At 58.7% G+C, this 57,671-nt stretch carries 51 protein-coding genes and 2 pseudogenes (2 of these 53 only partly in view); 7 read left to right on the top strand and 46 right to left on the bottom strand.

Features of this window, described 5'->3' with window-relative positions; genetic code table 11:
- Positions 1-595, top strand: partial view of a type II toxin-antitoxin system HipA family toxin gene (locus tag CCOS865_RS08725; RefSeq protein WP_119139834.1) — the 3' portion only. 731 nt of this gene lie to the left of the window's left edge; the window shows 595 of its 1,326 coding nt (coding positions 732-1,326); its start codon lies off the left edge, out of view; its stop codon occupies positions 593-595.
- Positions 596-640: 45 nt separating this feature from the next.
- On the opposite strand, the gene CCOS865_RS28695 is transcribed toward CCOS865_RS08725, so the two are convergent.
- The 4 genes and pseudogenes from CCOS865_RS28695 to CCOS865_RS08710 form a co-directional block, all read right to left on the bottom strand.
- Positions 641-1,345: a methyl-accepting chemotaxis protein gene (locus tag CCOS865_RS28695; protein WP_415842659.1), complete on the bottom strand. Its 705-nt coding sequence runs from the start codon at positions 1,343-1,345 to the stop codon at positions 641-643.
- Between the two features lie 204 nt (positions 1,346-1,549).
- Positions 1,550-1,726: pseudogene (locus CCOS865_RS28690) on the bottom strand (hypothetical protein); the annotation flags it as partial.
- 1,033 nt (positions 1,727-2,759) lie between these two features.
- Positions 2,760-3,032 carry a DUF3077 domain-containing protein gene (locus CCOS865_RS08715; RefSeq protein WP_119139830.1) on the bottom strand — a complete coding sequence of 91 codons (273 nt, stop codon included), beginning with the start codon at positions 3,030-3,032 and terminating at the stop codon, positions 2,760-2,762.
- 573 nt (positions 3,033-3,605) lie between these two features.
- Positions 3,606-4,997 carry an aminotransferase-like domain-containing protein gene (locus CCOS865_RS08710; RefSeq protein ID WP_119139828.1) on the bottom strand — a complete coding sequence of 464 codons (1,392 nt, stop codon included), beginning with the start codon at positions 4,995-4,997 and terminating at the stop codon, positions 3,606-3,608.
- A 430-nt stretch (positions 4,998-5,427) separates the two neighbouring features.
- Between CCOS865_RS08710 and CCOS865_RS08705 the strand changes: the two genes are divergently transcribed.
- The 5 genes from CCOS865_RS08705 to CCOS865_RS08685 all read left to right on the top strand — a co-directional run bounded on the left by CCOS865_RS08705 (position 5,428) and on the right by CCOS865_RS08685 (position 10,965).
- Entirely contained in the window at positions 5,428-6,657 is a 1,230-nt protein-coding gene (locus tag CCOS865_RS08705; RefSeq protein ID WP_279630123.1) for an MFS transporter, read from the top strand.
- 89 nt (positions 6,658-6,746) lie between these two features.
- Positions 6,747-7,589, top strand: coding sequence for a lipopolysaccharide kinase InaA family protein (locus CCOS865_RS08700; protein WP_119139824.1), 843 nt, complete (start codon positions 6,747-6,749; stop codon positions 7,587-7,589).
- A gap of 35 nt (positions 7,590-7,624) precedes the next feature.
- A complete protein-coding gene (locus tag CCOS865_RS08695; RefSeq protein ID WP_119139822.1) occupies positions 7,625-8,488 on the top strand; it encodes a lipopolysaccharide kinase InaA family protein in 864 nt (287 codons plus the stop codon).
- A 261-nt stretch (positions 8,489-8,749) separates the two neighbouring features.
- Complete coding sequence (locus tag CCOS865_RS08690) at positions 8,750-9,751, top strand: NADP-dependent oxidoreductase (RefSeq protein ID WP_119139820.1); 1,002 nt, start codon at positions 8,750-8,752, stop codon at positions 9,749-9,751.
- Positions 9,752-9,852: 101 nt separating this feature from the next.
- The gene (locus CCOS865_RS08685) at positions 9,853-10,965 is read left to right on the top strand and encodes an SGNH/GDSL hydrolase family protein (RefSeq protein WP_167469035.1); all 1,113 of its coding nucleotides are present in this window, start codon (positions 9,853-9,855) and stop codon (positions 10,963-10,965) included.
- Between the two features lie 46 nt (positions 10,966-11,011).
- On the opposite strand, the gene pyrF is transcribed toward CCOS865_RS08685, so the two are convergent.
- The gene (gene pyrF / locus CCOS865_RS08680; protein ID WP_119139816.1) at positions 11,012-11,713 is read right to left on the bottom strand and encodes an orotidine-5'-phosphate decarboxylase; all 702 of its coding nucleotides are present in this window, start codon (positions 11,711-11,713) and stop codon (positions 11,012-11,014) included.
- A 182-nt stretch (positions 11,714-11,895) separates the two neighbouring features.
- Between pyrF and CCOS865_RS08675 the strand changes: the two genes are divergently transcribed.
- Positions 11,896-12,063 (top strand): DUF2897 family protein, encoded by a 168-nt coding sequence (locus tag CCOS865_RS08675; protein ID WP_119139814.1) that lies wholly within the window; start codon positions 11,896-11,898, stop codon positions 12,061-12,063.
- A gap of 91 nt (positions 12,064-12,154) precedes the next feature.
- Here CCOS865_RS08675 and CCOS865_RS08670 read toward each other — a convergent pair whose 3' ends face one another.
- The 41 genes and pseudogenes from CCOS865_RS08670 to gyrA form a co-directional block, all read right to left on the bottom strand.
- Positions 12,155-12,481, bottom strand: coding sequence for a ComEA family DNA-binding protein (locus CCOS865_RS08670; protein ID WP_119139812.1), 327 nt, complete (start codon positions 12,479-12,481; stop codon positions 12,155-12,157).
- A gap of 268 nt (positions 12,482-12,749) precedes the next feature.
- Entirely contained in the window at positions 12,750-14,612 is a 1,863-nt protein-coding gene (locus tag CCOS865_RS08665; RefSeq protein WP_119139810.1) for an acyltransferase family protein, read from the bottom strand.
- A gap of 435 nt (positions 14,613-15,047) precedes the next feature.
- A complete protein-coding gene (locus tag CCOS865_RS08660) occupies positions 15,048-16,289 on the bottom strand; it encodes a glycosyltransferase family 4 protein (protein WP_119139808.1) in 1,242 nt (413 codons plus the stop codon).
- 40 nt (positions 16,290-16,329) lie between these two features.
- Positions 16,330-17,394, bottom strand: a complete 1,065-nt coding sequence (gene wecB / locus CCOS865_RS08655; protein WP_119139806.1) for a non-hydrolyzing UDP-N-acetylglucosamine 2-epimerase — start codon at positions 17,392-17,394, stop codon at positions 16,330-16,332.
- Between the two features lie 130 nt (positions 17,395-17,524).
- Positions 17,525-18,781, bottom strand: coding sequence for a glycosyltransferase family 4 protein (locus CCOS865_RS08650; RefSeq protein ID WP_147406495.1), 1,257 nt, complete (start codon positions 18,779-18,781; stop codon positions 17,525-17,527).
- Between the two features lie 35 nt (positions 18,782-18,816).
- Positions 18,817-19,752, bottom strand: a complete 936-nt coding sequence (locus CCOS865_RS08645) for a hypothetical protein (RefSeq protein WP_119139802.1) — start codon at positions 19,750-19,752, stop codon at positions 18,817-18,819.
- 19 nt (positions 19,753-19,771) lie between these two features.
- Entirely contained in the window at positions 19,772-20,920 is a 1,149-nt protein-coding gene (locus CCOS865_RS08640; RefSeq protein ID WP_119139800.1) for a WbqC family protein, read from the bottom strand.
- Between the two features lie 11 nt (positions 20,921-20,931).
- Positions 20,932-21,567, bottom strand: a complete 636-nt coding sequence (locus CCOS865_RS08635) for a PIG-L deacetylase family protein (protein ID WP_119139798.1) — start codon at positions 21,565-21,567, stop codon at positions 20,932-20,934.
- 10 nt (positions 21,568-21,577) lie between these two features.
- Positions 21,578-23,188, bottom strand: a complete 1,611-nt coding sequence (locus CCOS865_RS08630; protein WP_119139796.1) for a glycosyltransferase — start codon at positions 23,186-23,188, stop codon at positions 21,578-21,580.
- A gap of 117 nt (positions 23,189-23,305) precedes the next feature.
- Positions 23,306-24,394 (bottom strand): DegT/DnrJ/EryC1/StrS family aminotransferase, encoded by a 1,089-nt coding sequence (locus CCOS865_RS08625; protein ID WP_119139794.1) that lies wholly within the window; start codon positions 24,392-24,394, stop codon positions 23,306-23,308.
- Positions 24,391-24,972 (bottom strand): UDP-2-acetamido-3-amino-2,3-dideoxy-D-glucuronate N-acetyltransferase, encoded by a 582-nt coding sequence (gene wbpD / locus CCOS865_RS08620; protein ID WP_119139792.1) that lies wholly within the window; start codon positions 24,970-24,972, stop codon positions 24,391-24,393. The genes CCOS865_RS08625 and wbpD overlap by 4 nt, the downstream gene beginning before the upstream one ends.
- Positions 24,973-25,377: 405 nt before the next feature.
- On the bottom strand, positions 25,378-26,328 hold the full coding sequence (gene wbpB / locus CCOS865_RS08615) for a UDP-N-acetyl-2-amino-2-deoxy-D-glucuronate oxidase (protein ID WP_119139790.1): 951 nt from the start codon (positions 26,326-26,328) through the stop codon (positions 25,378-25,380).
- 74 nt (positions 26,329-26,402) lie between these two features.
- Positions 26,403-27,707, bottom strand: coding sequence for a UDP-N-acetyl-D-glucosamine 6-dehydrogenase (wbpA, locus tag CCOS865_RS08610; protein ID WP_119139788.1), 1,305 nt, complete (start codon positions 27,705-27,707; stop codon positions 26,403-26,405).
- Positions 27,708-28,603: 896 nt separating this feature from the next.
- Positions 28,604-29,485, bottom strand: a complete 882-nt coding sequence (gene rfbA / locus CCOS865_RS08600; protein WP_119139784.1) for a glucose-1-phosphate thymidylyltransferase RfbA — start codon at positions 29,483-29,485, stop codon at positions 28,604-28,606.
- Positions 29,486-29,491: 6 nt separating this feature from the next.
- Positions 29,492-30,388, bottom strand: a complete 897-nt coding sequence (gene rfbD, locus CCOS865_RS08595) for a dTDP-4-dehydrorhamnose reductase (RefSeq protein WP_119139782.1) — start codon at positions 30,386-30,388, stop codon at positions 29,492-29,494.
- Positions 30,385-31,455 carry a dTDP-glucose 4,6-dehydratase gene (gene rfbB, locus CCOS865_RS08590; protein ID WP_119139780.1) on the bottom strand — a complete coding sequence of 357 codons (1,071 nt, stop codon included), beginning with the start codon at positions 31,453-31,455 and terminating at the stop codon, positions 30,385-30,387. Before rfbB ends, rfbD begins: the two co-directional genes overlap by 4 nt.
- A gap of 104 nt (positions 31,456-31,559) precedes the next feature.
- On the bottom strand, positions 31,560-33,554 hold the full coding sequence (locus tag CCOS865_RS08585; protein WP_119139777.1) for a polysaccharide biosynthesis protein: 1,995 nt from the start codon (positions 33,552-33,554) through the stop codon (positions 31,560-31,562).
- Positions 33,555-33,643: 89 nt separating this feature from the next.
- Positions 33,644-34,660, bottom strand: coding sequence for an MraY family glycosyltransferase (locus CCOS865_RS08580; RefSeq protein ID WP_119139775.1), 1,017 nt, complete (start codon positions 34,658-34,660; stop codon positions 33,644-33,646).
- Positions 34,661-34,697: 37 nt separating this feature from the next.
- Positions 34,698-35,636, bottom strand: coding sequence for an NAD-dependent epimerase/dehydratase family protein (locus CCOS865_RS08575; RefSeq protein ID WP_119139773.1), 939 nt, complete (start codon positions 35,634-35,636; stop codon positions 34,698-34,700).
- A complete protein-coding gene (locus CCOS865_RS08570) occupies positions 35,633-36,625 on the bottom strand; it encodes a WaaS/CpsH family glycosyltransferase (RefSeq protein WP_119139771.1) in 993 nt (330 codons plus the stop codon). The genes CCOS865_RS08575 and CCOS865_RS08570 overlap by 4 nt, the downstream gene beginning before the upstream one ends.
- Positions 36,622-37,188 (bottom strand): serine O-acetyltransferase, encoded by a 567-nt coding sequence (locus CCOS865_RS08565; protein ID WP_119139769.1) that lies wholly within the window; start codon positions 37,186-37,188, stop codon positions 36,622-36,624. Before CCOS865_RS08565 ends, CCOS865_RS08570 begins: the two co-directional genes overlap by 4 nt.
- Before the next feature lie 8 nt (positions 37,189-37,196).
- Positions 37,197-38,333: an NAD-dependent epimerase/dehydratase family protein gene (locus tag CCOS865_RS08560; RefSeq protein WP_119139768.1), complete on the bottom strand. Its 1,137-nt coding sequence runs from the start codon at positions 38,331-38,333 to the stop codon at positions 37,197-37,199.
- A gap of 61 nt (positions 38,334-38,394) precedes the next feature.
- Positions 38,395-39,549, bottom strand: a complete 1,155-nt coding sequence (locus tag CCOS865_RS08555; protein WP_119139766.1) for an O-antigen polymerase — start codon at positions 39,547-39,549, stop codon at positions 38,395-38,397.
- Positions 39,550-39,572: 23 nt separating this feature from the next.
- Entirely contained in the window at positions 39,573-40,532 is a 960-nt protein-coding gene (locus CCOS865_RS08550) for a glycosyltransferase (protein ID WP_119139764.1), read from the bottom strand.
- Between the two features lie 44 nt (positions 40,533-40,576).
- A complete protein-coding gene (locus CCOS865_RS08545) occupies positions 40,577-41,827 on the bottom strand; it encodes an O-antigen translocase (RefSeq protein WP_119139762.1) in 1,251 nt (416 codons plus the stop codon).
- Between the two features lie 65 nt (positions 41,828-41,892).
- On the bottom strand, positions 41,893-42,993 hold the full coding sequence (locus tag CCOS865_RS08540; protein ID WP_119139760.1) for a DegT/DnrJ/EryC1/StrS family aminotransferase: 1,101 nt from the start codon (positions 42,991-42,993) through the stop codon (positions 41,893-41,895).
- A complete protein-coding gene (locus tag CCOS865_RS08535) occupies positions 42,990-43,925 on the bottom strand; it encodes a GNAT family N-acetyltransferase (protein ID WP_119139758.1) in 936 nt (311 codons plus the stop codon). Before CCOS865_RS08535 ends, CCOS865_RS08540 begins: the two co-directional genes overlap by 4 nt.
- The gene (locus CCOS865_RS08530) at positions 43,922-44,839 is read right to left on the bottom strand and encodes a glycoside hydrolase family protein (RefSeq protein WP_119139756.1); all 918 of its coding nucleotides are present in this window, start codon (positions 44,837-44,839) and stop codon (positions 43,922-43,924) included. The genes CCOS865_RS08535 and CCOS865_RS08530 overlap by 4 nt, the downstream gene beginning before the upstream one ends.
- 8 nt (positions 44,840-44,847) lie before the next feature.
- On the bottom strand, positions 44,848-45,522 hold the full coding sequence (locus tag CCOS865_RS08525) for an acetyltransferase (RefSeq protein WP_119139754.1): 675 nt from the start codon (positions 45,520-45,522) through the stop codon (positions 44,848-44,850).
- Positions 45,509-45,910, bottom strand: coding sequence for a sugar 3,4-ketoisomerase (locus CCOS865_RS28685; RefSeq protein ID WP_244216090.1), 402 nt, complete (start codon positions 45,908-45,910; stop codon positions 45,509-45,511). The genes CCOS865_RS08525 and CCOS865_RS28685 overlap by 14 nt, the downstream gene beginning before the upstream one ends.
- Before the next feature lie 51 nt (positions 45,911-45,961).
- Positions 45,962-46,492 (bottom strand): annotated as a pseudogene (rfbC, locus tag CCOS865_RS28680) (dTDP-4-dehydrorhamnose 3,5-epimerase); the annotation flags it as partial.
- 271 nt (positions 46,493-46,763) lie between these two features.
- Positions 46,764-47,810 carry an LPS O-antigen chain length determinant protein WzzB gene (locus tag CCOS865_RS08515; RefSeq protein ID WP_119139750.1) on the bottom strand — a complete coding sequence of 349 codons (1,047 nt, stop codon included), beginning with the start codon at positions 47,808-47,810 and terminating at the stop codon, positions 46,764-46,766.
- 214 nt (positions 47,811-48,024) lie between these two features.
- Entirely contained in the window at positions 48,025-49,446 is a 1,422-nt protein-coding gene (locus CCOS865_RS08510; protein ID WP_119139748.1) for an MBL fold metallo-hydrolase, read from the bottom strand.
- Positions 49,447-49,547: 101 nt separating this feature from the next.
- A complete protein-coding gene (locus CCOS865_RS08505) occupies positions 49,548-49,811 on the bottom strand; it encodes a lipopolysaccharide assembly protein LapA domain-containing protein (protein WP_119139746.1) in 264 nt (87 codons plus the stop codon).
- A 20-nt stretch (positions 49,812-49,831) separates the two neighbouring features.
- A complete protein-coding gene (ihfB, locus tag CCOS865_RS08500; protein WP_119139744.1) occupies positions 49,832-50,131 on the bottom strand; it encodes an integration host factor subunit beta in 300 nt (99 codons plus the stop codon).
- 281 nt (positions 50,132-50,412) lie between these two features.
- Positions 50,413-52,089, bottom strand: a complete 1,677-nt coding sequence (gene rpsA / locus CCOS865_RS08495) for a 30S ribosomal protein S1 (RefSeq protein WP_119139742.1) — start codon at positions 52,087-52,089, stop codon at positions 50,413-50,415.
- A 122-nt stretch (positions 52,090-52,211) separates the two neighbouring features.
- Positions 52,212-52,898, bottom strand: coding sequence for a (d)CMP kinase (gene cmk / locus CCOS865_RS08490; RefSeq protein ID WP_119139740.1), 687 nt, complete (start codon positions 52,896-52,898; stop codon positions 52,212-52,214).
- Positions 52,895-55,168, bottom strand: coding sequence for a bifunctional prephenate dehydrogenase/3-phosphoshikimate 1-carboxyvinyltransferase (locus tag CCOS865_RS08485; RefSeq protein ID WP_119139739.1), 2,274 nt, complete (start codon positions 55,166-55,168; stop codon positions 52,895-52,897). Before CCOS865_RS08485 ends, cmk begins: the two co-directional genes overlap by 4 nt.
- A 204-nt stretch (positions 55,169-55,372) precedes the next feature.
- Positions 55,373-56,467 (bottom strand): prephenate dehydratase, encoded by a 1,095-nt coding sequence (gene pheA / locus CCOS865_RS08480; RefSeq protein ID WP_119139737.1) that lies wholly within the window; start codon positions 56,465-56,467, stop codon positions 55,373-55,375.
- Entirely contained in the window at positions 56,467-57,552 is a 1,086-nt protein-coding gene (gene serC / locus CCOS865_RS08475) for a 3-phosphoserine/phosphohydroxythreonine transaminase (RefSeq protein WP_119139735.1), read from the bottom strand. The genes pheA and serC overlap by 1 nt, the downstream gene beginning before the upstream one ends.
- Before the next feature lie 71 nt (positions 57,553-57,623).
- Positions 57,624-57,671, bottom strand: the 3' end of a protein-coding gene (gyrA, locus tag CCOS865_RS08470) for a DNA gyrase subunit A (RefSeq protein ID WP_119139733.1). 2,718 nt of this gene lie beyond the right edge of the window; 48 of the gene's 2,766 nt are visible here — the last part of the coding sequence; its start codon lies off the right edge, out of view; the stop codon is at positions 57,624-57,626.

The following is a 57,671-nucleotide window of genomic DNA, read 5'->3' as shown; positions in this document are numbered from 1 at the left end:
TATCAACATGATGGAGTGCCGTTTGCACCTTGAGGGCCCACGCGCTCATTTCATGACTCGCCGCTTCGACCGGATGGAGGATGGTGACAAGCTCCATGTCCAGACATTGTGTGCAATGGACATCGCTGACTACACCAAACCGGGCGCTTACTCGTACGAGCAAGCACTCTTGGTAGCACGGGATCTCGGGCTCCCCCGAGAAGACAGCATCGAGCTGTTCCGCCGCGCCGTGTTCAACGTCATTGCACGAAACCAGGACGACCACACCCGCAACATTGCATTCCAAGTGTGGCGAGACGGCGTATGGCGACTCACACCCGCCTATGACATGTGCTGGGCTTACCGCGCTGACTCGGAATGGGTATCCAGCCACCAAATGAGCATCAATGGGAAAAGGGACGATTTCACTCTGGATGACCTGCTTTCGCTGGCCAATCAGATACCCCGCATCCCCGCGAAACAGATCATCAAGGAAGTGGCTGATGCCGTCCGCCGTTGGCGTGATTTTGCAGCCACAGCGGGGATTGAAAATGAGCAACTGATCGAACAGATAGAGCAGACTCACAGACTCTATCTCGCTGAAGCGCTGGTGTGACTCAAGCGCTGATGAGGCTGATGACGCGTAACGATCTGCCCTCGCTCACAACCTGAAATGCCCCACCATCCCCTTCAGCTCATCCCCCAGTTGCACCAGCTCGACACTCGAACGCGCATTGTCCTGCATCGCCAGCGCCGCCTGATCCGCACTGCCACGAATCTGGGTGACGCTGCGGCTGATCTCCTCGGCCACCGAACTCTGCTGCTCCGCCGCCGCCGCAATCTGCTGGTTCATCTGCTGAATCAGTGACACCGCCGCCGCAATACTGCCCAGGGCACTCTCGGTGTGCAGCGTGTCCGCCACCGCCAAGCGCACCAGCTCGGTACTGCCACGGATCTGCGCCACCGACTGCTGGGCATTGCCGCGCAAACTGGCCACCAACCGCTCGATCTCCTCGGTCGACTGCCGGGTGCGCCGCGCCAGCGCACGCACCTCATCGGCCACCACCGCAAAGCCGCGCCCCTGCTCACCGGCACGCGCCGCCTCGATGGCGGCGTTGAGCGCCAGCAGGTTGGTCTGCTCGGCGACGCTCTTGATCACCTCCAGCACATCGCCAATGGTATGGATCTCGGCACTCAAACTGTCGATCCCGGCACTGGCAGTTTCCGCCGCCTCGGCCAGCTGCTCGATACGCTGCATGCTCTGGCGCACCACCTGCTGGCCAGACGCGACCTTTTCGTCGGCCGCCTGCGCCGCCTCTGCCGCTTGCTCGGCATTGCGTGCAACGTCATGCACCGTGGCGGTCATCTGCTGCATCGCCGTGGCGACCTGCTCGGTCTCTTCCTTCTGGTTGCCGACCTCGCGGTTGGTCTGCTCGGTCACCGCCGACAGCGACTGGGCACTGCCGGCCAACTGTTCGATGCCCTGCTGCAAGCCACTGACAATCCCGCACAAGCCCTCGGCCATCTGCTGCATGGCCTGCATCAGTTGCCCCACTTCGTCACGACGGGCCGCTTCAGCGTCCATGCCCAGGTCGCCGGCGGCGATCCGCTGGGCGCGGGCGATCACCCGCTTGAGCGGGCCGACCACCGCCCGGGGGATCAGCCACGCCGCCAGGATGCCCACCAGCAGCGCCAGCGCCGTGGCCACGGCGATCGCCAGCGCATTGCGCTTGAGCTCGTCCTGCATCGCCTGCTCCTGGCCGGCGTAGGCCTGCTCGACGCGTGCGGTGGCCTGCTCGGCGCTGGCCTGCAACTGGGCCTTGATACCTTGCTCCTTGGCGAGCAGGTCGGTGTATTCGTCAAGCTTCTCGGAGAAGCTGGCGATATGCCCGGCCACCTCGCCGAGCACACTCTGGTAGCCGCTGTCCGCGACCGAGCCGCGCAACTGCTCGACCAGCCCCGCCGCCTCGACCGTCTGCGCGATGCGCCCCTGCTCGGCCTCCTCGCCCTTGCGGCTCTGCTCCAGGCGCACCCGCGCCGCGTCCATCGCCTGCAGCATCAGCCGCGAGACCTGGACGACCTGCGCGGCCTGCTCGAGAAATTCCCCGCCTTGCTGGCCCTGCGACTGCTTGAGGGTATAGGTGCCGTCATCACCCAGGCCCGCCTGCAACACGTCGAGGTTGTTGGCGACGCTGGACACCGACCAACTGGCCGTGTCCAGCGCCAGCTCCTTGGCCTGCACCGCTTCGACAAAGGTGTCGAAGGCCTGGCCATACGCGGCCAGGTCGGCCTCGCTGGCACGCAGCTGGGCCACCCCACGGGCGCGCTCGATCAGGCCCTGCACGCCGCTGCGCAAGGCTTCGGCGTCCTGCATGTCGGAGCGCTGGGCAAAACCCTGCTCGTGCTGGCGCAGGCGCAGCAGGTCGGTATTGAATTGGGTCATCTGGCGCAGGCTGTCGAAGCGCTGGCCGACGCTGTACAGCGCGGCGACGCCGATGGCCGCCACCGCCAGGGTCAACAGCAGCACCAGGGCGAAGCCCAGGCCGAGTTTGCGGGCCATGCCCAGGTTGGCCAGAACACCGTGCTTGCTCGCCGCCATCGCTGCTTCCCCCTCGCCTTGTCAGGCTGTTGCGAAGGGCAAGAGTGACAACGGCGCCAGCCCGCTCACAAGGGCCTGGCGCCAGAATAGTGTCAAATAGCTATGTCTTGTCGTTTTCGGGCGTGTCGAGGTCGTCTTGAGGGTGACCGGGGCCGCAGCGCGACCCCGGGCGACGCAGCGGTCAGTGCAGCCGGTTACGGGCGATCTCGATGTCGTCCATGATCGCCTTGGCGAAGGCACTCAGGTAGTCCGCGGCGCCGAGGAACTTGTGGTCGTCCTCCATATCGCCCTCGCGCACCAAGTGCTTGATGTAGCCGAGCAGCACCGAAACCTGCTCATAGGCATGTTCGAAGGGCACGCCGGGCATGGCTCGGAAGATGTGACAGGGCTTGTCGCCGGCCTCGAAGAAGGTTTCGACGCCTACCGTGACGTTGGTTTCGGGATCGTCGCTCATCGCATCACTCCTTGGTCGGGGTGGACGGAGGCGTGGAAGGGGGTGAGTTTGGGTGGGTCGGGTACGATCTTTTTCATGGCAATACTCCCTGATTCCATCTGAAGGAGGCTGCCGCTTTGACCTTCTCATGGATCAAGGGTGGCAGCCGTGCGCGGAGTGAGAAACCGAGGGAATCAAGGAAAACTCGGCCAGACCGAAGTCCGCCCGCGCACGGCCGCCATATCAGCTTGCCGATTTGATTCATCAACGGGTTCTCACACCCGGTCACCTGAAAATGGCGACCCAAGGACGGTATCCCTGAGGCATTTCCCCGACAACATGGAAGGTTCGGCAAGGCGCGTAGGATAGTTCCGAAGGCCAGCCAATCTGAAGCATTTGGTTTCAGATTGGGAAAAGTCTTACGACTAGCGTACGTCGGAGGGGGGATATTCGGCCCCCTGGAAGGCGTCGAAAACACCTCAGAAATCACCCGCTATTCCAAGCATGACGATGCATACCGAAGCATTGCATCGAAGCGCGTGCGCCTGACGAAACCGAAACCAGCAGCCTTCTGATGCCCGGAGGGCTCGCGACCTACTGCGGACTCCCACCTTCGCGCAAAAACGCCTGCGCCCGCACATCCTGCGCATACGCCACATTGATCCGCAGCCACTCATTCGCCGCCCCCTGATAATCAAAGGCACTCCCCGGCGTCAGCAGCACCCCGTGCGCCAGCGCCAAGCGCTCGAGGCTGGCGAAGTCGCGCCCCGGCGCGCGCACCCAGACGAACATGCCGCCATACGGCTCGCAGAACACCTCCCAGCCAAAGCCTTCCAATTGCCCCAGCAGCTTGGCCATGTGCTGGGCCAGGCGCACGCGCAAGCGCTGCACGCTCTTGCGATAGCTGCCATTGGCCAACATCTGCCCCACCACCTGCTCGGCGAAGCGCGAAGTGCCGATGCTGCTGACCATCTTCAACTCGGCCAGGCGCGCCGTGAGGGGCGCGTCGGCCACCAGGTAGCCGACCCTCAGCGCACTGCTGAGGGTCTTGGAGAAGCTGGCCAGGTAGATCACCCGCTGCTCGCTGTCGAGGGTCGCCAGGCGGGTGGCCGGGCCTTCCTGGAAGTCGGCATAGATGTCGTCTTCGATGATCCGCAGGTCATGCTCGCGGGCCAGCTCCAGCAAGCGATAGGCAACCTTCGGCGTCAGGCTGGTGCCGGTCGGGTTGTGGTACAGGCTGTTGATGAACAGGCAACGCGGGCGGTGCTCGGCGAGCAAGCGCTCGAGGGCGTGCAGGTCCGGGCCGTTGGCCGTGCGCGGCACCGGCAGCATGTGCACCTGGTGCGCGCGCAGCAGGTTGAACAGGTTGTAGTAGCCGGGGTTTTCCACCAGCACCGTGTCGCCTGGGCGCAGCAGCGTGCGCACCAGCAGGTCGAGCGCGTGGCTGGCGCCGTGGGTGGTGAGGATGCGCTCGGGGCCGGCCGGGATGTCCAGGCGCTCCAGACGTTTATGCAGTTGCTGGCGCAGGCTGGCCAGGCCCAGGGGCGGCGCATAGTCGAACAGGTCGGCGGGGTTGCCACGGCTGACCTGGCGCACGGCCAGGGCCAGCTCGTCAGTGGCGCGCCAGGCGTTCGGCAGCCAGCCGCAGCCGAGCTTGAGCAGCTCGTCGAAGCCCTCGCGGAACTGCCGCCAACTGCCGTCGACCGCTTCGCCCCAGGCTTCCTGTTCGGCGTCGGGCAACGCTGGCTTGCGCTCGGCGACGAAGAAGCCGGTGCCGTGGCGGGCGTCCAGCCAGCCGCTGGCGACCAGGCGGTCGTAGGCTTCGATGACGCAGGACGGGCTGACGGCGTGGGTCTTGGCCAGGGTGCGGATCGACGGCAGGCGCGCACCGGGGCGCAGGCGCTGGTGCTCGATCCAGGCCTGGAGCTGGTCGGTGAGCTGCTGCACCAGGGGGGTGGGGCTGAGACGGTCGAGGTGCAGGTTCATGGCTAAGTGTTCGCGGGTTTTGAGCGAACAGTTAATCATAAATGGGATGGGTGTGTGCCTTGTTGCAGGCGGGGGCTGAGATCACAGTTGTGGTTGCGAGATGCATGCCTTGATTAATTCGGCGCCTTTGAGATCGAGCGCCGCCCGCGCGGCGCATCGCGGGCAAGTCGGATCGCCGCACCGCCGCTCCTACATTTGCTGCAACGCGCCATGGCCTGTGAGAGAGGCGTTGCCAGCCTTGGTGCAGGTCGAAAGCCAGCAGCAAGGCTATTAGGGTCGACTCAAGGACGTCGGCGTACAAACAAGGCTAAGACGTCGGCCTATCAGGCCATGGCGCGTTGCAACAAATGTAGGAGCGGCGGTGCGGCGATCCGACTTGCCCGCGATGCGCCGCGCGGGCGGCGCTCGATCTCAACGACGCTAAAGAAGCCTGTGGCAAGCACCTGTCCGCCGCAACACGCCCAAAAGCACTCAAGCCCCTCCACTCCCCCAGGGACCACCCCAGATGCCCACCCGCAACGCCCCTGCCCTGCTCGCCTTCGCCCTGTGCATGATCACCCTGGCGGTGAACCTGCAGGCGCCCCTGTACATCACCTACGCCGACCTCTCCGGACGCGGCGCCGCCGCCACCGCGGTGGCCTTCTCCGGCTACGTGCTCGGTGTCCTCCCCGTACTCCTGGCACTCGGCGGCCTGGCCGACCGCGTGGGCCGGCGCCCGCTGATCATCGCCGCCCTCGCCCTGTCGATGATCGCCACCCTGCTCATGCTGCTCGCCCCCAGCCTGCAAACCCTCGGCATCGCCCGCCTGTTCCTCGGCCTCGGCACCGGCCTGGCGTCTGCCACCGCCACCGCCTACATGAGCGAGCTGATGGCCGCCAGCGACAGCAGCCGCGCCGCCAACTGGGTCACCGCCAGCACCTCGCTGGGCTTTGGCCTCGGCGCCGCACTGACCAGCCTGTTCCTGCTCAACGGCCCCAGCCTGACGCCCGGCAGCTTCCACCTGCAACTGCTGCTCGCCGCCGTCGCCGTGGTGCTGGTGTGGCGCCTGCCCGACCCACGCCCGGCGCAGCGCGGCGCCATGCTGCGCCTGCCGTATTATCCGGCCGGGAGCTTGGCCTACGGCTTTGCCATCCTGCTCGCCTGGGCCTGCGTCGGCCTGGTCATCGCCCTGCTGCCGGGGATCTTGCGCCAGCACGGCTTGAGCGCCTGGTCGGGCTTCTCGACCTTCTGCGTGATCAACTGCGGGTTGCTGTTTCAACCGATGGCGCGGCGCATGGCCAGCGCGCAGGCGGCGTTGCTCGGCCTGGTGATCCTGCCTTGTAGTTATGCGCTGCTGGCGTGGGGGGCGGACAGCGGTCAGCTGGTGGCGGTGTTGCTTGGGGCGGTGGCGGCCAGTAGTGCGTGCTATGGGTTTATCTACCTGGGCGGGCTGGCGGCGGTGAACCAGTTGGCCGGGACGGAAAAGACCCGCGCCAGTGCTGGGTTCTTTCTGCTGGCGTACCTGGGATTCAGTTTGCCCGTGATCTTTACCGGCTTGCTCAGCGACTACCTGGGCTCGCGCGTGGCGCTGCTGGCGTTCGGCGCGGTGTTGCTCGGTGGCTGCCTGATCACCGCCGCCGCCCTCTATCCGCGCCGGAGAGCGGTTCCGCTAGCAAATTGACGTCAAATAAGCTGTAGGAAAATTGTGAATTTGTTGTGAAAATGCCGCACACAAAAGTAGTAGCATTTTGATTACACCAAGGACGTTGCGTGTCACCTGACCCCAGAACCTGGACCAAAGATTTCCCCTTCACCCTCAAGCACTGCCGGACCACGCTGCACTTTCGTACCGCCTTGGCGCCCCATACCCGCAGCGCCCTCGAGCGCCTGGTAGAGCGCGCACCCCACGCCAAACGCATCAGCGCCCCGCTCGACTGCAACCGCAGCCGGTTGTTTACCAAGCGCGAGCAACTCGACACCTTCAGAAAGCAATGGCGGGTGCAGCGCGGCACTGCCCGGCGTGATGGGCTGTACGACTGGGCCATCGAAGAGATGATAAACACCCGCGAAGCCCACCGCCGCGGCGCACGCGTGCCCGAACTGCTCGGCTTTGGCTTCACCCGCTCGAAGATCGGCCTGATCCAGGACCTGTTCGTCATCACCCGGCTGTTTGAACACCACACCGACGCCCTGACCGTCCTGCGCAAGGACCCGTCCAACGTGCACCGCGTGTTCCTGGCCGCGACCGAACTGATGTTCTCGCTGCACAGCCAAGGCATCACCCACATGGACCTGTGGGCCGGCAACGTCATGCTGTGCGACACCCAGGCCACCCCGCCCGTGGCGATCGACCTGGAAAACAGCTTCTTTGTGCCCACGGCCTACACCAGCGAGACGCTGGGCTTCCAGTTCGGGTTTCTGTACCTGCGCGAAATCTACCGCTACATCACCGAAGCCGAATACGACCGCTGGGTAGACCAAGCCCTGGCGCAGTTCGCGCCCGACGTCGACAAAGCTGCGTTCAACCGTATCTACACCTTCGCCAAGCATGAGCACATCGGTCGCCTGGACCGCCGTGAAATCTTCCTCAAAGGCCACGTGGCAGGCTGCTGAGCGCGGTTTTCACGTTTTGTTTCCTGGAGTACCGAATGCGTCACCTGAACGCCCTGACCCGTCCCTTTACCCGGCAGCGCATCAACGGCCACACCTTTCATGTCGACCCGACCCACGCGGGCGACCTTCACCAGGTGGTTCAGCGCTTTCTGGCCGCACCCGACCAGCACCAGACGCTGGACATCCCCGAGGCCACGCGCGGCGTTTACCTGCTGCAGGGCGAGCGCAAGTGGGTGCTGAAGTACAACCGCTTGGAGCACTGGAAGAAACGCCTGCAAAACTACCTGGGCCTGAAAAGGACCTACGGCCTGCATGACCTCACCAACGAGTTCATCAACCTCTCCGTCACCGGCCGCAAATCCGCGCTGGTGCCCAAGGTGGCCGCGTTTGGTTACACCGCGCGCTTCCCGCTGCTGCGCGACGAGTACCTGCTGATCGAGTACCTCGACGACCACAGCAATGTCGACGAACGCCTCATCGCCCACCCCGAGTGCGCCTCGGCGCTGCTACCGCAGGTCTTCGGCCTGTTCAGCCAGATGCTCGCGGACGGCTTCGTGCACATGGACCCGCACCCCAAGAACATCCTCATCAGCCCGCAGGGCGAGCTCCGCCTGATCGACTTCGAGTGCTGCGCACACACAGTGATCGACCGCGATTTCAGCCTGGGCTTCCTGATGGGCTATTTCTACCATTACTGGGTCCAGCGCTACGTGCCGCTGGAAGACTACCGCCGCGCTTGCCAGGCGTACCTTGACGCCGAGCAGCCTGGCTTGGACAAGGCCGTATTCGGCCCTGTGTTCGAACGCTTCCTGACCACCAAGGTGTCGCGCACCACGCGCTATTCGATCCTCACCTGCGCGCAGGCCCAGCAAGCGTTCAAGGCGACTCTGCAGGGTTGAGCCTTTGAGGCTGCTTTGCAGCCCTTCGCGGAGCAAGTCGCACCGCCGCTCCCCCTGGATTTGTGGCAGACCCGGACTTCGGGCATTGCAGGATCCTGTGGGAGCGGGCTTGCCCCGCGAAAGCGTCAGCACAGACGACCATTTCCTCTGCAGACCGGCATCACCCCAATCGATCCTCCACCATTCGCCCCGCTCAAAAACCTTGCAACCTGCTTCTCGTATCGCTATCAAAAGGCTTTGCCTTTCTCAGCGAGACGTCCCATGACCCAGACCAACCGCCGCTTCCTGCTCGCCAAACGCCCGGTCGGCGCCGTGACGCGTGACGACTTCACCTACGAGCAGGCCCCCGCTGCCGAGCCCGGCGAAGGCCAGATCCAGGTCCAGAACCTCTACTTATCGCTCGACCCGGCCATGCGTGGCTGGATGAACGAAGGCAAGTCCTACATCCCCCCAGTCGGCCTCGGCCAGGTCATGCGCGCCCTCGGCGTGGGCGAAGTGGTCGCATCCAAGCACCCAAGCTTCAAGCCCGGTGATCACGTCAGCGGGGCCCTCGGCGTGCAGGACTACTTCACCGGCGAGCCCCAGGGCCTGCACAAGATCGACCCTACCCTCGCGCCGCTGCCGCGTTACCTCTCTGCACTGGGCATGACCGGCATGACGGCCTATTTCGCCCTGCTGGACGTTGGCCAACCCAAGGAAGGCGAAACCGTGGTGATCTCCGGTGCAGCCGGCGCGGTCGGCAGCATCGCCGGGCAGATTGCCAAGATCAAGGGCTGCCGCGTGGTCGGCATTGCCGGTGGCAAGGAGAAGTGCCAGTACCTCATCGACGAGTTGGGCTTTGATGGCGTGATCGATTACAAGGCCGAAGACGTGCTGGCCGGGCTCAAGCGCGAGTGCCCTAAAGGCGTCGACGTGTACTTCGACAACGTCGGTGGCGACATCCTCGATGCCGTGCTCAGCCGTCTCAACTTCAAGGCGCGGGTGGTGATTTGCGGTGCGATCAGCCAGTACAACAACAAAGAGGCGGTGAAAGGGCCGGCCAACTATCTGTCACTGCTGGTGAACCGTGCGCGGATGGAAGGATTTGTGGTGATGGACCATGCCAAGGAGTATGGCAAGGCCGCGCAGGAGATTGCCGGGTGGCTGGCCAGTGGCAAGATGAAGAGCAAGGAAGATGTGGTGGACGGGCTGGAGACGTTCCCGGAGACGCTGCTGAAGCTGTTTAGCGGGGAGAACTTTGGCAAGTTGGTGTTGAAGGTCTGATTGGCTGAGGCGGGGGCGGGGGCTGCCATTTCAGCCCCCGCAGGATGGGCGGGTTGTTTGTATACTCATGGGCGACCCCGCAAATTCAGAGCCAAACCACGATGCGCTACTGCCTGATTGCCCTGGCCTTGTTCTCGCTACAGGCGATGGCGGGCAAAGATGACACCCCGCTGCAGGACCACTTCATAAAGTGCGAGAATCGTGACTGCAGCGCCTATACCTCAAGCAAGTTCAGGATGGGCGACAGCTTTCTTACAGGCAGGTCCATTGAAGGCGAATCCTTTTTTGCCGATGCCGACTCGAACAGATCGTTCAACACTGCGTTCCCGCCAAAAAAAATCATCGCCGTCCACAACCACAACACGGGCCAGCTGTATAAGTCCGGCGTCGATTACTTACCCTCCGCTACGGGCATCACGATCCCTGAACACTCCGCTATTGCCTTTGCACCAAAAGGTTTCATCACGACCGCTACGCCTGAAGAAATCAAAAACTACGGGGTAAGGGTAACCACAGAGTTCCAAGCGTATCAGTACGATATTACCTACTCGAAAGAGTCAGTGTTTTACCCCAAGATCTACGGCAGTTTGGGTAGCCTTGCCTCGAAGCTAGGTAATGCCACTGTACGCATCACATTCTATGGCGACTCGATTACCCAAGGCGCTAACGCCACCAGCAGCTACGCACCTCCTCATCAGCCAGCTTATCCCGAGCTGGTCATGGCGAGACTGAGCGAGCTGTACCCCGGCAGGGTCGAGTACCGCAACAATTCGGTGGGCGGCTGGAGTGCCATCAACGCCGCTAAGGCGGTAGACAAGCGCGTCAACGACCTGCCAGCCGACCTGGTGGTGCTGGCCTTTGGGATGAACGACGCGGGCGCCTATGCGCCTGCCGAGTACCGCAAACACATCAAGAGGCTGATCGACTCGATCCGCGCAAAACAGCCTGACAGTGCAATATTGCTGGCGACGCCGATACGCGCCAATCCGCAGAGTTTTATTCAAAAACATCAGTACGTTGACGGGTATCTAGAGTCACTGACCTCACTGGCCTACGAATATAGCAGCGTGGCGGTGGTCGACCTCACGGCCGCGTGGGACCGTATTCTCGAGAACAAGCGCTATTACGACGTAACCGGCAACGGGCTCAATCATCCGAACGACTTCGGCCACAGGATCATCGCCGAAGTCGTGCTGGATGCGATTGTGAAGTAGCGGGCTGTGATCGAAGGAGCTGCAAAGCAGCCCCAGCACTTTCACATCAACCGCGAATCTCAGCCACAACGGCTGCCAAAGCCTGAGCCGGATCGGCTGCCTGGCTGATCGGACGCCCGATCACCAGGTAGTCGGAGCCCGCATCAAGAGCCTGACGCGGCGTCAGGATGCGACGTTGGTCATCTTGCGCACTGCCGGCCGGACGAATCCCCGGTGTCACCAGTTGCAGCGAAGGATGCGCAGCCTTCAAGGCAGTCGCTTCCAGCGCGGAGCAGACCAAGCCGTCCATGCCCGCCTTCTCGGCCAGTGCAGCCAGGCGCAGCACCTGCTCTTGCGGCTCGATATCCAGGCCGATCGCCGCCAGGTCCTCACGCTCCATGCTGGTGAGCACGGTCACGCCGATCAACAGCGGCTGCGGGCCACTGCGCTTGGCCAGCTCTTCACGGCAGGCCGACATCATGCGCAGGCCGCCGGAGCAGTGCACGTTGACCATCCACACGCCCATCTCGGCGGCGGCCTTGACCGCCATCGCCGTGGTGTTGGGGATGTCGTGGAACTTGAGGTCCAGGAACACTTCAAAACCCTTCGCGCAGAGGGTCTCGACGATCCCCGAGGCGCTGCTGGTGAACAGCTCCTTGCCCACCTTGACCCGGCACAGGGCCGGATCGAGCTGGTCAGCCAGCTTCAGGGCGGCCTCGCGGGTAGGGTAATCCAGGGCGACGATCAGGGGCGTCTGGCAGACGGACATGGTCAGGGTCTCTTGGCAAGTCGAAATCGGCGCGCATTGTAAACGATGTAGGCCGCAGTTTGGGGGCCGCGGATCAGCAGAATTGGCCCGGGCGGTGGCGAGTCCTATAATTGAACCAACGCACGCGGGTTTTGCTCAAAATTGATAGACGCGGTGCCAACCCCGCCTTTAGGAGAACGACAATGCCTTGGTATGCCTGGCTGATATTGATAGTCGCCATTGGCTCGATCGTAGGTGGGCTGATGATGTTGCGCGATACCGCGAAGAAGGTGGACTTGACTGATGAGCAGTTGAGGAAGGTGCATGAGCGTAATGCCGAGGCGGATGCCAAGGATGCGCAGGATCGTTAGCTAACCCCGGCAAGTTCAGAGACTGGCAGATTAGCGCTTTGTCAAATCAGGGCTGGCCCACCGAGGTGCCCAGCCCCACCCTCTGCTCCCCTTACTCCACCATCAATTTGTCGCGGTTGCGCTCTAGCAGTGCATTGCCGATACCCTTGATCTCCAGCAACTCATCCACCGAGGTGAACGGCCCATTGGCTTCGCGGTAAGCGACGATGGCTTCCGCCTTGGCCTTGCCGATGCCGTTGAGCGACTGCTGCAGCATTGCCGCGTCGGCGGTATTCAAATTCAACATCGACTGCTGCGATCGCATTTCGCTGACCATCGGCATCGACTCTGGAGCCGGGTTGGCGGGGGCAGCGGAAAGCGAGAAAGACAGGCTGGCGAACAGCGGCAAGAGCAGGTATGAAAGGACGGTATTACGCATGGCGGGATCACTCCTGTGGGTAGATTTGCCAGGCAGCGTTGCCTTGGCTGCCCTGACAACCTAGCGCCTCAACGGCTTGTCTCCCAGCACTGATCAGCGTGCAATCGTTACCGAATCAGACGTCCTAAGCCTCATGTCCAAACGCCCTACACACCAAGCGGAAAGGTGCCCAGAGACATGATCAGCCACCAGCACTGAAAGGTGAGGCCTTAGGCCGGCCTTGCCTCGGTCACAACTTCGCAGTAATAAGCGCCCTTGACTGTGAAATTCATGGAGCAGCTATCTTGAGCTCCGAGGTCACCTGCTGAAGCCGACTGAGTTCACTGGCTAGAAGGTCTGCAGCAACCCGCCCGTAGGCGTTCGAACCAACCTCATTCAAATGATGGTTGTCTCTGTAGATCAATCGACCGTCCGCGATGGGCGGTGTGGAAAACAGCGCCAACACTGCGGGATCAAAGAAGGCGGCGTTCGGATGCTGGGCTACCCGATTTGCAATTTGCTGATTGGCACTAGCCCATGTATTTTCCAAGTGCGCCGTCCGTGCGCTACCCAGTTCATTGAAGCGATGCATACGCTGCACGTTCGACGTCAGCATTGGAACTTGAGCCAACACAATCAGTGGCTGTCGGCGTGCCTCTGTCTCGCTCAGAAAGCGCTCAAACGATCTCAGGAATTTCTCACTCGGTACGTGGTACTGCCACATTCCGGCCAACCAGACAGCATCCGCTGAATCGCGATACCGCTGAAGAGCTAACGTTTGCTCTTCACAAGGCCGTCTGGCCCGCTCTGTTATCCGCTCCTTGTCAAACCCGGCGATTGGAATACAGCTGCTTGCTGTGATCACCCTGATCCGGGCATTGATCGCCCTCCCCACGACGTCTGCGAAATAGTTCAACTGTGCGGCATGACTGTCACCCAGTAGCAGAATCTCTCTTGAACCCTGTGGGTCTCCACGTAAACACTCACCCACTATCTGACCGTGGCAGATAGTTTCCGGCAGCGCATAGCGGGTAAGTTCGACTGCCATCGGCGGGACCAGCAATGGGTTTGTTACTTTGGCTGCCAGTATCAAAGCTGCCGCCAATGCGGAAAACGCCGCGAGCTTGTACTGAACGTTGGGCACGCTGGGGCGGCGAAACGGATGCTCAATGAAATAATAGGAAAACATTGATAACGCGAGTGTGAGGACGGCAAACAAGACAAGCGCGCTCAGCGACAGCTCATACACCTCCAGAAAGTAGCGAAGCCCTGCTAGGACCGGCCAATGCCAAAGGTAAAGCGAATACGACAATCCTCCGATAAACACCATCACTCGGCCGGCAAGCCAGCGGTTGACCAAGCTATCGGGTGCGCTTAGCAGAAGCGCGGTACCGATGCAAGGTGCCAATGCCAGAAACCCTGGGAACCGAGACGCCTCGGAAATGCACACCACGCTGAAGATCAGAAGGGCTGTACCTGCCCAGGCTTTCAGGTTGTTGTGGCCACCCAGCGTACCTGATGCTGAAACGGCCAACAGGCTACCGATCAAGAATTCCGGGACGCGCGCGAGCAGGGAGAAGTAAACGCTCTGCTTTTCATCGTTGACCAACTGGTATTCGGCGTGGAGCACGAAAATAGCCGCAAGAATGACGAGCGCAGGTTTGACAAAGCGCACCGGCATCAGCACAACGAGTACAGGCAATACCAGGTAAAACTGCATCTCGATCGCGAGCGACCAGGTATGCAGGAGGGGGCGCTCATAAGAGGCTGCAGCAAAATAATCGTTTTGGCTGTTGAAATAATTATTGCTATTGAAATAAAGCGCAGACTTCAGCGAGTCAAAAAACGAATCAAAGTCCCTGGGGATAAGTAGAATCGCCATGACCACTGTAACAATCGCAAGCAAAAACACATAGGCCGGGACAATCCGCCGCAGTCGTGAAGTGTAAAATGAGAGCACATTGACACTGCCGCGTACTTTCTGCCGCGCCAGGATACCCGTTATCAAGAACCCCGAAATTACAAAAAAAATATCGACACCGACGAAGCCGCCCGGTAGCCAATGTTGGTTTACATGGAACACGATAATCGCGAGCACGGCCAGCGCCCTGAGCCCCTGAATATCATTTCTTTGACCGCTCACTGCTTCCACTCCGCCGCTCCCGGCTCACGCTAATCATCTGAAGGGCGTTTTACAGCAACTGAATATGAATGGACACCTGCTGCGCAGGATGATCGCTAGCGCCCATGAAACACCTGACACGCCTGACGACCTCTGCCTGGAGCCTGTCCGCCCACGTGGGCTCAGGGGTGCTGACCAGGGCAAACGTCGCCAAATAGGATGAGGACGGCTATGCTGAGGGGCGGTTTTTCACGTCCCGGAGATTCTCAGACGCCTGGATTTGGGAAAACTGCCCTTGGCGTGCTCACTCATCACATGAGCACGCCCCGCCAAGTGGATAATCCAATCGACCGCAGGGCATCCATTGATGAAGGGCGTGGCGCTTGTCAGGGCATCCGGAGCGCGCGAGCTCTTCACACAGGGCCGAAACCACGAGTCCGGATGCACCCGTTACCAGGATTCGGCTCATGCAGGACGCCCACTGCCCAGCCCCTGCAATAGCTTAGGCGCCAGTGTCTCATAGGTGTAATGCTCCAACACTGCTTCACGTCCCTTCAGGCCCATAGCCTTGCGTTGCTGTTCAGTCAAGCGCATCAGTTGAATGATCGCTGACGCGATCTCGTCGGGCGAATCGGGGTCCACGGACAGGCCGCAATCATACTCATCCACCGGATTGTTATTCACCGTGCAGGCGAAGATGATCGGCATGCCTCCCCGCATGTAATCCCATAGCTTGTTCGGGCTCACGCCAAAGCGAAACAGTGGCTCGGACTTCAGCGATATATACCCCGCCGAGGCGAACGCCAACGCAGCCATCACATCCTCCTTGGGTTGCTGAGCAAAGAACTCGACTATGCCGCTGGCCTCGCGCGCCGCCAGGCTCGAGAGATGCGCTTTGCTCTCCCCCTTACCTACCAGGATGATTCTAACGTTCGCATTACGTTGCTTGAGTATGGTTGCCGAGCGTACAAGCCCGTCCAGCGAATTGGGCTTACCGTGCGCACCGGCGTAAATAACCACGAAAACACCCTGCTGCCTCAGGTCCCTCACGTGCCGAATGAAGGGGCTATCGTGCGTGTCAGCGCGCGTACCCGCATCGCTTGCCACCACACCATTGGGCACCCATAGAAATTTACCAGCCGAAAGGCCTTTGCCTCGCATATGCGGCTCAGCGTAGGGTAAAAGGCTGATCACCTTGTCGGCACGGGCATAGGCAAATCGTTCAATAAGTCCCGTGGCGCGAACCAGGAGGTTAGTTTCACTCAAGCCGGCTAACTCGATTAGGCTCAACGGCCAGAGATCGCGTACTTCGAACACAAACTTTGCCCTTAGCAATCGAGCAGCAAGCCAACAACTCAGCACCCCAAAGGGATGCGGCGATGAATAGATAATGATATCTGGGCGACCGCGCCTAACGGCCTGAATCATACAAAAAGGCAAGAGCAAGGCTGCAAAAACAAGCATGGAGAGCACGCGCCCCATGCCATTGCCTCGATAGCGCAAGGTCGGAACATACGAATACTCTGCCCCCTCCACCGTCGCACTACCCACACGACGTGCATCAGGCTCGAGCAGGTGGTGGTACGCAGCAGTAAAGATGACCGACCGGTGTCCCGCTTGATTCCAGATTTTTGAGAAATAATAGGGACGCCAATAGCGTCCGATACCTGGACCGCCGGCGTAGGGATGCACATACCAGATGTTCATTTTATCGATAAACCTTATCTTTTGGCGCACCCATCACACTTCACATATTCGCCAAGTACTCGGCGATTTTGCCGCACGCTTGCCCACCGCCGTAAAGCTGCGCGTCGTCCCGGACCACATTGCCCAAGTTCGCACGAATCATCCTCACAATCGTCTCTCGTTCCGCGCCGGCCAAGACATTGGCCCCACACGTGACAAGCTCCTCCCATTCAGTCTGATCACGCACCGTGACACAGGGCTTTGCGAAGAAAAACGCCTCTTTTTGAACACCGCCACTGTCAGTGACGACCAAGCTGCTGCGCTGCAGCAACCAGACCATTTGTAGATAGCCCACCGGATTGATGACGTGCATATCCAGTTTCAGGCCGTGCAGTTCTATCATCCCTGCCGTGCGAGGGTGCAAGGGCAACACCACCGGCGCGATGTCGTGATGAGCTTCATTCAATGCGTCGATAATTGAGCTCAGACGACCCGGGTCATCGGTGTTCTCCGCGCGGTGTAGGGTCGCCAGTATGAAATCCTTTTGATGCGCCAGCCCGGCGGGCGCAATGGCATGCTGAGCAAAGAACATGGCGCTGTCTTGCATGACATCGCCGACGTTGAGCATCGTGGCGCCCCTGCGCTCAAACCCCTCATTCTTGAGATTGCTCAAGGCCGTCTGGGTCGGGCAAAACAGCACTTCACTCACCTGATCAGTCAAAATTCGATTGACCTCCTCAGGCATGCACATGTTGAAGCTGCGTAGACCGGCCTCGACGTGCGCAATGGGAACGTTCAATTTAGAGGCCGCAAGCGCTGCCGCTAACGTCGAATTTGTATCACCATAGACCAGCACGCAGTCCGGCTTTTCTTGCTGAATGACGGTCTCGATTTCAATCAGCATGCGCCCGGTCATTTGGCCGTGAGTGCCGCCGTGAATACCCAATTGGTAGTCGGGGCGCGGGATGCACAGCTGCTCGAAGAAGATGGCCGACATATTGGCATCGAAATGCTGGCCGGTGTGTACAATCACTTCCGAAAGAGCATCATGGTGAAGGATGGCTTTGGAAACCATGCTCGCCTTGATGAACTGAGGGCGCGCACCGATAACGGTGACGATTTTCATACCCACGCTCGCTGTTTTGGGAGGTCGCTGTTTGACTGCGCCCAATAGCGTCCGTTCAGTTGCCAGCCGCTATGCGTCGCCATGAACACATGGACAGTGAGCCCACCACAAAAACAGGCAGTACGGATAATCACGCCGAGCCAACTTTCTCGATCAGACGCTTGATAAAACGGGTGAAACCCACTCGTTTATAGAACTCATACACTTCACGCCAATAGGCCTTCCTCAATGCATCCTTGGAGGTATCGAGAAGTGTTCGGGCAATTAGCTTTTTCTGCAGCTTGCCTTGTGCCCTGATTTGCTGATGATTGAATTCCAGGTACGCACCCAAATCGATCTGTTGCGGCCGCTCAAGTACCCGCTGATAAACGACCTGACAGGTCTTGGCTACTGCAACCGGATCATGCGTTTGGCAGCAATACCGATAACCGCGCTCGGCAATGTCTTTGCGCAGGTCATAAGAACTTACCAGTTCACGCAACACCTGCTCAACCGTGTCTGGATTAGCGATGGCAATAGGCGGCTCGCCACCAAAATGATCGAGCAGATCATCACGTACATAGGACACAACTGTTTTACCAAGCGCCATAGCTTCAACCGCCAATACGCCATACCAGCCTATGCGGAGCTGATCAACGATAATATCGGCCTTTTCAAAGACGGCGCGCGCTTCCGACTGCGAAAGATTTTCCACCAGGACAAAGTCGAAGTCCAAACCTTCTAGCTTGAGTGCCTCCACGGCCTTGAGCACGTGCTCGGTGCCCTTCACCCCCCGACGACTGGGCGCATGCACGACCAGGGGCCTATCGCTTTTTTGGATCCCTACATACTTCCAGGTATTGAAATCGATCACCCTGGGGATCACACTCGCGTCAGGCACATATGTCGCCAATTCGGGATCAGAAACGACCAACTCATCAGCCAGCGCACGGCACATGGCCACATACGCAATTTGGCTCGACTCAGGAAACTTGGCCATCAAGCGTTCTGGATCGTCATTCACGTAATGATACGGATTATTGGCAGCGAATAAACTTGCCATACGTATCTCACTGCCACGGAAGTGAATCACAATCCGCTTCCCCGCCGCCTTCAATGCAAGGAGATCAGTCCCCATTGGAAAACGCGGCATGCCTTTATTAAAGAATAGGGTAATGGCATGGATATGGATGACGTCCGCCTGACCACCAAGGTCCGCCAGCATTCGGCATTTGTCGGCTACGCCAGCGTCGGGAAAATTGTAGTCCGAAGGATAGGAAAACTTATTGTAACCCATCACCACATTACAGGCATCGACACCAATACTTCTTAATGCACTCGCCATCATCGCGGGCTGGCCTGCTGACGGGCCAAAACCATGAAGAACCCTATAATCGCTTTTGCTCACCAGAACCCCCTTACTCGACGCTGCAACTGTAATCATTAGAATCCGTCCACGCCGTCATACTGGGGGACTTTAGAAGGCACGCCTTCCCCTTCGAGACAGGCTCGTATTGCAGGCAAAAAGGCAGACGCCTGGACAAAAGAACCAAAAAACTTACCCATGATTCCAACATAGGACTGCAGCAACACCACTGCCAGGAATACCTCCCTGATCCCAAACTTAACAAAACCAAACTCTTGAACCAGAACCATTATGATACAAAATATCAACGAGAACACCGCAGGCGTAAGCCCGAATATTGACGAGATAAAAATACGGTTAAAATATGACTTATAGTACTTATCGACTGCACCCTCGTACGGCACACTCGCATCCTGCTTCCACGCCGCCATTTTTTTTCCGTTTTCAGCCAACCCACGGGACGAGGAAGACATGACAATGGACAATGCCCGCATTGCCAAGAACAGGCCCACTGCGCAGATCAGCACAAACCCGGCCGCACCCAGCAAGTAAGGGAAAGGCAACAGAACAACCATCGCAATGAAGCTGATAACCAACAGCAGGGTCATGCTGGCTGCTTTCATGCTGGCCGAGGACATTCGCCCATAATAATTTGATGCTCGACTTACATTACCGCTTACCTGCTTGACGTCATGCCTGAGTTTTTCCGCAAACCATTTCTCTCGGGTGACCACTACCCGAGCCTCAATCACGACCTGAACTATTCTTGCCGACAAGAGAACCAGAGAGGCACCCAGGGCAGACAATATCAGCGCATCCTTGTTGCGTAATAGTGCAACCTGCCCAATGCGGTCTGCCAGGTGGAAGATATCCACCCCAAAATAGAGCGCAATCAGCGCAGTAAACGAAATCGTTGAACCGATAACGACAAGACCAGACAGCGCATGAGCCGCAACGACACTTCTGTTATTAATGGCGCTCCCGAGAAACAGCGACCAATCAGCTCTATTCATAGCAGACTAAACCTTATAGCTAGCGATTTTGCGCAAGCTGCTTGAACGTAGCGGCAATCTGCTCCGCCCCCACGTTAAACAGCGCGTCCAGCACACCGAGCCCCGCTATGAACTCGGAGGTGCCCTGAGGGTAGGCTTCAGCCTTATAATTAGAGTATTGCAGCTTTATACCGTGTTCCTGATAGATCTCTTCAGTCTGGTAGTTGGCACCCCCACTACCCGAAATATAGGTATGACCTCCCACCTTCGACACCAACTGAACCAACCTGGCATCACTGAGGCCACTCACATTCATTTCAGAGGAGCGAAGGAAGATGCAGTCTACCCCGACGTGCGACGCGACATACTTGATCAAGGCGATGTTCAGGTCGGCAAAATTCAGAGACCCTTTCTCGCTCAAGATCGCAGAGATCGCAGGGAAGTACTCATTGAAAAACGGAGCACGTCCGTACACCACCTCTAAGGTTCGGATGTGCTTCTGCGCCCACTCCGAACCGGCAGGGCATACATGGAGAATCGGGGTTTTTAAACCACCCCCGGTAGGCACAGTCAACCACTTGCCCTCGCCATTTATGCAAATCTTATTACGATTCACATAACTACCCTTGGGGAAGTCGGCGTCGTCCAGGAAAATGAAAACATTGGAAATGCTCATTTTATAAAAATAGCCGAGCCACGGAAGATAATTGGGTTGGTGAATACCGACCGCAACGTCCCCTGCAGACTCCGCCATGAGCACAACATGTCCGTTCTCGTTCGAGACCTCACGAAAACCATTGTCCTTGTAAAACAGAACGCCCTGAACATTCTCTACCGGTGTTTTCAGGAAAATCCCTAACAGTCCGGCCCCCTTAGCAACCCGCTGCATTTCTCGAACAAACACGCCGCCAAGCCCTTTGCCTCGGGACGCCTGACCTACCACCAAGCGGTGTATCCAGAGAAACCCACCCCGCACCGAACACAAGCAATACCCTAGTACTTGGTCATTGACCACAACCGTTCTCGAAAGTTCCCACTTGCGCGGTAGCGTTTTTGTGTAGTTGGCCTCCCCCCACGCCATCCACTGCTGATCAGAGGAAAGCCCTTCCAAGACTGGCCATAGGCTCAACATACCCGCCTCGGTCAGCTGACCAAACGCGATCGTACTTTTATCAATTTCAGTATTCATACTCACCTGGTTCAATACACCGCCCGATACAGCGTGAAGGCCTCTGCATATTCAGCGCCTATCGTCACACCCCGAGAGTGGGCGTGTGCCCGCAGAAATCTCTCACTGAAATAGGGCCGGTGCTTCTGAGAGGTGTACATGCGTAACGCAGCGATTTTAGTTTCCAGATCGCGCTCGGTCACGGTCACCAGGTAATTGGCATGGAACTCGATATTGTTCCAAGGGATTTCATACCCCAGAACCGTTTTCGTCTTGAAGGCACGTAATGCTTCTTGCGCAATTACCGCATGGTCCTGATGGAGATCATCGACGGTCGGACAAAAAACGAGCTGCGGGTTTAAATTTCGATTCAACCGCACTAACTCTTCGAGCACATCCTGCCGACTGTAGGACAACTTCCTTACCGTAAAGTTATGAACGGTTACGTTATCCGCAGGGATCCCTAGCACTTCGGTTGCGTCCAGTAGCTCCCGGCGCAGCGAGCCCGGTTCGAACTCCTTTGGCAGGCTCTCATCACAGCTGCAGAACGCCACGTAGTGGACCTGATGGCCCAGGCTGGTCAGTTTCGAGATTGTTGCACCGCAGCCCAACTCCCCATCATCCGTGTGCGGGGCAAGCACCAAAATCGGTCGTTCATCTAAAAACATGCTGCAATCCCTAGTCGTTTAATTTAACCAAACCGTTTACTACCTGATGGCGCTCATTAGTGACGTAGTACTCCACACCGTCAACCAGGTTCTCCAGATCAGGATCCATCGACACAAACGCCGCCCTGACCTTACAACCGCGCTTGAGCAGAGTCCGAGACAAGCGCTTATATCGTTGATATTTGGTCAGGTCGCGGAAGGCAATCAGCGTGACCGATTTTGGCTCTCCGAGGAATTCGTACAACGCGTCTTCTTGGCTTTCCCACGTCAAGGATTCTCTGGCCAACTGGGACTGCATACGGTAATGCGTCTTGCGCGCCGCGACCTGCTGGATACTTGCTGCCCACGCTTCAGCCGTCGTACTTTCAAGAATTTCACCAAAGCCATACTCGGACACCAGCGCTTTGACGTCAGGCATCGCCGGCGCGATGACCGGCAGCCCGGCAGCAATGTAATCGAAGCAGCGGTTGGGCAAACCAACAGCCCCATTAGGGTTGGCGATATCACTGGTAATCAGCCCGATATCAGCTCCTGCGGCAAGATGAGCCAATCTCCCATAATCGACAAATGCAAAAAAATGGACCCGATGTTGTAGCCCCAATTCAATAACCAGGCTCTCGATCGACTCTCGATAGGAAACAGGCACCAGCCTGACAAACGCCGCAAGGTGATAACTTTCAGGTAAATCAACCAGTGCTCTGAGCACCGGTTCGAACCCGATCACCACGTTGCCACTGGCAAACAGAAGTGTGTCATCGGCCGATACGCCACACATCGTTCTGAGCTCGTCATTTGGCGTTGAGACCGAAAACTCTCGGAAATTTTTCAGCACATGAACGGGCCGGCTAAACCGGTCCAGTGTCTTCGCTAAGGCGTCACCAATCGTGATGAGCCCGTCCGTCTGGAGCATCGCGCCATAGGCCGCGTAATTGACCATGCCCAATGTGATCGGTGACCATTTGGGCGCTGCGGAATGCATGTGCACATCTACGTTTTCAACATTATCGCAGAAGACACTCCCGCCGCCATTCAACCGCCTCAACTCAAAGGCAGTGGGCAAGCTGCTGGGCAATAGAGCGATGTAGCAGTCTGACTTCAAGTTCTCCGCAGATCGTGTCGCCGCCTCGGCCAGCAACCCCTGGAAATACAGAGGAAAAAACGGTCGAGCGGCACGGTAGAAATTACGCAACTGATCAAATTTCTGGCGAAATTCGATTGAGCGCTGCTTCATTACCGCCAACTTGGCACGGTCTGCTTTAATATACTGCCTAAGCACTTCGACCTTATCGCTCATCGCCACCAGATAGCGGCGCATCACCTCCACCTTCTCACGGTTCTTGGCGACATAGCCTTTCATCGCTTCAACTTTCAGGCGGTGCGCCGCCACGTACACTTTTAGCGTTTCTGCCCGAGCACGGTGCGTTGCCACATGCCGTTTCAAGTTTTCAACTTTCACGCCTTTTTCGCGAGCGTGATCAGTGAGATCGCCAATTTTCTTCTGGTAGTCGAGGTGCAGGTCACGCACACTTTTATGTGCTATTTTTTTATAGCTTCGTAGAAAGCTGACCATTTGCTGCCTGGTGAGCCCTATTTTTTTCCTGTAGCTATATCCAAGTTTCATTTTTTCAGTTCTATATACACGATGACATCACCCATTGAATGGATGTGTAATAATCCATTTACGTCAATGGCCCCGATAGCCAGATTGTAGGACCGGCCACTCAATCCGCACCGTCATTCAGCTGCACGCACGCTGGAGCGCCTGGACCACCCGCTCGACATCTTCAGTTGTCAAATACGGATGCATGGGGAGGCTCAGCACACGCCCCGCAACCGCGTCGCCAACCGGCAAGCTGATGGACGCATCCGCTACGGCGGGCTGCTTATTGAGCGGTATAGGGTAGTGCACAGCACTGGGGATACCGAAGGTCTTCAGTTTATCTTGTACCTGGCCCCGGTCAGCCACCTGCACGGTGAACTGCGCCCACGCACTTTGGTTGTGTGCTTCGATATGCGGGGGAACAAAGCCGGCGTCACTGAGCTGCCGGCTGTAGTGCAGTGCTATCTCTTGGCGTTGCTGGAGTTCTTGCGAAAAAATCTCCAACTTTGGTAGCAAAATAGCAGCCTGCAGCGTATCCAGTCGGCTATTCACGCCTACACGGATGTGGTGATAGCGTCTATCCTGGCCGTGCCGGGCGATCTGACGAAGAATGATGGCCAATTCGTCATCATTGGTGAAAATCGCCCCACCATCACCGTAACAGCCAAGCGGCTTGCTTGGGAAAAAGCTTGTGCAAGAAATTGTCGATACGTTGCACGAGCGTTTTCCGCGGTAGGTGGCGCCAAAGCTCTGCGCGGCATCCTCAATAACGGCAATTCCATGCTTAGCCGCGATGGCATTAATCGCATCGAGGTCAGCACATTGCCCATACAGCGAAACCGGGATAATAGCTTTAGTACGGGGAGTAATCGCGGCTTCGAGAAGCGCCGGATTCAAATTGTACGTGTTGGGATCGATGTCCACATACACCGGCTTAGCTCCCAGTAGAGCAACTGTCTCTGCGGTCGCTATGTAGGTAAAACCTGGGGTAATCACTTCATCGCCAGGACCGATACCCAGTGCCATTTGGGCGATCTGCAGGGCGTCGGTACCATTGGCACAGGTAATACAATATTTAGCGCCAACAAAGGAGGCAAGCTGTGCTTCGAGCTGCTCGACCTCTGGCCCAAGGATGTACTGCCCATGCTCGAGGACCCGCTGGATGCCCGCATCAATTTTTGTCTTAAGTATCGATTGCTGAGCCTTCAGATCAATAAACTCTATCACCCTGATATCTCCACTTTACTCAAGATATTGTCCTTCAACATGTACCGCACCCCCGAATGAGCGCAGACGGCTTCCCCCCGGTCGCTCAACTCCAATTGCTCACCAAACTCGCTCATCCAGCCAATCTGCCTAGCCGGCACGCCCACCATCAGCGCGTAGGCTGGGACATCGTTGTTGATCACCGCGCCAGCACCCACAAACGCGTATTCACCAATGGTGATACCGCAAATAATTGTGCAATTAGCACCCAAGGTCGCCCCTTTCTTGACCACGGTCGCGCGGTACTGATCTTTGCGTTCAATCAGGGAGCGTGGGTTGTAAACGTTGGTGAAGACCATGCTGGGGCCACAAAATACGCCTTCTTCCAATGTCACATTGTCATAGACCGATACGTTATTTTGGACTTTGCACCGATCGCCAATGACAACCTTGTTTCCCACGAAGACATTTTGGCCGAGCGAAACGCCCTCGCCGATTCGGGCACCACCACATATATGTACAAAGTGCCAAATTCGCGAGTCACTGCCGATCTGGGCGCCTTCATCGACAATTGCACTGGGATGCTGAAAATAGTTCATGATAAGGAACTCACACGAGACTGATATTGATTGAGCGCATGCGGCGCCGCGACCTTCGACTCATCGGCACCTTTAGCCGTCCAACGCCGAAACGCCAACCCGGCCAACCCACAGTGGTACAGCGTGCGACTACCCACACACTGACTTGACCGCGGGAAAATCCAGCATCCGCGCACACGCTAGACACAATTGGGTGCTGAAGTAGTGACGTGCTGACACTCGAACGGCAGCGTACTCAATGAGGCGCTTTGTACTATACGCGTGATACTGGGGCACCCTGAACCTGAAAAACGTGAGCACGACCGATACCGGGTCTACACTCGCTACTGGCCAGGTTTCCCCGACCTATCGAGCACTCACGTTTTCGGGCTTGGGTGGTCACGCCGGGCCACCCAGCAACTATCGTCAGCGCAGGAGCGATCTGACGAAGGAGTGCGCTTCGTTGTCTACCGCAGTTGCAATGCGCGCGCTACGAATGGTATTCACCGTTTCCACGCAGTGACGAGCGTCTTCGATGCCGTAGCCACGGCCCGCGAGGATCTCTTCATAACTCGTAGTGTGTAGATCAGTGAACCCTTCGGAAAACTCAATCTCCTCGCCATCCACGGTGATCGATCGGTAGGTGGGCTTCTTGCCCTTCACGCTGTCCGGCAGGTCATTGGCATCCACGGAAAGGAACCAGCGGACGCGCGCTTTTTCATATTCCAGGTAGCCGGCTGACTTGTGCTCGGAGGCGAAGTGAACGACATTGCGCTGCAGTTTACCGAAGATGAAATGCAACATGTCGTAGAAGTGCACACCGATATTGGTCGCGACTCCAAATGATTTGCGGGGGTCACCCTTCCAGCTCTGCTGATACCATTTACCGCGAGAGGTAATATAGGTGAGGTCGACATCGTATTTGTGCGGATTGTTCTCCCGGGCGACCTTGTCCTTCAGAGCAATGATCGAGTGGTGGTGGCGAAGCTGCAGAATGTTGTAGAGGCGCTTGCCGGTTTCTTGCTCGACAAGTGCAAGTTCGTCAAGCTGCTCCGGGGTGGGCACGAGCGGTTTCTCGCAAATCACATCACAGCCCAAACGCAGGCCAGCAGCAATGTGCGGCTGATGCAGATAGTTTGGTGAACAAATGGAAACAAAGTCCAGCGACCTTGCCGAGTCGCGCTTCAAGCTGTGAGCGTGATCAAGGAAGAACTCAAATTCCGTGAAGAATTCACTTTGTGGCGAAATACTGTCGATGATACCCACCGAGTCATTGACATCGTAGGCGGACACCAAGCAGTTTCCGGTATCTTTAATAGCGCGCATATGCCGAGGGGCGATATACCCGGCAGCGCCGATAAGAGCAAAGTTTTTCATGAGCCTTCCTGTGAGCACGAACGAATCCGCCTCCCCAAGGGGAGGCAGAGAGGTTAAATTACTGCGAATACTAGTTACGCCCTGATAATGTGGGGCGCCGGGACTCGGTACTTACCACGGCTGTCCACGATCAACTTCGACGCAGACTCGATCAATGCATAATCGAACTTGTCATGGTCGGTTGCGAGCACGACCGCATCAAAGCTTGCCAGGTTCTCGGAGGTCAGTGGCTCACTGTTGAGTTCGAAATGGTGCTCCCGCATGTGAGGGAACATCGGCACGTGAGGATCACTGTAAGCAACGACACCGCCCTTGGCCTCAATCAGCTCCATGATCTCGACGGACGGCGATTCGCGCATATCGTCGACATTTTTCTTGTAGGCAATGCCCAACACAAGGATTCGACTGCCTTTGAGCGCTTTACCGGAATCGTTCAGGCCGTCCATCAACTTGCCCAGTACATATTCAGGCATTGCCTGATTCACTTCACCAGACAGTTCGATAAACCGCGTGTGCAGTCCGTACTCACGCGCCTTCCAGGTGAGGTAGAACGGGTCGATTGGGATGCAGTGCCCGCCGAGGCCGGGGCCTGGGTAATAGGGAGTAAAGCCGAATGGCTTTGTCGCCGCTGCGTCCACCACTTCAAAAATATCAATCCCCATGCGGTCAGCGACTGTCTTCATTTCGTTGACCAGGCCAATATTCACCGCGCGGTGGATGTTCTCCAGCAGCTTGGTCATTTCCGCTGCCTTTGTGGAGCTTACGGGTACGACCTGATCGATGGCTTGTTCGTACAAGGCAATCCCCACCTCCAGACACGTCGGCGTGTGACCGCCAATCACTTTAGGAATTGTCCGAGTTTCAAAATTGGGGTTACCGGGATCTTCACGCTCCGGCGAGTAGACCAGGAATATATCCTCACCGACCTTGAGACCACCTTCCTGCACACGAGGCAGCAACTCTTCTTCGGTAGTACCCGGATACGTTGTACTTTCCAGCGAAACAATCTGACCGGCCCGCAGATAGGGCTTCAGCGCATCAGTTGTATTGATGACAAAACTCATGTCCGGCTCACGGTACTTATTAAGTGGCGTGGGCACACACAAGATCAACGCATCGCACTCTGCAACGCGACTAAAGTCAGTGGTCGCCGAAAAACCACTTTCGCGGGCACTGGCAACCGAGGCGCACGGAATGTGCTCTATGTAACTTTCACCCCGGTTCAACTTTGACACTTTGACGGGATCAATATCGATACCCAAAACACAATAGCCGATAGAATTATAGCGTAGCATAAGTGGCAACCCCACATACCCCAAGCCTACAATACCAATCACTGCTTCCTTGCTTTTAAATTTATTGATCGCCGCCGATAACATCAGGAGTTCCGCTTCCAAGTCTAGTAAGTCAAGTGAAAAATTGTTTAAATAATACACAGGAAGGCGATAAATAACAACCCGATATCAAGGCCACACACCCACTGTATCGGCTAACCTCGTGCTGAGCGCATGGCATGTCGCTGAGCGTTCTGTACCATCGCCCCAATAAGGGGCATGAGTCTTGATTGATGGCACTCTGCCCAACTCCTCCGCCAATCGACCGGTGGCCGGTCGCCGCCCACGTCACCATTGATCACAGGGAAGGCCCCACCCGCATGCCTCTTGACAGAGCTTGTAAGAAGCCCAAAGCCTACTCGCATCAGATCTTCATCACATTCACCCTCTCTCGCCAAGCCGTTATCATGAACATGGGGCAATACCCAGCAACGACTTGGCACCGGAAGGAAAGCCCCAACTCATTCGAAGACTGTTTCGATTTTGAGATGCTCATCACAGACGCGATATGCATCGCCGTCCAACCTTGACGAACGGGCACTGCCAGTCAGATGTCGTCTTGATAGGCAGATTCCGACATCAACTGTAACAAAACTCATCTTCAGGACCTAAGCGCGGTCCATCTGCTCAACCGTGCGTATGCGTCCGGCTTACAAGGATGGGCTACGCGCCTCCCGACGAAGCCGGCCAGTGACATTGCAGAGCAGCTAACGCATGGGCGGCCATAGCAGACGCGCTGGCCGAGCGGTTACCAACAATCCAATCTCGAAATAGCGAATGGGGGCGAATGCTGTGTCAGGCGGGGGGATTACGGACTGATGGGCGGGAGCACAAGCGCGGTGATATGTGACATATGGAGCATTCTCGTTGAATGCCGGATGCCGGGCTGACTGCCCGCCTCCGTGTGATCGCACACGGCAGGCGAGCAAAGCCCATCGATTTCAGTAGACCCTGTCCTGCAGCAGACGCTTCAAGTACTGGCCATAGCCATTCTTCGACAACGGCGCAGCCAACGCTTCAAGCTGGGCCGCATCGATCCATCCCTGACGGAAGGACACCTCCTCCGGACAAGCGACTTTCAACCCTTGCCGGCGCTCGATCGTGGCGATGTAACCACTGGCCTCGAGCAATGAGTCATGAGTTCCGGTATCCAGCCACGCGTAGCCACGGCCCATGATCTCGACCGACAACCTCCCCTGCTCGAGGTAAACACGGTTGAGGTCGGTGATTTCCAACTCGCCGCGTGGGGACGGCTTGATGCCCTTGGCGATCTCAACCACGTCTTTGTCATAGAAGTACAAACCGGTGACGGCATAGTTGGACTTGGGTTGCGCCGGTTTCTCTTCGAGGCTGCTGGCCTTGCCGTGCTGATCGAAGTCCACCACGCCGTAGCGCTCGGGATCCTGCACGTGGTAGGCGAAGACACTCGCGCCGTCACTGCGGACCATGGCGTTGCGCAGCAGTAGCTGGAAATCATGGCCATAAAAAATGTTGTCGCCCAGCACCAGCGCCGACAAGTCATTACCGATGAATTGCTCACCGATCAGGAACGCCTGCGCCAAGCCATCCGGCGATGGCTGCACCGCATAGGAGATGTTGATCCCCCACTGATGGCCGTCACCCAGTAGTTGCTCGAAACGCGGCGTGTCCTGGGGGGTGGAGATGATCAGGATGTCTTGAATCCCCGCCAGCATCAGCGTGGTCAGTGGATAGTAGATCATCGGTTTGTCGTAGACCGGCAGCAATTGCTTGGATATCGACAGGGTTGCCGGGTGCAGACGGGTGCCCGAGCCGCCCGCGAGGATGATGCCTTTACGTTTCATAATCGATCACTTCTCGTGTATTTCGGTCAGCATTCTTGCCACGCCCAGACGCCAGTCCGGCAACACCAGGGCAAAAGCTTCCTGCAGTTTCTGAGTGTTCAGTCGCGAGTTGGCTGGCCGCTTCGCTGGGGTCGGGTAGGCCTCGGTGGTCAACGCATTGACCTGTTCGGCCAGAACCTTCAATACCACGCCGCGAGCCGAAGCCTGTTGCAGCACAAAACGAGCATAGCCGCACCAGCTGGTTTCACCCGCCGCAGCCAGATGATAGACCCCACTCAAGGCCGGATCGCGGCGTGCGGCGACGATCGCGTGGGCGCTCACATCGGCGATCAGCTCGGCGCTGGTAGGCGCACCAAACTGATCATCGATGACGCCCAGGGTCTCGCGCTCCGAAGCCAGGCGCAGCATCGTGCGGGCAAAGTTGTTACCACGCGCCGCATAGACCCAGCTGGTGCGCAGGATCAGGTGCGCGCAACCCGCAACGAGAATCGCCTGCTCCCCAGCCAGCTTGCTTTCACCGTAGACGTTGAGCGGGCCGGTGGGGTTGCCCTCACGCCACGGCTCAGTACCCTGCCCGGGGAACACATAGTCAGTCGAGTAATGCACCAGCAGGGCACCACTGGCGGCCGCGTAATGGGCGAGCACCGAGACCGCTTCGGCATTTACCCGAAACGCCTGCTCAGGCTCTGACTCTGCCTTGTCTACCGCCGTGTACGCCGCCGCATTGACGATCACGTCGGGTGCATAACTGCGCAGCGTTGCGCCAAGCCCTGCAAGGTCAGCCAGGTCACCACAATAATCCCGGCTCCGGGAATCCAGCCCAAGCACCTGGCCCAATGGGGCAAGGCTGCGCTGCAACTCCCATCCGACCTGGCCGTTTCTGCCTAACAGCAGAATTTTCATGCCGAACGCCCGCTGTAATTCTTCTCGACCCAATCCCGGTAATTGCCGGACTGCACATTCTCGACCCATTGCCAGTTGTCGAGGTACCACTCGACGGTCTTGCGAATACCGGTTTCGAAAGTTTCGGCGGGCTTCCAGCCAAGCTCACGCTCAAGCTTGCGGGCGTCGATGGCGTACCGGCGATCATGTCCCGGACGGTCAGTGACGTAGGCGATCTGCCCTGCATAGGGCTGGCCATCAGCGCGTGGGCGCAACGTGTCCAGCAGGCCGCAGATACGTTCGACAATTTCCAGGTTGGGCTTCTCGTTCCAGCCCCCGACGTTGTACACCTCCCCCGTACGGCCTGCTTCAAGCACCCGGCGAATGGCACTGCAGTGATCCTTGACGTAAAGCCAGTCACGAATCTGCTGACCGTCGCCGTATACCGGCAGCGGCTTGCCAGCCAGCGCATTGACGATCATCAGCGGGATCAACTTCTCGGGGAAGTGATATGGGCCATAGTTGTTCGAGCAATTGGTGGTCAGGACCGGCAGCCCGTAAGTGTGGTGGTAGGAGCGCACCAGGTGATCGCTCGCCGCCTTGCTCGCCGAATAGGGGCTATTGGGCTCGTAGCGGTGTTCTTCGGTGAAGGCCGGCGCGTCAGCGGCCAGCGATCCGTAGACCTCATCAGTGGAAACGTGCAGGAAGCGGAATGCATCCTTGGCCTCCCCTTGCAGGTCTTTCCAGTAGGCACGCACCTCTTCGAGCAGGCGGAAGGTCCCAACGATATTGGTCTGGATGAAGTCTTCCGGGCCATGGATGGAGCGGTCCACGTGCGACTCCGCAGCGAAGTTGAGCACGGCGCGCGGCTGGTGCTCGGTGAGCAGACGCTTGACCAGCTCAGAGTCGGCGATATCACCCTGTTGGAAGACATGCTGCGGGTTACCCTCCAGGCTGGAAAGGGTCTGTACGTTGCCCGCGTAGGTCAGCAGGTCGAGATTGATCACAGGCTCGTCGGATTGAGCAACCCAGTCGAGCACGAAGTTGGCGCCGATGAACCCGGCACCGCCGGTAACGAGAATAGTCATCTTCGAAATCTTTTATGTTAAGTCGCGATAAACAAGCCACGATGCGGCATGCCGCTCTTTCAGCGTGAACGCATGCCCACCATGGCTCCGAAAGACGATACGGTTCAGATGTCCTGTCGCCGTTGCTGGTAGATCCAGTCTACGATTTCGCCATCCGGCGAGTAGCCGCTCACGGTCTCTCGCAGCAACTGTCGCACCTTGGGATAGTCGTCTTGGCGAATGGCGGTGAGCAACTCCTGGATCCTGGACTTGAGCAGCTCCCACTCCAGGTAATCTTCATGAGCACTCATGATCATCGGGTGCTGGGTGGCGACCACATTTTCGCCGATGAGCAGTTCTTCGTAGAGTTTCTCGCCGGGACGCAGACCGGTGAACTCTATGGGGATGTCGCCCAGAGGATTCTTCTCCGAACGCACGCTCAAACCGGAAAGGTGGATCATTTTTTCGGCCAGTTCGACGATCCGCACCGGTTCGCCCATGTCGAGTACGAACACATCCCCACCAAGCCCCATCGAGCCCGCCTGGATAACCAGTTGGGCGGCCTCGGGAATGGTCATGAAGTAACGCGTGATTTTCGGGTGGGTCACGGTCAGCGGCCCCCCCGCCTTGATCTGCTTATGGAACAACGGGATGACCGAACCCGAGGAACCCAGCACATTGCCGAATCGCACCATGGTGAAACGGGTCTTGTTGACCCTGGAAATATTGCCATCCTCACCGAACATCACAGGCGCCATTTCCTTGCTCAGGGCCTGCAGGACCATTTCTGCCAGGCGCTTGCTACTGCCCATCACATTGGTAGGCCGCACGGCCTTGTCGGTGGAGATCAACACGAAGTTTGACACGCCCGCCTGCAAGGCACTCTGGGCGGTGTTCAGGGTACCGATGACGTTGTTCAGGACACCTTCGGCGATGTTGTGCTCGACCATGGGCACATGCTTGTAGGCGGCGGCGTGATACACCGTTTCAATGCGCCAGGTCTGCATGATGTCGAGCAACAACGGAGCGTTGCGCACTGAGCCCAGAATCGGCACCAAGCGTACTGAAAGCGACTCGCGGGCAATACGCTGCTCGAGCTCGGAGAGAATGCAGTACAAATTGTATTCACTGTGCTCGAGCAAGAGCAGGGTCACGGGTTCAGCGCTGATGATCTGCCGGCACAGCTCTGAACCGATGGAGCCACCGGCGCCAGTCACCAGTACCGCCTTGCCCTTGATGCAACGCGCCAGCAGGTCTTGCTGGGCAGGTACGGCGTCGCGGCCGAGCAGGTCGGCAATATCAACCTCCTGGATATCATCGACCTGCACCCGGCCACTGGCCAGATCCATGAAGCCAGGTACGCTTCGCACATGCAGGGGGAAGCCCTCGAGAGTACCGAGTATCTCGCGCCGCCGCGCACGGCTGGCCGAAGGAATGGCTAGCAGTACCTCCTGGATTTCGATGGCGTCCATCAACTTGTGGAGATCGGTCGGCCGGTAGACCTGCAGGCCCGAAATGACCCGATCAGCAATATTCGGATCGTCGTCGATGAATGCCACTGGCCTCATCACACGGCCCATGCGCAGGGCCGCGACCAACTGATTACCGGCGGCACCTGCGCCGTAGATCGCCACCTTGGGAAGGCCGTCATCATGCGTGGAGAACAGCACATGTTGGGCAGCGGCGAACCAGTCACCGAGAAAGTACTGACGCATGGCCAGGCGCAATCCACCAATCATGATGAGGCTGAGCCACCAGTAATTGAAGATGATCGAACGCGGCACCACGGTCTGGTGGTTGCTGTACCAGTAGACCACCAGGGTCAGCAGCAGGGATGACAGGCTCACGGCCTTGATGATGGCAATTAGGGCATCATTGCCAAAATAACGCATGACCGCCCGGTACATGCCGAAACGAATGAACAGTGGGATGGCTACCAGAGGACCGGCAATGAACAACCAGGTGTGATGGACCACCGGATTGACCATGTCATCGATGCCCAGGCGCACGATGAACGCCAGCCACAACGCGAGCCAGACCAGCACGATATCCACGGCCACCTGAATCAGGCGCTTGCGCCCGCGCGGCAGGCCTAGCAGGTAAGTCCTGAACGTTCCCATAGCTCCGTCAAACATCACGTTCGTTCCTTAAAAGTCTATTGCAAAGGTAGCTGCGATCCGCGTGCGGCGCACTCCCTTAGGCGGTGATGTTACTGCGCTTCCGGCGTGCCCGCGTCGAACTTGATCGCCAAGGCCAGCAATGGCAAATAGGCCACCAGCACGCCGATCAGGCCATCGAGGCCCAGGTATGCAACTGCCCAGGCCAGCGGTAGCAACCACAGAAGATTGATCCCCAGCACCGCCAGGGTTACCGGCAGGTGTCGGCCATAGCGCCGCGAGGCATACTGATAGGCGTGGGTGCGATGGGCTTCGTAAACCTTCTGACCACGGCGCAGGCGCTGTACCAGGGTCAACGTGGCATCGACGATAAACACGCCCATCAGGATCAGCCACGACCAGAACAGCTGGCTATCAGCCCACGCCGCTTGCAGAGACAGCACGGCGAGACTGAAACCGAGGAAACCACTGCCGGCATCGCCCATGAAAATCTTTGCGGGCGGGAAATTCCAGAACAGGAAGCCTGCAACCGCTACGCCCAGCGAGAGCACCGGCCAGACCAGTTCGGCATGCCCACTTTGAAGATAGATGGCGCCCATGCCCAGGGCGGCACACATCGCCTGAACACTGGCCAGGCCGTCGATGCCATCCATGAAGTTGTACAGGTTGAGCATCCACACCAGGTACAAGGCCGCCAGGATCACGCCCAGCCAGCCAAGATCAAGGTGCATCCCGAACACCTGCAGCGGGGGAACCCCCCCTAACCAGAACAAGGCCCAGATGGCTGCAACAAAGTGCCCAAGCAATCGCCAGCGCGCAGCGATATGGCCATGATCGTCCATGAAGCCGATAACCGCTACCAGACCTCCCGCGCCCGCCAACGCGGCCATCACCGCCAGTGAAATACTGCCTGACCACCAGGCGATCGGCAGCCCCACAAGAAAACTCAGGACGATCGCCACCCCGCCCCCCCGGGGCGTCGGAACCGTGTGAGAACTGCGCGCATTGGGCACATCTATCAGGCTACGGCTTAAGGCATAACGGCGCAAAAGGCCGGTGATCAACAACGATGCGCCGGCAATCACCGGCACGAGCCACCAAACATTCATACTTCGATCTCGATTGATCTGTCACAAGCCGCAAAAATCATTTGAGGCGGTAGCCTTGGCCGACCGCGATCAGGCTCTGCTGGGCACTGGAGCGAGAAACCCAGCCCAATTCCCGCGCCTTCGCCGCATCGACTTCCAGCGAGCCGCACAACTGGGTATAGAGCGATGTCTTACCCAGTACCGCCAGCCCCAGGCGCAGCAAGATGGGCGGCACTGGCAGGTTGATCACCTTGCGCCCCATGCCTTGTGCGAGCGAGACCACGATGTCCTGGGTCGAGACCGCCTGGGCATCGGCAACCAGGTACAGCTGGTTGGCCGCCCTGGCATGCACGCTGCTGAGCAGGATGAAGCTCACCAGGTCATCCAGCGCGACCATGTTGCGCCGATTGCGTACCCAGCCAAATGGCAGTGGCATCCCACTGGCGACCAGTTTCAGCAGACGCTGGAAATTCCCCGGAGCCTGCGCCGCGTAGACCAGCGGAGGGCGAATGATTACCCACTCCATCGTGTCGCTCCCCAGCAACCGGATCAACCCCTGTTCGGCTTCAAGCTTGGACAGGGCGTAGTCGGCACGGGGTGCCACCGGGCTCGTTTCGCAAAAGGGCTCACCCTGGGTGTGCGATCCATTCACCCCGATCGAGCTCATGAACACAAAACGCCTGACCCCGGCCTCACGCGCCAGGGCTGCCAGGCGCAACGTCGCGTCGCGGTTGACCGCACGAAACTCGGCCAACGGATCCGCTGCATCATCCGCCAACAGGTGCGCCCGCCCAGCGAGGTGCACGACACAATCAACCCCCACCAGTGCCTGGCGCAGTCGATCCTCATCAGCCAGCTCGGCGTGAACCACCTGCAAACCGGGCAGTTCGAAGGCTGAGGAGCGGACCAACGCCACTACCTCGTCGCCACGCGCCACGAGTGCCTGGCAAGTGGCTCGACCAATGAAACCGCTCGCACCGGTCACCAGATACTTCATGGCAGCTCCTTTTCCAGAATCTCATCCAGCCAGCCCTCAAGCCGGTACCGCTGGTAAGTAGCCAGCGCTACATCGACATAAGGCGAATCGAGAAAGCCAACCGGGACAACAGGATCGTCGCGGTCGATCACGCAGATGTTTTGCGCGTGGAAAAAATCGTAGCCGCGCACACTGGCGTTGGTGGTCACCAACTTCTTGCGTGCACCGAGCGTCTCCAGCGTCCGCATGGTCAGGCCGGTCTGCTGCGGGTGCTCGATGTCGAGCACTGCCCGCGAAGAAAAAAACACATGCTGCACATCGGCCTTGGTCAGGGGGTCGAAACGGAACTGGTCCTTTTTCGCACCGCGGAACCCACGGTTGATCAGCCGGTACAGGGAGAATACCCAGGGTGCCTGCAAATACAGGTACCAGTAGGCGTTCACCTCGGCACCGAGCCCCGCTGCGACACGCGACACGATGGCGTAGCGATCGGTGTGCGCCGTACCGATGAAACTGATGTCCCAGCGTGCTGGCGCCTCACCTGCATCCTCGAAACCGGAGGAAAAAAATAACGGCCGGAAGTGAATGCCATGCTGTTGGGAATCCTGCCGATCGAATGTGAAGGCATGGTCGAAGTAGCGCAGGTTGTTCACCACATCCTTGCGGTTGCCAAACGAGTCCCACATGTACAGGAAGAACTTGGCTCGTTTGAAACAGCTGCGCCACTCCTCAAGCACCTCGGACGACAGCGTCTGGCCATTGACCACAAAGACGTAGTCGTAATCTGCCGTGGTGTCGGTATGTTCGCGGTAATAGCGCTGCGCTGCAGCCATCACCCACTGCCGGCGCCAGCGCGTCACAGCCTTGAGGAAGGGCGAGGTGAACGGCCGATCAAGAAGAAAATCGACTTTGGCTCCCCTGCGCTCGATCTCGCCGCGGATCTCCTGCTCGTACCCAAAGAACTGGGGAGCTATGAGCAGGACCTTTTTGTTTGCAAGAGAAAACTTCACGCCGCTTCATTCCGCGTTTTCAGGATTTTCGCCGGGATGCCGCCCACCACACAGTGATCGGCCACCGACATCAGGAGCACGGCATTGGCGGCGACTGTAACACCGTCACCAAGCCGAATGCCGCCCAGTACTTTGGCACCGGCACCCAGCATCACACCGTCACCGAGCACCGGCCTGTGCGCTTCGTCGTAGGTAAAATCAAGGTCGCGTGCACCCACGGTGACGCCCTGGTAGATCACCGCGTTGCTGCCGATGCTGTATGCGCCGATTACCGTGCCATGGGTATGCGGAAAGAACAGACCCGGCCCAATACGGCATGCGACAGCGATCTCGATCCCGAACAGCAGAAAGTTCATCAGGGAAAACACCTTGGCCAAGGGCGATAGCCGATGGCGCTGGCAGGCGTAGGCCAGGCGGTAGAGCAAGACCGGCGCAAAACGGGGAGAAAACATGCCTAGCACGAGCCTGGCCACCGACGCATTCACATCAGCACCCAGCAACGCTCTGTGTCGTCTCGCATCACACAGCAGCAGACCACACAACCCGACTTGATCCGAACTCATGGCAGGCCTCAATTCATCAACTTGCGTTCACGCAGTTCTTGGTTTGCCTTTTCCAGCTGATCCTCGGGAAGTGGCTGGGAGCTGACCCATGCCGCGAAACGCTGCAGGCCGTCAGCCAGCGAAACCTTCGGGGTCACGCCCAGCAGGCTCTGCAGACGACTGATGTCGGCGTAGTTGTGACGGATATCACCAATGCGGAACTGCCCCGTGACGACGACGTTCGGCGACTTGCCGAACGCTCGGGTAAGTTCCTCGGCAACAGCCCGCACCGACGTGGCAACACCGCTGCCGACGTTGATGGCGGCATCGGGTGCCTGGGCGACGGTAAGGGCAGCCAACAGCGCGTCGGTGACGTCCTCCACATGGACGAAGTCGCGGCTTTCCTTGCCATCCTCGAACAGCGGCAGTTCGGAGTCACGGCGGATCTTGGTGGAGAAGATCGACAGGATCCCGGTATACGGGTTATTCAGCGACTGCCGCTCACCGTACACGTTCTGCAGGCGCAGCATCGCGAAGCCGATGCCCATTGACTGGCAGCCAATGCGCACGAGGTCTTCCTGGGCGTATTTGGTCGCCGCGTAAATCGACGCAGGCTGAATCAGGTCGCTCTCTTGGGTCGCCACCAGTTGCAGCGCGACGCCGGTTTGCGGACACACCGGCTCCCATTGCTCCTGCCGCAGCTGCTCAGCACTGCGGGCACCTGGATAGACCCGCGCGCCACTGACAGGATGGACATACGCTCCCTCGCCATAAATGGAGCGGCTGGAGGACAGCACTACACGCGTGACACGATGCGTATTCATTTTACCAAGCACGTCGAACATCAGTGCAGTGCCTTGGCTGTTCACATCGTTGTAGCGAGCAATCTCATACATGGACTGGCCCGTGCCGGTTTCTGCTGCCAAGTGGACGATCGCATCGACATCCAGCAGTGCACGCTCCCAGTCAGTACGACGAGTGACATCGCCGCGGATGAATTCGATGCCGTCGTCCTCGAGCCACTCCAGATTGCGCGCAACGGCGCCATGAATCTGCGGGGAGAGTGAATCCAGCACGCGCACCTGAAAGCCATCGGCCAGCAGCTTCGGAATGAGGTGTGAACCGATAAATCCTGCTCCACCGGTTACAAGCACTGTTTTTGTCATATTCGTCTCCTAGGGTTCAGCATACGCACCCGTCGCCGGTTTTAAATGCGCAGGGACAATTCTATTGATTAAAAAGTCGACGCCTGAGCCTGCAGGCCAGGCAGTAGAACATGACTAGCACAAATTGCATGAGCACGGGCAAAAGGAAAAACATATCATAAAAGATGGAAAAAATTAAGATCTGGAAGGCCACCGCGTAGGCAAATATCCCCCACGGTCGACCTTTAGTCGCCTGGGCGTAGGCCAAGCAACAACAGAACTGTACGAACGCGGCGAGGAAAAATGCCCCCACCACGCCAAAGTCCGAAATGTATCCTGAATAAAACGTCGCCGCATTGAGGTTACCGTCCACGAATACGAACAGGTCGTTACGCTGATCCAACCCCAGCCACAATTTCACTGCACTTGGAAACAGATTATACATGGAGTAACGAAAGTCATACGCCGGCTGCAACGTTTCAACATTGTAGAACAGGTTGCTCATGCCTGAAGTCAAATAAACATAAAACCACAGGAAGCCACTGGGCAGCGCCGAAAAAAACTCCACGTACTCTGGCTTGACCAGATAACCAAAGGGGTTGACCACTTGCCGCAAGTCGCCGACGTAGCCGAACAGGAAAATCGCCACCAGCGCGCTCATCAACAGGGTAACTACTACCCGCACACTCAACCGCCGCAGGACGAAAAAGACCGCCACGATCTGAATGATCGCACTCAACAGGATCCCACGCCCCAGCATCAGTACGGGCCAGCACAGCAGCAACAGAATCATCAGGATGTAGAGCTTGCGCGGCCGCATGAAGTACAGATAGGCCAACACCGTGACCACCTGCAGGTACATCGCGTTCATGATCCCATGGAACGAAGGGATACCAAAATCGGTGTACAAGCGGCCGTCGCCTACATAGTTCCAGTACAGCGGAAAACCGCGCTGGATATACACTTCGAAACAACTACCCAGCAGCCAGAGCCAGAACAGGATACGCGCGTAGGTCTTGGCGCCCTGGCGGTATTCCATGGCTTGCTGCTCACTGATGAGCGCCTTGCGGCGCCCGCCAGCGAGCATCACATAAAACAAAGCAGCACTGAGGATGTTCAGTGCGATCAAACTCAGGCCGATGACATTGACCGGTACCAGGTTGGACGTGGCGCCCAGCAGGTAGAGCAGCAATACGCCACCCCACACCGCTCCGAATACGAAGACTGGATTACCCATGCTCTGAATCCCGTCCGCCTGACTTAACCTGCAATTCGCTTGAGGAAGTATTTAAGCCGGGTGGTCACCCCCGCCAATACGAACCTCGCACCCGGAACATGGCAATTGCACCAGGCCACCCCCTGCAGCAAGCGGTACTTGCCGCTCGCCTGGAAACCCAGCACATCCCTGGACAACCTTAGCGCCAGCGCAGGGTCCGTGCTCAATTGACGAAACGCCTCGCCCGCCACATAACGCGCCTTGGCCTGGCGAATGAACGGCTGCAGGTCGTGGCGCTCAGGATGCTTCTGCTCGAACAGGTCCAGAGCAAACAGCGATTCGGCGAGCAGCTCATAGGTCTGGCGACTGGCACCGCCTGCGTGCTTGCGGTAGCGGGCGAGCACCGCATCCAGCTTGCGCAAGCGACCCTTGAGTGAAATTTCCAGGAAAAACAGCCAGTCACTGACCGTCTTCAGGCGACTGTCGTACCCCCCCTCAGGCAGGGCGCTGCGGCGCAGGACAATGGAGCAACCACCGGGAATCCCGCCTTTAAGCAGGAGATCCTGGCACGTATACACGTCTTCGCGCGGGTGCTGGTTGGTCACGAACAAGGTCTTGTCAGTCGCGGAGTCGAAGATCTCCACGGGGTGATAGCACAGCACGCACTCGGGGTCCGACTCCATCAGTGCGACCTGACGTGAAAGCTTCCCAGGGAGCATGATGTCATCGCCGGCAAACAGCGAAATGTACGTACCGGTACAATGACTCAACGCAAGGTTGCAGTTACGGGTGACGCCCAAGTTGGTCTGATTGTAGATCGCAGTAATTTTCGAGGGGTAGCGCTCGGCATACTGGCGAATAATGGCCTGGGTACCATCGCTCGAAGCGTCGTCGGAAACGACAACCTGCAGATCAGGGTAATCCTGCTGAAGAATCGAATCCAACGCCGCGACGATATAGTTCTCGGCATTATACGTAGGCATCATGACGCTGATCACGGCCATAGGCCCTTACTCCTTAACCCGAACAAGCTGCGCTGTCCAGGTCATTACATTTTAGTGATATAGCGAGAGGCCACAACCGCGCAAAATATAAAGTAAATTACATAATTTACGATAAATGCGTACATGGATCCCACGAGGCCAAATTGTTGCGTCAGCAGCACCACCCAGCCGAAATACATGCACCCAAAGGTCACCTCCGACCAGAAGAAAACCCGGGTCATGGCTTTAGCCAGCATGATGTAAGAGAGCAGAAAGGCGGCGATTTTTATTACATCACCGAGTAACTGCGGAGCATACAGGTATAAGGCGCCGTGAAATTCAGCTGAAAACAAGAGTTCAGTGACCCAGTCACGACACAGGTAGATCAGCAGCGCTGACAGCACCACCAGGGGCATCAGTACGGTGAACCCCTTGCGAATCTCGTCGACAAACAGTCCACGGTCGGTGATCGCCGACAACTTGGGCAAATAGTAGACGCTGATCGCCATGGTGATGAACAACAGGTAGGCCTCGGACACCTTGGACACCGCCTGCCAGTAACCGACATCTTCCCAGGAAAACTCACCGGCCAGATAGTTACGCACGGCAATCTGAACGATGGGCGCAAGCAATGCCGAGGTCAGTGTCATCAAGGAGAAACGCGCCAGGTTGGCAAAGTTGTCACGGTCCACCTGCCAGCCAATATTGCCCCAGCTGAAGTAATCACTGCGTCGGTAGGCGATGAAACTGATGATCAGCAGTGCGGCCTGGGATAGGACGAACGCCAGCAAGACCCCCGGCAACTGGTAGAAATAACCCAGCAGCGCCGGCAGCAGGACACCCACCACCGCACCACAGACATGAATAACGGCGAGCCGCTTGACATCCATCATCCCATTGACAGTGGCGATCACCAGGTTGTGCAGGGCTACGAACATCTGCGCTACCGCCAACACGACAATCAACCACTGGTATTGGTCGCTTTCCAGCAACCAGCCTGCAATCGGCCGACTGAACAGCAGCACCAGCAGGCACATGCCCAGCGAAGCAATCACTGTAAAGCTGAACGCCGTCCGCAGCAGGCTGGCTACCCTCGCATCATCGCCTTTGTATTCGGCGAGATACTTGACCACGCCCGGCCCCACGCCACCACCGGCAAACACCACCAGCAATGCCGTCAGGCTCATGAACTGCCCCAGCTGCGCAACACCTTCCGGCCCGGCGAGCAGCGCCACCAGTTTCATCACGATGAAACCGGAAAGCAGGCGCGCCAGGGTGGCGATTGCAGTGAGGATACTTGTTTTGAAAATGTTCAAACGCACTCGACCAAGGCAATTTGCCGGCCAGGCGAACCTTCTCGCACTGGCCAACAGGACGCAAATCAGGAAAAAGCGTTAACGGCGCAGATGACGGCTTTCACGTCGTCTTCGCTCATCACCGGACTGATCGGCAAGCTCAGCACTTGTTCGTGGATGACCTCCGTCAACGGCAACGTCAACGCAGCATATTCGGCATACGCCTGCTGCTTGTGAGGCGGGATGGGATAATGGATGAGGGTCTGTACACCCTGCTCCTGAAGGAAACGCTGGAGTTCGTCGCGACGCTCACAGCGCACGACGAACAGATGCCATACGTGCGCTTCACCAGCAGTGACCTGGGGCAGCTGGATGAGCGGATTATCAATGCCCTGCAGATAACTGTCGGCAACCTGACGGCGTGCCGCTATCTCTTGGTCCAGGTGCTCGAGCTTGACCCGCAACATCGCGGCCTGGATTTCATCGAGACGGCTGTTCACCCCCTGAAACGCGTTTTCGTACTTGCGGTAACTCCCATAATTACCCAGGCCGCGAACCATTTTGGCCAATTGCGCATCATGGGTCACCATCGCACCCGCATCGCCGAGCGCACCGAGGTTCTTGCCAGGATAGAAACTGAAGCCCGCTGCATGCCCCCATGTTCCCGCCTTGCGACCCTCTATGCTGGCGCCATGAGCCTGCGCAGCATCTTCGAGCACCAGCAGGCCATTGGCCTTGGCCAGGTCCATGATTGCTGGCATTTCGGCCATTTGACCGTAAAGGTGCACGGCCACTACCGCCTTGGTGCGTTCGGTCAGCGCAGCCTGCACGCCTGCGCCAGACAGGTTGTAGGTGCCAGCGTCCGGTTCGACCAGCACGGGTATCAAGCGGTTTTCGGTGATCGCCAGGACACTGGCGATGTAGGTGTTTGCCGGTACGATGACCTCGTCGCCTTCACGCAGCAACCCCAGTTCCTTCCAGGCGCGAAGCGTAAGGGTCAACGCGTCCAGGCCATTGGCCACGCCGACGCAGTGCTCGGCCTGGCAATAGGCGGCAAACTCTTGCTCGAAGGCAGCCAGTTCCTGCCCCCCAATGTACCAACCCGATTCGATGACCCGGGCACAGGCCTCGCGCAACTGCGCAGCGTAGACCCCATTCAGTTTCTTTAGATCGAGGAAGGTAATCAATTTATGTTGATCTCGTAAAAATCCAGAACAATACCGCGGGCGCCAAAATTCTCTTTCTGATTGATCAGCCCGGAATTGAGCACCTTGCCGCCGTCTTCCGTGGATATGCCAAAGCTGAAAAACGTTTCGCGGCGCTCTTCACCCTCGCGAATGCAGTGCTCGATCAACGCATCGAGCGCACCCATATCCTTGCCTTCATCATTGGTGGCCAGGTACTGGGTGTGGGTCACGTGGCCAAAACGGAACAGTACCGCGCCCGCGACCATGCGCTGTTCATGCAGGATCACGTTGAGCTGTATGTTGTCTGGAAACCTCGACTGCAGCAGCTTGAGCTCTTCGGCGCTGTGCACAGGCTGGGCGCCGTGCCGCTGCAGAGCGGTAGCCAACAGGTCATGGAACTGATCCCAGTCCTGCGACACTTCGGCTTTCAGGCCTAGCTTGGCCGCACGCGCGACCAGCCATTTGCGACCCTTGGACATCTTTGGCCGGTTGCCTTGGTAAATGACGCTGGACAGGTCGCGGCGCACCAGATTCGCACCTATGCGCGTAAGCGCATAGAGGTCTTCTTGCGCCCCCTGACTGGCAAAAATGTACGGGATGGATTTGTACAGAATGCGCCTGTAGCCCATTTCACGCGCATGAGCGACGAGCCTATCGAACACTGCCAGCACGCTATCAGCCCGAACCTTGGGGCCGAATATCAAGCCGCCGAATGTCAGCCCACCATGACTGCTCAGCACATCGCCATGGCGCGAGGCCGGCAGGACGGCGAGCAGGTCGTCCTCGTCGTAAAACAGGAGTGAAGCATCCTCGAAACGGTCGGCGTGGTACTCCATGAAGTCACGCTTGAAGAAAAACAGAGGCGTGCGCGACGCACCCACCCATTGATCCCAGACATCACGATGCTCAGCACTGTAGGCAACGCACTTCATGCTTCAAGCAACTCCGCCACACCGAAGCCCTCGGCACCCATGTTGTTGCCGTTGTAGAAACAGAACGTGCGATGTCCGGCCGTCACCAACCGCGGGTAACACAGGTGGCGGTCATCAAAGCCTTGCTCACCCAGGCTCAAGCCAAACGACGCGTCGCGACGCTGCCACTGGACACCGTCCGTTGAATAGGCCACACCGGGGAAGTAATCCTCACCACTGGTGCCACCTTTGGTATAGAACATCATGTAACCGTCTGCCGTCTTGTAGACAGAGGGTCTGCCGATACGGTACTCATCCCCTTCCACATCGACGCACAGCACCCCGTTCGCAGGGAATGCTTTGCCATCGGCGGATTGCGCATACCAGATGTTGTATTTTGGATAGGGCACGCCGTTGATCATCTGCCAGTCATCGCCAACCGCATACCAGATCTTCCATACACCTTCCTCGAACAGCACCGTGTGCACCGCGCGAATAGTGTTGCCTTCGATCGAGCGATCGAGCACCGGCGCTTCGCTGACGCGCTGGAATGTCTCCCCACCGTCAGTGCTTTCGGCAAGGCCGGTGAATGCCAGAAACTTAGCGCGCTTCACCAACTGGAACCCCACGTAATACATCCGCAGGCGGTCTCCGTCGCGCACGACGTCGCCGAGAATGACGCCATTGTCATCGAAACAACCATCGCGCCCGCGATCCAGTACCGGCGCGGCGGATACACCAATTACCTGGGTTGGGTCCCGGCTATCGACATCGACATAGCCAATCCGGCTGATCCCTTCATCATCCCGAAAGCCCGCGTAGACGCGAATGACGTTATCGTTCAGAAGAAACGGCGTAGGCGTGAGGGCAGAGTTACGCCGCCAGGCCACCGTGCCATCCTGGGTAAACACCAGCCCTAGCTTTTTCCAGTTCATGCAACTTCCTAAAATTTGACCTTGAGGGCGCTTTTCTTCGGCAGCTCTTGGGCGGGCGCGCCGTAGTAGATACGCTCCGGCTCCTGAAGGTGCTTGTTGACCAGCGATCCGGAGGCGATGACGCAGTCACGCGCCACGTTGATGCGATCATTGATGGTAGCGTTCACACCAATGAACGTGGAATTACCGATCCTGCAGTAGCCTGAAACAACCACATGGGAGGACAGGAAGCAGTTGTCTTCAATGACACTGCGATGGCCAATGTGATTGCCACTCCAGAGGATCACGTTATTACCGATTTCAACAAATGGTTGCACGGTGTTGTGTTCGAAGATGAAGCAATTGTCGCCGATCTTGGCGTTTCGCCAGACGAACGCACGGGAGCTGATATAGGTGGCGCAGGTATAGCCTTTTTCTTTGACAGCCTCATACAAGCGCGTCCTGAGCCGGTTCAGCCCCGACGCTGGGATCGCCACGAAGGCCTCGTGCTGATGCACAGCGAATGACGCCTCGAGTTCTTCAAACGGCACGATAGGTAGCTCATACAGGGAGGTCTCCCGGAGGTACTCTCGCTCAACCGCAAACCCGACAACCTCATAGCTTGAGTCGTAGGTGAAATACTCGTAGGCAATCATCGCCAACTCACCCGCCCCGACAATGACCAGCTTTTTATTTTTTTCCATTTGCTACTTCCCCCAGGAATGTCTGGTAGTCACGAATGTAGTCGGTCTCATCGTAATGGGCGTTGGCGAGCACCAGAAGTACACAGTCCTCACTGAAATCATGCATTTCGCGCCAAATAAGATTTCTGATCAGCACCCCTTTGTCCGGCGAGTCCAGCCACACGTCCTGACGCACGGTGCCATCATCGAGCGTCATGCGGCATTTACCGGAAACACAAATAGCCAGTTGCTGCAAATCTCTGTGGGCGTGGAACCCGCGGCTGACATCGCTTTGCGTAGCGAAAATGTAGTACACCCGCTTCACATCGAACGGGATGCTGCCAGCGCTTTCAAGCGCGATCAGGCTACCGCGCTCGTCACCGATAACCCGGAACCCATACGTTTCCACGTCCGAGTTGGCGGCTGGCACCTCTACCCCAGGGAACCCCTTGAACGGTGCAGCGTCTCGGTCCTTTTCGCTGATGATCCGCCCCCCGACGTCGGGCCAGTCGATGGCCAGGTCCGGATCATCCCAGGCCAGGCTGCCCTCGTGCTCCTTGCTGTAGACATTGGTGCTCTTGTAGAGGAACTGAGTGTCATCCTCCAGCGCGATGAAACCATGGGCAAAGCCTTCGGGAATCCACATCATGCGGCCGTTATGGGCACTGAGAGTCTCTCCAACCCATTGCCCGTACGTAGGCGAACCCTTGCGGATATCAACAGCAACGTCCCAAGCAGCGCCTTTGATCACCCGGACCAGCTTGCCCTGAGCACGCGGCTCCAGCTGAAAATGCAGCCCCCGCAATACCCCTTTGCGTGAGCTGGAATGATTGTCTTGCAAAAATGGGCGCGGAAGCGGCAAACCCAGCCCACGCAAAGCGGCGTGGAAAGCGGGCTCGTTGAAACTCTCCATGAACCAGCCACGGTCGTCTTCATACACAGTCGGTTCAATGACGACGACATCGGGGATTCGGGTTTGTACAAGTTTCAAAAAAATCGCTCCTTCCAGCGTTGTTAACATCTGTCATGTTGAAGCTTGCACCGCTCTATCGAAGGTGCAGATCCTCAATCGCAACCGGTGTCAGGGAGAGTCAAGAGGCTCTCTTGACGCCTCTACCCATAGCGTCTGACGGCAGGCAGCGGGTACAGCCCCCCTCGCTTGCCAGCGCCGGCGCCCAAAAACCACCGTCTACATGACCGACATCCGAAATGACCCTCAATTTTGCTACGATCCCGCTGCAATGCAAGCGCGAATGCATTGCCTATTGAAGTCGAGCGGGCGAATCACGTAGCAACAGGGTACGCACGCAGGCGATCAACACGCCAAGCAGCAAGCCAAAAATCGCCCCCAGGGTGATGATGATGGCTTTTTTAGGCTTGATCGGAGCATCTGGCATCTGAATCGCCCCGTCTTGGCGATACACATCGATCGACTGCGGGTCGACATGCAGCGTCCGATAAAACTCCAGTTGTTCTTGCCATTCACGCAGATCGTCCACAAAGGGATCATCAGACGTGCGCTGGCGCAGGTTCTCGATCTCTGCCTCAAGCGCCTTCGAGCCGCGCATGTAAGCCAGTGAGCCGGTCATGCCCGCGGTGATTTCGGTCGATATCGAATTGGAAATAATAGGCGGACGCTCCAGCCCAATCGACTTGGCAACCCTCAACGCCTCATTCAACTGTGCAATACGGTCTTCCCGCTGCTTCTGCGCTGACTTGCGCGCTTCCGAGATCTGCTGCTGTAGATTACCGACCTTGATTGTTGCATCAGCCCTGACGTTACCGATGATCTCGAGCTTGGCACGCTCACTGGCGATCTTCAGGTATTCATCCACCCAGCCAGCGGCCACTTCAGGGTCATTGAGAAGCACAGACACAGATGAACGCCCAACCCCATCCTTCGCAACGGTGGCAACAACCTGAGTATTGAAGCGCACATAGAGATCATCCCGCGAGCCATTACGGGCACCCTGAACATACGGCAGGTACTGCTCTCGGAAAAACTGACGACGTAATGATTCGGAAGTCAGGTTAGAAAGATACACCTCATACACATCCTTGGCGGACAGTAGCTTCAATCCTCCTTCCCCACCCCGCCCGTAATTCAGGTTGACGATTTCGTTGTTGGTGGGTGGCTGGATGAAAGCCTTGGCCTCATATACCGGAGTGGCAAGGAGCGCGTAGCTGACAGCGACGGCGACAGCCAGCGCCGTCACGATGAAGACCAGCAACTTCTGCCTCCATATACCCCTGATCAGAACCAGCAGATCAACCTCATCACTACTCAGACGCCCGGTCTCATTACGCATTTATTCTTGTTTCCCTCGAGTCAGTCGAACTGCATCCACTCCCCGGCTGCCAATGCCGAGCTCAAAAAGGGGATTGCACCCTCGCCTCAAGCGTAGCGGCAATCCGTGAGTGTGCCTGCCCAGATTTGCACATTCGCATTAACCAATAGTAGAGATAGCCGAGATGAGCAAGCTCCCACGTTCGGCGGCTACCCACCCTAACTTCGTCGACGGGTCATGCAATTGTGACACCGCTTACAACCGCCCATTCTGGATGTCGTTTACGGAGCGCGTCGGCTAGCACCCGCTTCGCCCCAGCCTCCCCATGCACCAACACCACCCGCTTCGCAGGACTCTTCCCCCCCATCGCAAACCCCACCAACCCCGCCTGATCCGCATGCCCCGAATAGCCACCCAAAGTCACCACCTTGGCCCGCAGCACATACCGCTCCCCCCACACATCAACCCCCACATCCCCCTGCATCCCCTCACAAGCCTGAATCCGCGCCCCCGGCGTACCCCTCACCTGATACCCGACAAACAGCACCTCATGCCGCGCATCCCCGAGCATGGCCTTCAGGTAGTTCACGATCCGCCCACCCGAACACATCCCATTGCCGGCAATGACAATCGCCGGCCTCCCCGTACTCCTCAAGTAGTTCACCACCCGCTCATGCTGCGCATGGCTATCAATGCTTACCAACTGCCCAAACCCCAGCGGATCACGCCCAGCCCCCAACCGCTGCCTCGCCTCGTCACTCCAGAATTCATGCAACTCGCGATACACCTGGGTAATCCGCTGGGCAAGCGGCGAGTCGAGAATGATCGGTAGCTGCCCCCAGTCGACCGGGTCCTCGCCCGCGCCAACGCGCAGCGCCTTGCGGTGCAAAATGTCTTCGAGTTCGTAGAGCAGCTCTTGGGTGCGCCCCAGGCTGAAGGCCGGTATCAGGATCGTGCCGTTGTCGGCGAGCGCGCGGTCGATGGCCGCCTCCAGCTGCGACTGGCGCTGACTGCGGTCGGGATGTAGTCGATCACCGTAAGTGCTCTCGAGCACCAGCAGGTCCGCCCGCACCGGGGGCTCGACGGGACGCAGCAGCGAGCCGGCAGGCGCGCCCAGGTCACCGGAGAAGACGACGCGCGTAGCGACAGCGCCCACGGGCGAGACATCACACTCGATGTACGCAGAGCCCAACAAATGGCCGGCGCGCCGCAGGCGGATGCGACACTGCAGGTCAACCCGCTCGACCAGGCAGTGCCATCGGTCAAAGGAGATGGGGGTGATCAGGCGGTGCAGACGCTCGAGAAAACTTGCGACGTGCTCAGGCTCGCTGCTGATGCCAAGCCTGAAGGCATCTTCGAGGACCAGGGGCAACAGTTTGGCGGAGGGCTTGCTGCAGAAGATCGGGCCTTGGTAACCGGCGGCGAGCAGTGCAGGGATGCGGCCGACGTGGTCGAGGTGGACGTGGGTGACGATCAGCGCGCAGATGCCGCCGATGTCGAAGCCCAAGGGCGTTGACGGGGCTTCTGGCGGAGCGTCCGCGCCTTGCTCGAGGCCGCAATCGACCAGCAGGCTGGTGGCGCTATCGAGATGCAGACGGTGGCAGGAACCGGTGACACCGCGGGTGCCTCCGTGGTGCGACAGAACGGGATAGTCCATGCGGAGCACACCTGACGGGTCGACGAGGAAGCCCCGAATTACCTCATGTATTCAGGTGCACCTCTAGTCAGGCATGTTCGATCAAGCTTGTAGGATTAGTCCTAACCTTCCGCCAGCACGGCTTGGCGGGTGGTCGCGCGGATCTTGCGCTTGCTGCGCATCACGCCGTAGGCGCCGAGCAAGGGGCCGACGGCCAGGCCAACGACCAGGGCTGCGATCACCGGCACTGCGACGGGTACCGCCGGGGCTGACCAGCCCAACAGGTTGAGTGCGACGGCTTGCTGGTTCTCCAACACGAAGAACAGCACCACCGCGGCGAGCAGCAGGACGAACAGCACCGCCAGGGCGCGCTTGAGGTTACGCATCGGAGTGATCCTTCCGTTGTTCAGGTGTGGGCCTCATGCTCTTCTTCATTGACCCGGTCGCGCAACTCCTTGCCCGGTTTGAAGTGCGGCACGAACTTGCCTTCGAGGCTCACCGACTGGCCGGTCTTGGGGTTGCGGCCGACGCGAGGCGCACGATAATGCAGCGAGAAGCTGCCAAAACCGCGGATCTCGATGCGATCGCCGGTGGCCAGGCATTGGGCCATCTGCTCAAGCATGGTCTTGATGGCCAGCTCCACGTCCTTGGACGAGAGCAGCCCCTGATGGGTGACAATACGTTCGATCAGCTCCGACTTCGTCATATTTTTCCCTTCGTTATCAAGCAGCTAGATCATTGCTTAACCAGTTTGTAGCACGCTCTGGGAGATTTGAACAGGGCGCTTCTTGACTTAATAAAAAAATTCAAGATTGGTGCAGAGGGAATGGGGGCTGTGCGCGGGTTTGGGGCGGGGGTTTACGCGGGGGGAATGCGATATCCGATCTGAGGCCATCGCGGGCAAGCCCGCTCCTACGCGGACCCATAAAATGCAGATAATAAAAAAGGGCGACCTAAGTCGCCCTTTTTCTACCGATCAAACAGAACTCAGTTCTGCTTGGCCATTGCTTCGCGCAGCAGCGCAGCCATGGTGGTGTCGGCAGCAGCTTCTGGAGCCTGTTTCAGGCTCTGGATAGCTTCACGCTCTTCAGCGTCGTCTTTCGATTTGATCGACAGGCTGATCACGCGCGACTTACGGTCAACGCTGATGATCTTGGCTTCGATCTCTTCGCCTTCCTTCAGGACGTTACGCGCGTCTTCAACGCGGTCACGGCTGATTTCGGAAGCTTTCAGAGTGGCTTCGATGTCGTCGGCCAGGGTGATGATGGCGCCTTTGGCGTCAACTTCTTTCACGATGCCCTTGACGATAGCGCCCTTGTCATTGACAGCAACGAAGTTGGAGAACGGATCGTCTTCCAGCTGCTTGATGCCCAAGGAGATGCGCTCGCGCTCTGGGTCGACCGACAGGATGACGGTTTCCAGCTCGTCGCCCTTCTTGAAACGACGTACGGCTTCTTCGCCGGTTTCGTTCCAGGAGATGTCGGACAGGTGAACCAGGCCGTCGATGCCGCCGTCCAGACCGATGAAGATACCGAAGTCGGTGATCGACTTGATGGTACCGGTGATCTTGTCACCCTTGTTGAACTGGCCGGAGAAGTCTTCCCATGGGTTGGACTTGCACTGCTTGATGCCCAGGGAGATACGACGACGCTCTTCGTCGATGTCCAGAACCATGACTTCCACTTCGTCGCCAACCTGAACGACTTTCGACGGGTGGATGTTCTTGTTGGTCCAGTCCATTTCAGAAACGTGTACCAGACCTTCAACGCCTTCTTCCAGCTCAGCGAAGCAGCCGTAGTCGGTCAGGTTGGTAACGCGAGCCTGTACGCGAGTCCCTTCTGGGTAGCGTGCAGTGATAGCAACCCACGGATCTTCGCCCATCTGCTTCAGACCCAGGGAAACGCGATTGCGCTCACGGTCGAACTTCAGGACGCGAACATCAACTTCGTCACCAACGTTGACGATTTCCGACGGGTGCTTGATACGCTTCCAAGCCATGTCGGTGATGTGCAGCAGGCCGTCGATGCCGCCCAGGTCCACGAAGGCGCCGTAGTCGGTGAGGTTCTTGACGATACCTTTGACTTGCTGGCCTTCTTGCAGAGTTTCGAGCAGAGCTTCACGCTCGGCGCTGTTCTCGGCTTCCAGGACGCTGCGACGCGAAACAACGACGTTGTTGCGCTTCTGGTCCAGCTTGATGACCTTGAATTCCAGCTCTTTGCCTTCGAGGTGGGTGGTGTCGCGCACTGGGCGGACATCAACCAACGAACCTGGCAGGAACGCACGGATACCGTTAACGTCGACAGTGAAGCCGCCTTTAACCTTACCGTTGATAACGCCCTTGACAACTTCTTCGGCGGCGAAAGCTGCTTCCAGAACAATCCAGCACTCGGCGCGCTTGGCTTTTTCACGGGACAGTTTGGTTTCGCCAAAGCCGTCTTCGACCGCGTCCAGCGCAACGTGAACTTCGTCACCGACCTTGATGGTCAGCTCGCCAGCTTCGTTGTAGAACTGCTCGAGCGGGATGACGCCCTCGGACTTCAGGCCAGCGTGTACGGTAACCCAGTCGCCGTCGATGTCGACAACGATACCGGTGATGATCGCACCCGGCTGAAGATTGAGGGTTTTCAGGCTTTCTTCAAAGAGTTCTGCAAAGCTTTCGCTCATTTTAATTCCTGTAGATTTGGGCGAAACAGACGCCCGTAGCCACATTCCAGACAATGTGGGTTTCGTTATGTAAAGGAGTGCAAGCAGGACGTTGACTGGTGCCCCTGCTTACCTTCCTGTCATCAAATGAGATCGCGAAGGGCGAGCTCACTTCTGATGCGTTGCAACACCTGCTCGATGGACAACTCGGTAGAGTCCAGCTGAATCGCATCGGCCGCCGGCTTGAGCGGGGCCACTGCACGCTGGGTGTCACGCTCATCGCGTGCACGTATCTCATCCAGGAGACTCGCCAGACTAACATCTTCGCCCTTGCCCTTCAACTGCAAATAGCGGCGTCGGGCACGCTCCTCCGCGCTGGCGGTGAGGAACACTTTCAAGGGTGCGTCAGGGAACACCACGGTGCCCATGTCACGGCCATCGGCGATAAGCCCGGGGGCTTCGCGGAAGGCCCGCTGACGCTGCAGCAAGGCTTCGCGCACGGCGGGCAGCGAGGCGACCATCGAGGCGCCGGCGCCGACCGTCTCGGTGCGGATGACATTGCTGACGTCCTCACCCTCGAGGATGATCTGTTGAAGCTTACCGGGCTCGGCCGCGATGAACTGTACATCCAGATGGGCGGCCAGCGCCTTGAGCAGCTCTTCGTTGGTCAGGTCGACGCCGTGGTTGGAGGCGTTGAACGCCAGCAACCGGTACAGCGCGCCGGAGTCCAGCAGGCGCCAGCCGAGCTCGCGGGCGATCAGGCCGGCTACCGTGCCCTTGCCCGAGCCGCTCGGCCCGTCGATGGTGATGACGGGGGCGTGCAGGTTCACGATTTACCCTCTTCGGCAACGCGGATGCCGACTTCGGCGCACAGCGCGAGGAAGTTCGGGAACGAGGTGGCGACGTTGGCGCAGTCGTGGATGCGGACCGGCGCCGTGGCGCGCAGCGAGGCGATGCTGAAGGCCATGGCGATACGGTGGTCGCCGTGACCGTGCACTTCACCGCCGCCGATCGGGCCGCCGTCGATGATGATGCCGTCCGGGGTTGGCTCGCACTTCACGCCCAGGGTGATCAGGCCGTCGGCCATGACCTGGATGCGGTCGGATTCCTTGACCCGCAGCTCTTCGGCGCCACGCAGGATGGTGCGCCCTTCGGCACACGCAGCCGCCACGAACAGCACCGGGAATTCGTCGATCGCCAGCGGTACCAGCTCTTCAGGGATCTCGATGCCTTTGAGCTTGGCGCCGCGCACACGCAGGTCAGCCACCGGCTCGCCGCCGACTTCACGCTGGTTTTCCAGGGTGATGTCGCCGCCCATCAGGCGCAGGATGTCGATCACGCCGGTACGGGTCGGGTTGATGCCGACGTGTTCGAGGACCAGCTCCGAACCTTCGGCGATCGACGCGGCCACCAGGAAGAACGCAGCAGAAGAGATGTCTGCCGGCACTTCGATACGGGTCGCGCTGAGCTTGCCGCCCGCTTGCAGCGAGGCGACCGGGCCGTTGGACTCGACGGCGTAGCCGAAGCCACGGAGCATGCGCTCGGTGTGGTCGCGGGTCGGCGCGGGCTCGGTCACGGTGGTGACGCCTTCGGCGTACAGGCCGGCCAGCAGCAGGCACGACTTGACCTGAGCGCTGGCCATCGGCAGCGTGTAGGTCAGGGCCTTGAGCTTTTGCCCACCGCGAATGGTCAGCGGCGGACGGCCGTCCGGGCCGGTCTCGACCACGGCGCCCATCTCGCGCAGGGGGTTGGCCACGCGGCCCATCGGGCGCTTGGACAGCGAGGCGTCGCCGGTCATGGTGACGTCGAACGGCTGGCCTGCCAGCAGGCCCGACAGCAGGCGCATCGAGGTGCCGGAGTTGCCGACGTAGATCGGCCCCGGTGGCGGCTTGAGGCCGTGCAGGCCGACACCATGAATGGTGACCTTGCCATGGTTCGGGCCTTCGATGACCACACCCATGTCGCGGAAGGCCTGCAAGGTCGCCAGGGCGTCCTCGCCTTCGAGGAAGCCTTCGACTTCAGTGGTGCCTTCGGCCAGCGAGCCGAGCATGATCGAGCGATGGGAAATCGATTTGTCGCCTGGAACGCGGATCCGTCCGGACACGCGGCCACCAGGTTGGGCCAGGAAAATCAGATCGTTGGCGTTCATAGCGTCCACATAGGCCCGGCGGGCCAGGATTTTACTGAAATGCTCGCGGGCAACCCGAGCGCGGGTGAATACCCCGAGCAACTGGTGCCCATCCCCTGCATCGACCGCGTCGCGCAAGGCGTCGAGGTCGCTGCGAAATGTGTCTAGCGTGCGCAGGACCGCCTCGCGGTTGGCGAGGAAGATGTCGTGCCACATGATCGGGTCGCTGCCGGCGATTCTCGTGAAATCGCGGAAGCCTCCCGCAGCGTACCGGAAGATTTCGAGGTTTTCATTGCGCTTGGCCAGCGAATCGACCAGGCCGAAGGCCAGCAGGTGCGGCAGGTGACTGGTGGCGGCCAGGACTTCGTCATGGCGTTCGACGGTCATGTGCTCGACATCGGCGTCCAGCGCGCGCCACAGGCGGTCGACCAGCGCCAGTGCGGCGGGGTCGGTCTCGGCCAATGGCGTGAGGATGACTTTGTGCCGGCGGAACAGCGCGGCATTGGAGGCTTCTACCCCGCTCTGCTCGGAGCCGGCGATGGGGTGGCCGGGGACGAAGCGCGGCAGGCGCCCGGCGAACACTTCGCGGGCGGCGCGCACGACGTTGCACTTGGCGCTGCCGACGTCGGTGATCACGGCATTGCCGAGGTCGAGTTGGGCCAGGCGCGCGAGGACTTTTTCCATGGCCAGGATCGGCACGGCCAGCTGGATCACGTCGGCGCCGACGCAGGCGGCGGCGAGGTCTTCTTCGCAGCGATCGACCACGCCGAGGGCCACGGCCTGTTTGCGCGATGGGGCATCGAGGTCGACGCCGACCACTTCGCGGCACAGGCCGCTTTCACGCAGGCCTTTGGCGAACGAGCCGCCGATCAGGCCGAGGCCGACGACGACCAGGCGGCCGATAATCGGCGCGGATTTGTTTGCTACCACATCAACCACGAGTGCGAACCCTGTACAGAACGGCAATGACATGCCGGATCAAACCATGCTGGTCTGTGAAACTGCCTGGGGGCGCTACGCACCCCATCGCGGGCAAGCCCGCTCCTACAGGGGTCGCGGTGACCTTATAGGAGCGGGCTTGCCCGCTCCTACAGGGGGCGCGATGACCGTGTAGGAGCGGGCTTGCCCGCGAAGGGCTGCGCAGCAGCCCCAATGGCGCACAGGCCAGCCTCAACCTCAGAGTACCGCCTTCGGATACGAGCCCAGCACTTTCAGCGCAACGGCGTCCTGGCTGATCTTCTCCAGCACCGCCTTGATCAGCGGATCACGGTGATGGCCGACGAAGTCGATGAAGAACACATACGTCCACTTCCCGCTACGCGAAGGACGCGTCTCGATCCGGGTCAGGTCGATGCCATTGTCATGGAACGGCACCAGCAGCTCATGCAGCGCACCCGGCTTGTTGCTCATCGAAACGATGATCGAGGTCTTGTCGTCGCCGGTCGGCGGCACTTCCTGGCTGCCGATCATCAGGAAGCGCGTGGAGTTGTCCGGGCGGTCCTCGATTTTTTCGGCCAGGCGGGTCAAACCGTACAGGCTGGCCGCCATGTCACCGGCGATCGCCGCCGAGTTCCACTCACTCTTGACCCGCTTGGCCGCCTCGGCGTTGCTCGCAACCGCCACGCGCTCGACGTTCGGGTAATGCGCGTCCAGCCACTTGCGGCACTGGGCCAGCGACTGGGCGTGGGAATAGATGCGGGTAATGCTGTCGGTCTTGGTGCTCTCGCCCACCAGCAGGTGGTGGTGGATGCGCAGCTCGACTTCACCGCAGATCACCATGTCGTGCTCGAGGAAGCTGTCGAGGGTGTGGTTGACCGCACCTTCAGTGGAGTTTTCCACCGGCACCACGCCAAAGTTGACCGCACCGGCGGCCACTTCGCGGAACACTTCGTCGATCGCCGCCATCGGGCGGCTGATCACGGCGTGACCAAAGTGCTTCATCGCCGCGGCCTGGGTGAAGGTCCCCTCCGGGCCGAGGTAAGCGACTTTGAGCGGCTGCTCCAGGGCCAGGCACGACGACATGATTTCGCGGAACAAGCGCGCCATCTCTTCGTTGCCCAGCGGGCCTTTGTTGCGATCCATGACGCGCTTGAGCACGGCAGCTTCACGCTCAGGGCGGTAGAACACTGGCACCTCGCCCTCGGCGAGCGAGGCCATCTTGACCCGAGCGACTTCCTGGGCGCAGCGGGCGCGGTCGCTGATCAGCTCGAGGATCTTCTCGTCGAGGCTGTCGATGCGGACGCGCAGGGCCTTGAGTTCCTGGTCGGACATCAAGCGTGCTCCTTCTCGAATTCAGCCATGTAGCCGACCAGCGCTTCGACCGCATCCAGCCCCAGGGCGTTGTAGATCGAGGCGCGCATGCCACCCACCGAGCGATGGCCCTTGAGGTTGAGCAGGCCACGGGCGTCGGCACCGGCCAGGAAGGCCTTGTCCAGGCGCTCGTCGGCCAGGCGGAACGGCACGTTCATCCACGAACGGGCGTTGACGCTGATCGGGTTGGTGTAGAACTCGCTGGCGTCGATAAACCCGTACAGGCGCTCTTTCTTGGCGCGGTTGCGCTGCTCCATGGCCTCGACGCCACCCTGCTCCTTGAGCCACTCGAAGACCAGGCCCGAGAGGTACCAGGAATAGGTGGCCGGAGTGTTGTACATCGAGCCGTTGTCGGCCGAGACCTTGTAGTCGAGCATGGTCGGGCAGCTGCTGCGCGCGCGACCGAGCAGGTCTTCACGCACGATCACCACCACCAGGCCGCTCGGGCCGATGTTCTTCTGCGCGCCGGCGTAGATCAGGCCGTACTGCGAGACGTCGATCGGACGCGAGAGAATGTCGGACGACATGTCGACGACCAGCGGTACGTCACCGGTCTCAGGGACCCAGTCGAACTGCAGGCCGCCGATGGTTTCGTTGGAAGCGTAGTGGACGTAGGCGGCGTTCTTGGTCAGGTTCCAGTCGTTCTGGCCTGGGATGGCCAGGTAATCGAACGGCTTGGCGCTGGCGGCGACATTGATGTTGCCGAAGCGACGCGCTTCTTCGATGGCTTTTTTCGACCAGATACCGGTTTCGACGTAGTCGGCCGTGCCGGTTTCCGGCAGCAAGTTCAGCGGGATCTCGGCGAACTGCTGGCTGGCACCGCCCTGCAGGAACAGGACTTTGTAATTGGAGGGGACGGACAGCAGGTCACGCAGGTCCTGCTCGGCCTTTTCAGCGATGGCCACGTAGTCGTCGCTGCGATGGCTCATCTCCATCACCGACAGACCCTTGCCGTGCCAGTCCAGCATTTCGGCCTGGGCACGCTGCAGGACAGCTTCAGGAAGCGCAGCAGGGCCTGCGCAGAAGTTAAAGGCTCGTTTGCTCACATCCACTCTCGCTCTGCTCTGATCAGTAAGCGGGGCGACCATGGTCGCCCCGCCCGGGTTGTTGCGCTGTGTTATTCCTGAGGCGCCTCTTCGGCGGCGCCGGCGTCGTCATCCGCCGC

The organism is Pseudomonas reidholzensis, from assembly GCF_900536025.1.
Taxonomy (GTDB): Bacteria; Pseudomonadota; Gammaproteobacteria; order Pseudomonadales; family Pseudomonadaceae; genus Aquipseudomonas; species Aquipseudomonas reidholzensis.
The sequence above is the reverse complement of the archived record's forward strand: the minus strand, read 5'-3'. Positions and strand labels throughout refer to the sequence as shown.

Coding starts and splice junctions, on each gene's coding strand:
- CCOS865_RS28695 (WP_415842659.1), bottom strand. CDS start 1,345: ATGACCGCCACGGTGCATGACGTTGCACGCAATGCCGAGCAAGCGGCA.
- CCOS865_RS08715 (WP_119139830.1), bottom strand. CDS start 3,032: ATGAGCGACGATCCCGAAACCAACGTCACGGTAGGCGTCGAAACCTTC.
- CCOS865_RS08710 (WP_119139828.1), bottom strand. CDS start 4,997: ATGAACCTGCACCTCGACCGTCTCAGCCCCACCCCCCTGGTGCAGCAG.
- CCOS865_RS08695 (WP_119139822.1), top strand. CDS start 7,625: ATGCGTCACCTGAACGCCCTGACCCGTCCCTTTACCCGGCAGCGCATC.
- CCOS865_RS08690 (WP_119139820.1), top strand. CDS start 8,750: ATGACCCAGACCAACCGCCGCTTCCTGCTCGCCAAACGCCCGGTCGGC.
- CCOS865_RS08685 (WP_167469035.1), top strand. CDS start 9,853: ATGCGCTACTGCCTGATTGCCCTGGCCTTGTTCTCGCTACAGGCGATG.
- pyrF (WP_119139816.1), bottom strand. CDS start 11,713: ATGTCCGTCTGCCAGACGCCCCTGATCGTCGCCCTGGATTACCCTACC.
- CCOS865_RS08675 (WP_119139814.1), top strand. CDS start 11,896: ATGCCTTGGTATGCCTGGCTGATATTGATAGTCGCCATTGGCTCGATC.
- CCOS865_RS08670 (WP_119139812.1), bottom strand. CDS start 12,481: ATGCGTAATACCGTCCTTTCATACCTGCTCTTGCCGCTGTTCGCCAGC.
- CCOS865_RS08660 (WP_119139808.1), bottom strand. CDS start 16,289: ATGAACATCTGGTATGTGCATCCCTACGCCGGCGGTCCAGGTATCGGA.
- wecB (WP_119139806.1), bottom strand. CDS start 17,394: ATGAAAATCGTCACCGTTATCGGTGCGCGCCCTCAGTTCATCAAGGCG.
- CCOS865_RS08645 (WP_119139802.1), bottom strand. CDS start 19,752: ATGAATAGAGCTGATTGGTCGCTGTTTCTCGGGAGCGCCATTAATAAC.
- CCOS865_RS08640 (WP_119139800.1), bottom strand. CDS start 20,920: ATGAATACTGAAATTGATAAAAGTACGATCGCGTTTGGTCAGCTGACC.
- CCOS865_RS08635 (WP_119139798.1), bottom strand. CDS start 21,567: ATGTTTTTAGATGAACGACCGATTTTGGTGCTTGCCCCGCACACGGAT.
- CCOS865_RS08630 (WP_119139796.1), bottom strand. CDS start 23,188: ATGAAACTTGGATATAGCTACAGGAAAAAAATAGGGCTCACCAGGCAG.
- wbpD (WP_119139792.1), bottom strand. CDS start 24,972: ATGAACTATTTTCAGCATCCCAGTGCAATTGTCGATGAAGGCGCCCAG.
- wbpB (WP_119139790.1), bottom strand. CDS start 26,328: ATGAAAAACTTTGCTCTTATCGGCGCTGCCGGGTATATCGCCCCTCGG.
- wbpA (WP_119139788.1), bottom strand. CDS start 27,707: ATGTTATCGGCGGCGATCAATAAATTTAAAAGCAAGGAAGCAGTGATT.
- rfbA (WP_119139784.1), bottom strand. CDS start 29,485: ATGAAACGTAAAGGCATCATCCTCGCGGGCGGCTCGGGCACCCGTCTG.
- rfbD (WP_119139782.1), bottom strand. CDS start 30,388: ATGAAAATTCTGCTGTTAGGCAGAAACGGCCAGGTCGGATGGGAGTTG.
- rfbB (WP_119139780.1), bottom strand. CDS start 31,455: ATGACTATTCTCGTTACCGGCGGTGCCGGGTTCATCGGCGCCAACTTC.
- CCOS865_RS08585 (WP_119139777.1), bottom strand. CDS start 33,554: ATGGGAACGTTCAGGACTTACCTGCTAGGCCTGCCGCGCGGGCGCAAG.
- CCOS865_RS08580 (WP_119139775.1), bottom strand. CDS start 34,660: ATGAATGTTTGGTGGCTCGTGCCGGTGATTGCCGGCGCATCGTTGTTG.
- CCOS865_RS08575 (WP_119139773.1), bottom strand. CDS start 35,636: ATGAAGTATCTGGTGACCGGTGCGAGCGGTTTCATTGGTCGAGCCACT.
- CCOS865_RS08565 (WP_119139769.1), bottom strand. CDS start 37,188: ATGAGTTCGGATCAAGTCGGGTTGTGTGGTCTGCTGCTGTGTGATGCG.
- CCOS865_RS08560 (WP_119139768.1), bottom strand. CDS start 38,333: ATGACAAAAACAGTGCTTGTAACCGGTGGAGCAGGATTTATCGGTTCA.
- CCOS865_RS08555 (WP_119139766.1), bottom strand. CDS start 39,549: ATGGGTAATCCAGTCTTCGTATTCGGAGCGGTGTGGGGTGGCGTATTG.
- CCOS865_RS08550 (WP_119139764.1), bottom strand. CDS start 40,532: ATGGCCGTGATCAGCGTCATGATGCCTACGTATAATGCCGAGAACTAT.
- CCOS865_RS08535 (WP_119139758.1), bottom strand. CDS start 43,925: ATGAAGTGCGTTGCCTACAGTGCTGAGCATCGTGATGTCTGGGATCAA.
- CCOS865_RS08530 (WP_119139756.1), bottom strand. CDS start 44,839: ATGAACTGGAAAAAGCTAGGGCTGGTGTTTACCCAGGATGGCACGGTG.
- CCOS865_RS08525 (WP_119139754.1), bottom strand. CDS start 45,522: ATGGAAAAAAATAAAAAGCTGGTCATTGTCGGGGCGGGTGAGTTGGCG.
- CCOS865_RS08515 (WP_119139750.1), bottom strand. CDS start 47,810: ATGCGTAATGAGACCGGGCGTCTGAGTAGTGATGAGGTTGATCTGCTG.
- CCOS865_RS08510 (WP_119139748.1), bottom strand. CDS start 49,446: ATGGACTATCCCGTTCTGTCGCACCACGGAGGCACCCGCGGTGTCACC.
- CCOS865_RS08505 (WP_119139746.1), bottom strand. CDS start 49,811: ATGCGTAACCTCAAGCGCGCCCTGGCGGTGCTGTTCGTCCTGCTGCTC.
- ihfB (WP_119139744.1), bottom strand. CDS start 50,131: ATGACGAAGTCGGAGCTGATCGAACGTATTGTCACCCATCAGGGGCTG.
- rpsA (WP_119139742.1), bottom strand. CDS start 52,089: ATGAGCGAAAGCTTTGCAGAACTCTTTGAAGAAAGCCTGAAAACCCTC.
- CCOS865_RS08485 (WP_119139739.1), bottom strand. CDS start 55,168: ATGTCATTGCCGTTCTGTACAGGGTTCGCACTCGTGGTTGATGTGGTA.
- pheA (WP_119139737.1), bottom strand. CDS start 56,467: ATGTCCGACCAGGAACTCAAGGCCCTGCGCGTCCGCATCGACAGCCTC.